General features: G+C 45.3%; 38 protein-coding genes and 1 rRNA gene. 5 read left to right on the top strand and 34 right to left on the bottom strand.

Going from position 1 to position 44,721, the window contains the following annotated elements:
• Positions 1 to 8: 8 nt before the first annotated feature.
• A 16S ribosomal RNA gene (locus GT674_RS01845) occupies positions 9 to 1,538 on the bottom strand.
• 438 nt (positions 1,539 to 1,976) lie between these two features.
• Positions 1,977 to 2,855 carry an AraC family transcriptional regulator gene (locus GT674_RS01840; protein ID WP_161284088.1) on the bottom strand — a complete coding sequence of 293 codons (879 nt, stop codon included), beginning with the start codon at positions 2,853 to 2,855 and terminating at the stop codon, positions 1,977 to 1,979.
• 243 nt (positions 2,856 to 3,098) lie between these two features.
• Here GT674_RS01840 and glgP point away from each other — a divergent pair, with 243 nt between their 5' ends.
• Positions 3,099 to 5,366: a glycogen/starch/alpha-glucan family phosphorylase gene (gene glgP / locus GT674_RS01835; protein WP_161284087.1), complete on the top strand. Its 2,268-nt coding sequence runs from the start codon at positions 3,099 to 3,101 to the stop codon at positions 5,364 to 5,366.
• A 60-nt stretch (positions 5,367 to 5,426) separates the two neighbouring features.
• On the opposite strand, the gene GT674_RS01830 is transcribed toward glgP, so the two are convergent.
• The 13 genes from GT674_RS01830 to srtB form a co-directional block, all read right to left on the bottom strand.
• The gene (locus GT674_RS01830) at positions 5,427 to 7,109 is read right to left on the bottom strand and encodes an extracellular solute-binding protein (RefSeq protein WP_161284086.1); all 1,683 of its coding nucleotides are present in this window, start codon (positions 7,107 to 7,109) and stop codon (positions 5,427 to 5,429) included.
• Positions 7,099 to 8,880: a cache domain-containing sensor histidine kinase gene (locus tag GT674_RS01825; protein ID WP_243149019.1), complete on the bottom strand. Its 1,782-nt coding sequence runs from the start codon at positions 8,878 to 8,880 to the stop codon at positions 7,099 to 7,101. Before GT674_RS01825 ends, GT674_RS01830 begins: the two co-directional genes overlap by 11 nt.
• Positions 8,786 to 10,315, bottom strand: a complete 1,530-nt coding sequence (locus GT674_RS01820) for a response regulator transcription factor (protein WP_161284085.1) — start codon at positions 10,313 to 10,315, stop codon at positions 8,786 to 8,788. Before GT674_RS01820 ends, GT674_RS01825 begins: the two co-directional genes overlap by 95 nt.
• A gap of 124 nt (positions 10,316 to 10,439) precedes the next feature.
• Complete coding sequence (locus GT674_RS01815; protein ID WP_161284084.1) at positions 10,440 to 11,276, bottom strand: carbohydrate ABC transporter permease; 837 nt, start codon at positions 11,274 to 11,276, stop codon at positions 10,440 to 10,442.
• On the bottom strand, positions 11,276 to 12,130 hold the full coding sequence (locus tag GT674_RS01810) for a carbohydrate ABC transporter permease (protein WP_022214140.1): 855 nt from the start codon (positions 12,128 to 12,130) through the stop codon (positions 11,276 to 11,278). Before GT674_RS01810 ends, GT674_RS01815 begins: the two co-directional genes overlap by 1 nt.
• 88 nt (positions 12,131 to 12,218) lie before the next feature.
• A complete protein-coding gene (locus tag GT674_RS01805) occupies positions 12,219 to 13,493 on the bottom strand; it encodes an ABC transporter substrate-binding protein (protein WP_161284083.1) in 1,275 nt (424 codons plus the stop codon).
• 139 nt (positions 13,494 to 13,632) lie between these two features.
• Entirely contained in the window at positions 13,633 to 14,376 is a 744-nt protein-coding gene (locus GT674_RS01800; RefSeq protein ID WP_161284082.1) for a TIM44-like domain-containing protein, read from the bottom strand.
• Between the two features lie 4 nt (positions 14,377 to 14,380).
• Complete coding sequence (locus tag GT674_RS01795; RefSeq protein WP_161284081.1) at positions 14,381 to 15,352, bottom strand: HdeD family acid-resistance protein; 972 nt, start codon at positions 15,350 to 15,352, stop codon at positions 14,381 to 14,383.
• Positions 15,353 to 15,412: 60 nt separating this feature from the next.
• The gene (locus GT674_RS01790; protein ID WP_161284080.1) at positions 15,413 to 16,741 is read right to left on the bottom strand and encodes a threonine/serine ThrE exporter family protein; all 1,329 of its coding nucleotides are present in this window, start codon (positions 16,739 to 16,741) and stop codon (positions 15,413 to 15,415) included.
• Positions 16,741 to 17,553: a DUF4866 domain-containing protein gene (locus GT674_RS01785; protein ID WP_161284079.1), complete on the bottom strand. Its 813-nt coding sequence runs from the start codon at positions 17,551 to 17,553 to the stop codon at positions 16,741 to 16,743. Before GT674_RS01785 ends, GT674_RS01790 begins: the two co-directional genes overlap by 1 nt.
• 100 nt (positions 17,554 to 17,653) lie before the next feature.
• Positions 17,654 to 17,842 (bottom strand): DUF951 domain-containing protein, encoded by a 189-nt coding sequence (locus GT674_RS01780; protein WP_161284078.1) that lies wholly within the window; start codon positions 17,840 to 17,842, stop codon positions 17,654 to 17,656.
• Positions 17,843 to 17,882: 40 nt separating this feature from the next.
• The gene (locus GT674_RS01775; protein WP_161284077.1) at positions 17,883 to 18,608 is read right to left on the bottom strand and encodes an NAD-dependent protein deacylase; all 726 of its coding nucleotides are present in this window, start codon (positions 18,606 to 18,608) and stop codon (positions 17,883 to 17,885) included.
• A 47-nt stretch (positions 18,609 to 18,655) separates the two neighbouring features.
• Complete coding sequence (gene srtB / locus GT674_RS01770) at positions 18,656 to 19,471, bottom strand: class B sortase (protein ID WP_161284076.1); 816 nt, start codon at positions 19,469 to 19,471, stop codon at positions 18,656 to 18,658.
• Between the two features lie 274 nt (positions 19,472 to 19,745).
• Between srtB and fliB the strand changes: the two genes are divergently transcribed.
• Entirely contained in the window at positions 19,746 to 20,894 is a 1,149-nt protein-coding gene (gene fliB / locus GT674_RS01765; RefSeq protein WP_161284075.1) for a flagellin lysine-N-methylase, read from the top strand.
• A gap of 43 nt (positions 20,895 to 20,937) precedes the next feature.
• Here the strand turns inward: fliB and GT674_RS01760 are convergent, their stop codons facing one another.
• Entirely contained in the window at positions 20,938 to 21,339 is a 402-nt protein-coding gene (locus tag GT674_RS01760) for a VanZ family protein (RefSeq protein ID WP_161284074.1), read from the bottom strand.
• A 478-nt stretch (positions 21,340 to 21,817) separates the two neighbouring features.
• Here GT674_RS01760 and GT674_RS01755 point away from each other — a divergent pair, with 478 nt between their 5' ends.
• Positions 21,818 to 23,050 carry a 6-phosphofructokinase gene (locus GT674_RS01755; protein ID WP_161284073.1) on the top strand — a complete coding sequence of 411 codons (1,233 nt, stop codon included), beginning with the start codon at positions 21,818 to 21,820 and terminating at the stop codon, positions 23,048 to 23,050.
• 262 nt (positions 23,051 to 23,312) lie between these two features.
• Here the strand turns inward: GT674_RS01755 and GT674_RS01750 are convergent, their stop codons facing one another.
• The 8 genes from GT674_RS01750 to GT674_RS17315 form a co-directional block, all read right to left on the bottom strand.
• Entirely contained in the window at positions 23,313 to 24,710 is a 1,398-nt protein-coding gene (locus GT674_RS01750) for a uracil-xanthine permease family protein (RefSeq protein WP_161284072.1), read from the bottom strand.
• Between the two features lie 228 nt (positions 24,711 to 24,938).
• Positions 24,939 to 26,645 carry a S8 family peptidase gene (locus tag GT674_RS01745; RefSeq protein WP_161284071.1) on the bottom strand — a complete coding sequence of 569 codons (1,707 nt, stop codon included), beginning with the start codon at positions 26,643 to 26,645 and terminating at the stop codon, positions 24,939 to 24,941.
• 126 nt (positions 26,646 to 26,771) lie between these two features.
• Positions 26,772 to 27,539, bottom strand: a complete 768-nt coding sequence (locus tag GT674_RS01740) for a prolipoprotein diacylglyceryl transferase (RefSeq protein WP_161284070.1) — start codon at positions 27,537 to 27,539, stop codon at positions 26,772 to 26,774.
• Positions 27,536 to 28,309 (bottom strand): arginase family protein, encoded by a 774-nt coding sequence (locus tag GT674_RS01735; protein ID WP_161284069.1) that lies wholly within the window; start codon positions 28,307 to 28,309, stop codon positions 27,536 to 27,538. The genes GT674_RS01740 and GT674_RS01735 overlap by 4 nt, the downstream gene beginning before the upstream one ends.
• A gap of 166 nt (positions 28,310 to 28,475) precedes the next feature.
• Positions 28,476 to 29,339, bottom strand: coding sequence for a class II fructose-1,6-bisphosphate aldolase (gene fba / locus GT674_RS01730; RefSeq protein ID WP_161284068.1), 864 nt, complete (start codon positions 29,337 to 29,339; stop codon positions 28,476 to 28,478).
• 146 nt (positions 29,340 to 29,485) lie between these two features.
• Positions 29,486 to 30,268, bottom strand: coding sequence for a tetratricopeptide repeat protein (locus tag GT674_RS01725; protein WP_161284067.1), 783 nt, complete (start codon positions 30,266 to 30,268; stop codon positions 29,486 to 29,488).
• Positions 30,269 to 30,280: 12 nt separating this feature from the next.
• Positions 30,281 to 31,531, bottom strand: a complete 1,251-nt coding sequence (locus tag GT674_RS01720; protein WP_161284066.1) for a DUF5716 family protein — start codon at positions 31,529 to 31,531, stop codon at positions 30,281 to 30,283.
• Positions 31,528 to 35,073, bottom strand: a complete 3,546-nt coding sequence (locus GT674_RS17315; protein WP_243149018.1) for a DUF5717 family protein — start codon at positions 35,071 to 35,073, stop codon at positions 31,528 to 31,530. The genes GT674_RS01720 and GT674_RS17315 overlap by 4 nt, the downstream gene beginning before the upstream one ends.
• Positions 35,074 to 35,238: 165 nt before the next feature.
• On the opposite strand from GT674_RS17315, the gene sigK reads away from it, so the two are divergent.
• A complete protein-coding gene (gene sigK / locus GT674_RS01710) occupies positions 35,239 to 35,862 on the top strand; it encodes an RNA polymerase sporulation sigma factor SigK (protein ID WP_161284065.1) in 624 nt (207 codons plus the stop codon).
• A gap of 42 nt (positions 35,863 to 35,904) precedes the next feature.
• Here sigK and GT674_RS01705 read toward each other — a convergent pair whose 3' ends face one another.
• From GT674_RS01705 to mtaB, 9 genes are all read right to left on the bottom strand, one after another.
• Positions 35,905 to 37,131: a peptidase U32 family protein gene (locus tag GT674_RS01705; RefSeq protein ID WP_161284064.1), complete on the bottom strand. Its 1,227-nt coding sequence runs from the start codon at positions 37,129 to 37,131 to the stop codon at positions 35,905 to 35,907.
• Positions 37,118 to 37,777, bottom strand: coding sequence for an O-methyltransferase (locus GT674_RS01700; RefSeq protein ID WP_161284063.1), 660 nt, complete (start codon positions 37,775 to 37,777; stop codon positions 37,118 to 37,120). Before GT674_RS01700 ends, GT674_RS01705 begins: the two co-directional genes overlap by 14 nt.
• Positions 37,774 to 38,175, bottom strand: a complete 402-nt coding sequence (locus GT674_RS01695; protein ID WP_161284062.1) for an endolytic transglycosylase MltG — start codon at positions 38,173 to 38,175, stop codon at positions 37,774 to 37,776. The genes GT674_RS01700 and GT674_RS01695 overlap by 4 nt, the downstream gene beginning before the upstream one ends.
• Before the next feature lie 15 nt (positions 38,176 to 38,190).
• Entirely contained in the window at positions 38,191 to 38,529 is a 339-nt protein-coding gene (locus GT674_RS01690) for a YlbF family regulator (RefSeq protein ID WP_161284061.1), read from the bottom strand.
• A gap of 9 nt (positions 38,530 to 38,538) precedes the next feature.
• Positions 38,539 to 40,173, bottom strand: a complete 1,635-nt coding sequence (locus tag GT674_RS01685) for an RNase J family beta-CASP ribonuclease (protein WP_161284114.1) — start codon at positions 40,171 to 40,173, stop codon at positions 38,539 to 38,541.
• A 493-nt stretch (positions 40,174 to 40,666) separates the two neighbouring features.
• Positions 40,667 to 40,924, bottom strand: coding sequence for a DUF1292 domain-containing protein (locus GT674_RS01680; RefSeq protein WP_161284060.1), 258 nt, complete (start codon positions 40,922 to 40,924; stop codon positions 40,667 to 40,669).
• Between the two features lie 10 nt (positions 40,925 to 40,934).
• Positions 40,935 to 41,357: a Holliday junction resolvase RuvX gene (ruvX, locus tag GT674_RS01675; RefSeq protein ID WP_161284059.1), complete on the bottom strand. Its 423-nt coding sequence runs from the start codon at positions 41,355 to 41,357 to the stop codon at positions 40,935 to 40,937.
• 2 nt (positions 41,358 to 41,359) lie between these two features.
• On the bottom strand, positions 41,360 to 41,632 hold the full coding sequence (locus GT674_RS01670) for an IreB family regulatory phosphoprotein (RefSeq protein WP_161284058.1): 273 nt from the start codon (positions 41,630 to 41,632) through the stop codon (positions 41,360 to 41,362).
• Between the two features lie 36 nt (positions 41,633 to 41,668).
• A complete protein-coding gene (mtaB, locus tag GT674_RS01665) occupies positions 41,669 to 43,000 on the bottom strand; it encodes a tRNA (N(6)-L-threonylcarbamoyladenosine(37)-C(2))-methylthiotransferase MtaB (protein WP_161284057.1) in 1,332 nt (443 codons plus the stop codon).
• 148 nt (positions 43,001 to 43,148) lie between these two features.
• Between mtaB and GT674_RS01660 the strand changes: the two genes are divergently transcribed.
• Positions 43,149 to 43,385, top strand: coding sequence for an HPr family phosphocarrier protein (locus GT674_RS01660; protein WP_161284056.1), 237 nt, complete (start codon positions 43,149 to 43,151; stop codon positions 43,383 to 43,385).
• A gap of 106 nt (positions 43,386 to 43,491) precedes the next feature.
• Here GT674_RS01660 and thiI read toward each other — a convergent pair whose 3' ends face one another.
• Positions 43,492 to 44,673, bottom strand: coding sequence for a tRNA uracil 4-sulfurtransferase ThiI (gene thiI / locus GT674_RS01655; RefSeq protein ID WP_161284055.1), 1,182 nt, complete (start codon positions 44,671 to 44,673; stop codon positions 43,492 to 43,494).
• Between the last annotated feature and the right edge of the window lie 48 nt (positions 44,674 to 44,721).

Here is a 44,721-nt window from a genome sequence, read left to right as displayed (position 1 = left end):
TTCCTTAGAAAGGAGGTGATCCAGCCGCACCTTCCGATACGGCTACCTTGTTACGACTTCACCCCAGTCATCGGTCCCGCCTTCGGCAGCTCCTCCCTTGCGGTTAGGTCACTGACTTCGGGCGTTACTGACTCCCATGGTGTGACGGGCGGTGTGTACAAGACCCGGGAACGTATTCACCGCGGCATTCTGATCCGCGATTACTAGCGATTCCAGCTTCGTGCAGTCGAGTTGCAGACTGCAGTCCGAACTGGGACGTTATTTTTGGGATTTGCTTACCTTCGCAGGCTCGCTTCCCTTTGTTTACGCCATTGTAGCACGTGTGTAGCCCAAATCATAAGGGGCATGATGATTTGACGTCATCCCCGCCTTCCTCCAGGTTATCCCTGGCAGTCTCCTCAGAGTGCCCGGCCTGACCGCTGGCTACTGGGGATAGGGGTTGCGCTCGTTGCGGGACTTAACCCAACATCTCACGACACGAGCTGACGACAACCATGCACCACCTGTCTCCTCTGTCCCGAAGGAAAGACTCGGTTAAGAGTCGGTCAGAGGGATGTCAAGACTTGGTAAGGTTCTTCGCGTTGCTTCGAATTAAACCACATGCTCCACCGCTTGTGCGGGTCCCCGTCAATTCCTTTGAGTTTCATTCTTGCGAACGTACTCCCCAGGTGGAATACTTAATGCGTTTGCGGCGGCACCGAAGAGCTTTGCTCCCCAACACCTAGTATTCATCGTTTACGGCGTGGACTACCAGGGTATCTAATCCTGTTTGCTCCCCACGCTTTCGAGCCTCAACGTCAGTTACCGTCCAGTAAGCCGCCTTCGCCACTGGTGTTCCTCCTAATATCTACGCATTTCACCGCTACACTAGGAATTCCGCTTACCTCTCCGGCACTCAAGACTAACAGTTTCCAATGCAGTCCAGGGGTTGAGCCCCCGCCTTTCACATCAGACTTGCCAGTCCGTCTACGCTCCCTTTACACCCAGTAAATCCGGATAACGCTTGCCCCCTACGTATTACCGCGGCTGCTGGCACGTAGTTAGCCGGGGCTTCTTAGTCAGGTACCGTCACTATCTTCCCTGCTGATAGAAGTTTACATACCGAGATACTTCTTCCTTCACGCGGCGTCGCTGCATCAGGGTTTCCCCCATTGTGCAATATTCCCCACTGCTGCCTCCCGTAGGAGTCTGGGCCGTGTCTCAGTCCCAATGTGGCCGTTCACCCTCTCAGGCCGGCTATGGATCGTCGCCTTGGTGAGCCGTTACCTCACCAACAAGCTAATCCAACGCGGGTCCATCTTATACCACCGGAGTTTTTCACACCGGACCATGCGGTCCTGTGCGCTTATGCGGTATTAGCAGTCATTTCTGACTGTTATCCCCCTGTATAAGGCAGGTTACCCACGCGTTACTCACCCGTCCGCCACTAGAAACCAGCTAAATCTGCCGAAGCTTCAATAAAAGGTTTCCCGTTCGACTTGCATGTGTTAAGCACGCCGCCAGCGTTCATCCTGAGCCAGGATCAAACTCTCTGTAAAAGTGTTTGATGTCTCAAGACAACCAACTAGCTTAGTTATCTCTCGTCATTACTGTTATAAAAAGTTCATTCTATTGAATGATGATTCGTTAAGAATTTTCGAGAATCGTATGTGTTTCACTGTTTAGTTATCAAGGTTCTTTGTTTCGCCATCTCTCGACAGCCCATCTAGATTATCACATTCATCAGTGCTTGTCAAGTACTATTTTATTTTCTTTTCGAAGCTTTTATGATGTTTGTGCATCGCTCTCAGGCGACTTGTCTACTCTATCACATCCATACTGGATTGTCAACAACTTTTTTGGTTTTTTCAAAACTTTTCAAATTGTGTGTTCAAAAGAATCAATTCTTTGTGACAACTCAATTAGAATACCACTTTCTACGCAGACTGTCAACCGTTTTTTGATTTTTTTATTTCTTATTTTCCAGCCCCTATTCTCTAACTGATATCATTCATTTCACGATACTCTTTTGGGGTCACTCCATAACGCTTTCTGAACTGTCTGTTAAAATTAGAAAGGTTGGTAAATCCTGCATCCTGAGAAATGTTCAATATCTTATCGTCGGTTTTCTTCAGTGCCTCTGCTGCCACCGCCAGTCTTCGCTCATTTACATAGGCGATCAGACTTAATCCCGTCATCTTTTTGAACCAGCGCATAAAATGGCTGTCACTCCATCCGCAGAACTTTGCCATCTCTCCAACTGTAAGATTTTCATCGATATTTTTTTCTATCTTATGCAGCACCATTTTCAGTTGCTCCCGATCCGGTGAAGACACTTCTTTTACAGACGGATATTTTCTTATAAGAAGAAAGAGCAGTTGAAGAACTGCCGCCTTTACTCCCAGTTCATAGCCTTTTTCTCTGGACGCACATAAGCCTTCCATCTGGCTCAGGCATTGTTTCAGGACATCATAGCCTTCCTCCTGCTCCTGAACACAGATTGGCGGAAGCAGTTTACCGGCTGCAAGAGGAACCAGAAATTCACCGGCACAGAGATCTGCTGCCCCTGCCCCCAGAAAATCCACTTCAAAAATAATGTTTTCATATTCCATAGAAGAACCCTTTGTTTTATACAATGCATGAAGCGTTCCCGGAGGAACCACAAAAATATCCCCCGCCTTTCCCTGAAACAGACCTGTCTCCAGCTGAATCTCTCCTCTTCCTTTTTTGACATAGATCAGTTCCATTTCTTTATGCCAGTGAAGAGAAACTGACGGAAAATCCAGCGGAATCGTACACGGATAGATATTAAACGGAAACAGTTTGCTCCCGTGCTGTTTCTTTTCCTGATATTTCTGACCTTGTTCTTTTTCCATAATATTTTTTCTCCGTTATTTTTCTCCATTATGATAGGATAGTATTAGTATTTGCAAGATTTTTACAAGAAACGACAAAGAATATGTGATATAAATATAAGCATAACATAGTACAAGATGTTTTCTGACAACCAACCTAAACCTCGCAACTGTTCATGGAAAGGAATCTCCGGGATTCTCGGGATATGCTCTGTGAACAGTTACAAAAATCTTTTATCTATGTATATGAAAGGAGTGGCTCACATGAGTGAAACCATGACAAATAAACTTAACGATCTTTGCAAAAAAGACATCAAAACTGCTTCTAATGAAGAACTTTATCACGCACTTCTGAAACTTGTTGATGAAAAAAGTCAGCAGCAGGTTCACAGCGTAACTGGAAGAAAGCTTTATTATATCTCAGCAGAATTCCTGATTGGAAAGCTTCTGTCCAACAACCTTATCAACCTCGGACTCTACGATGATGTAAAAGAAGCCCTGGCTGCTGCCGGAAAATCTCTGGCGGATATCGAAGAACAGGAACCGGAACCGAGCCTTGGAAATGGCGGTCTCGGACGACTGGCAGCCTGCTTCCTTGACAGTCTTGCAACTTTAAATCTTCCTGGCGACGGTGTAGGACTTCGCTACCATTGCGGTCTTTTTCACCAGAACTTCAAAAACAATATCCAGAATGAAACCCCTGATTTCTGGCTGACTGATGCCTGTGCGGCTCAGGCTACAGACACTGTTTTCCCAGTATCTCTGGCAGGAAAGGAATACTCTGCAAGACTTTATAAGCTTCCTGTTACAGGATATGAAGGAAGAACCAACACCCTGAATCTTTTTGACCTAGACACTGTTGATGAATCCGTGATCAGTGAAGGAATCTCCTTTGACAAAAAGGACATTGCCAAAAACCTGACTCTTTTCCTCTATCCGGATGATTCCGACGAAGACGGACGTCTGCTCCGTATCTATCAGCAGTATTTCATGGTTTCCGCCGGTGCACAGCTTATTCTTTCTGAATGTATCGCAAGAGGATGTAATTATCACGATCTCGCTGACTATGCTGCGATCCAGATCAACGATACACACCCGAGCATGGTGATCCCGGAACTGATCCGTCTGCTTATGCTTCATGATATCGATTTTGAAGAAGCAGTGCAGATTGTTACAGATACCTGTGCTTACACAAACCACACAATCCTTGCCGAAGCCCTGGAAAAATGGCCGAGACATTATCTGGAGACCGTTGTTCCGCAGCTTATGCCGATCATCGAAAAGCTTGATGCTGTGGCTAAGGAACGAACCGAAGACGCCTCCCTGGCAGTCATTGACCAGAACCAGGTTGTTCATATGGCACACATGGATATCCATTTCTCACATTCCACAAATGGTGTCGCAGCTCTCCATACACAGATTCTCAAAGAGAGTGAGCTTGCCGGATTTTACCATCTGTATCCTGAGAAATTCAACAACAAAACAAATGGTATCACCTTCCGTCGCTGGCTTCTCAAATGTAACCCGGCTCTGACCTGTGAAATTGAGAGTCTGATCGGCAGTGGATTTAAGAAGGACGCTTCAGAACTGAAGAAACTCCTGGCATATACAGATGACCAGAACGTACTTCAGAAGCTCTCCGAGATCAAGAAACAGAACAAAGAGGCTCTTGCCGCATGGCTTCTTCAGAAACAGGGCGTAAAGCTTAATACAAATGCCATGTTTACGATCCAGTCCAAACGACTTCACGAGTATAAACGCCAGCAGCTGAATCTTCTGTTCCTGATCCATCAGTATCTGGAGATCAAAGCCTGTCACACACCTTCCGTTCCGCTGGTAAGTATCTTTGGTGCCAAAGCAGCTCCGGCATATACCATCGCCAAAGACATCATCCATGGACTCCTCACCCTTTCTCAGGTGATCGAGAATGACCCGGAAGTTTCCAAATGGATGCAGCTTGTCTTTGTAGAAAACTACAATGTTTCTGCTGCTGAGATGATGATCCCGGCATGTGATCTCTCCGAGCAGATCAGTCTTGCTTCCAAAGAGGCATCCGGAACCGGAAACATGAAGTTCATGCTGAACGGTGCCCTGACTCTCGGAACTATGGATGGTGCAAATGTAGAAATCTCCGAAGCAGTTGGAAATGACAACATTTATATCTTTGGACAGAGCAGCAAACAGGTCATCCACCGCTATGCAGCAGGCGACTACTGCTCGAGAGACTGGTACGAGGCAGACCCGAATCTTCACCGTGCGATCGACTTCCTTACAGGTAAGGAAATGCTTTCCTTCGGTGATGAAGAACACCTGAAACGTCTCCAGAATGAGCTTATCGGCAAAGACTGGTTCCAGACTCTTCCGGATTTCAACGCCTATGTAGTCCGTAAAAAGCAGGCAATGGCTGATTACGCTGCTGACCAGGAGAACTGGAGCCGCAGAACTCTGATCAATATTGCAGAAGCCGGATTCTTCTCTTCTGACAGAACCATCGCAGAATATGACAACGACATCTGGCATCTCGGAAAATAATTTTCGAAAAATAAGTTATTGAAAAACAGAGAGGAAATCTTTACACTTCCTCTCTGTTTTTTATTTTCCCGAGTTGGATTTTCGAATCTGCTGTGTCAATTCCTCCCCACCTTCTTCGTACCACGTTTCTACAAACTCGTCAAAATAGCTGACTGGCTTCACACCCATAATGATCTGGATGAAGCTGTTTTTTTCAAGCTGCAGAAGAGATTTTGGAACTTCTCCGTCGCTGTCATCCAGGTATTTGCTCTTTACCGACCGGTAATTTCCATCCAGCAGTCTTCCTACTGCCACAAGCCTGGATTCATATGCTGCCCAGTCTTCTGCTATCTCCGATTCTCCATGGATATATTTTTCTGCCGCATCATAGTATGATTTTGCAATCTCGCTGAGAGTACTTTCCTGACGCTGTCCACTCATCACAGCCAGTATATCCTTTGTGATCTGGAAAGTCGCCTCATTATAATCAACGTTTATGACCAGCGGCCTGGCTGTCGGATCTACATTCAGTGCAAAATATTCATTTACCTCATCTGCATCCTCGGCGGTATATCTGCTGTAATCAAACAGAACGCTTATAATCTTCATTACGATTTCCGGATGTTCATACCCCTTACGCACAACCACATACTTGCTGTCACTAAAAGAGGCATACACATTCTTCCAGTCTACTTCCTGCAGATAATACGGCATCCATTCGGCGTCTTTATCTGTCTCATAAATATCCATCAACGAATTGTTCGGTGTCCACCAGAGTCCAAAAAACGCTCCGCATTTGCCGCTCACCACCAGATCTCTCAGATTATTCTGTGCCCTGAGTGCAAAATTCTGATCCAGCACCCCGCGTTCATACAATTCATGCAGATAACTCAAAGCATTTCTGGTCTCTTCTGTCACAGATCCATAGACGATCTCTCCATTCTGGTTGATCCATTTGCGGGGGCTTGACCCAAATTTGTCAAAAACAGGATCAACGGAATAGCTGGAACTGGTACTTCCCACCAGGTCTGTATCACAAACAAGGCCGACAGGCTCCTCTCCTTCTGCTGTTCCCATTCGGTTCTGTACAAATGCCTCCACGATATCAAAGGCATCCTCCAGAGTCTTTGGCTCTTCAAGCCCCAGCTCATCTATCCAGTCTTTGCGGAGCCATATCAGACGCGGTCCATGATCTGTGACCGTCTCCGGGATAGCCATCAGCTTTCCATCAAATTTCACAGACTCCAGAAGACCGCTTCCATAGCTTTCGAACATTTCTTTGATCCGTTTCGAGGTACAGTTCTGATACACCTCCGTCAGATCCTCAACCAGATCATTTTCCACCAGTTCTTTGAGCATCCCCCTGTCCGAAATCACCAGGACATCCGGCAGAGTCTGATCCTTTATCAGAATATTGACAAACTCATCATAACGGTCTTCACTCTCCATATATATATTCTCATTCTGAATGTTCAAGATCTTTTTGAGATAGCGGGTATAGGCATTATCTTCATAGGTATTTCCATCCGGAAGATTGGAATTATTGGTGCCGCTCATCTGCCCCAGCGTATAAGTCACAAGTTCCGGATACGCTCCATAAGGACTCTGTGCAGCACTTTCCCAGCTGCCGGTTCTCACATTTTCTTCTGCCGTTGAACTTTTCTGTTCTGACGCCGTTTTCTGCACCGGCTGATTACTTATGCCGCATCCGGACAGACTTATTATACATCCCAAAATCACCGGCAGCTTCCATTTACTCTTCATAGTTTTTGATCTCCTTCGGGAATCTCATGATAACGGTCGTACCCTCTCCCGGTGCACTATAGATCTGTATTCCATAGGATTCTCCGTAAAGAAGCCGGATACGGTCATTGACATTCTTAAGACCATATCCTTTCGCCTGGTAGGTGACAAGAGTTTCTGCCTTCTCCTGTTCCATCCCTGTTCCATTATCACGGACAATGATCTCCACATCATCTCCCTGCCCTTTGAACGAAAGAAAAAGCTTTTTGTCTCCTTCTTCCTTCTCGTCGATTCCATGCTCGATCGCATTTTCCACGACAGGCTGAAGGAGAAGCTTCGGCATCTTTTCGTTCTTGATATCCGGATCTGTTTCCCATTCTACTGTAAAATTATGATCATGCATGGTCAACTGGATTTCCAGATACGCTTCCATATTTCGGATACAGGTCTCGACGGTGACCATGTCTTCCCCCTTACTCAGGGCAGTTCTGTAAAAGGTCGAAAGTGCAAGGGTCACTTTACTGATCTCCATCTGCCCGCTGCGGATTGCCATCCAGTTCATCATGGACAGCGTATTATACAGAAAATGCGGATTGATCTGTGCCTGCAGTGCTTTCAATTCATATTCCTTCAATGCAATCTTATTAACGTATACTTCATCGATCAGACGGTTGATCTCATCCATCATCCTTCGGAAGCTGTTGATCAGAATACCAACCTCGCCTTCAGAATCACTGCTGACTGTAACCTCTCTGCTTCCATGGTTCACCTGGTCCATATTTCTGGTAAGTTCTTCGATCTTTCTTGTAAAAATTCTGGAAAAAGCCAGTCCAAGAGCCAGAGTGATCAGACAGCAGAGTGCCATCAGTGGAATTTCTTCCAGCAGCAGTCTCCGGACAGAACCTGAGATTGCCCGCTGGCTTTTGTAGAGATAAAAATTCCAGTTATTTTCTTCACTTTCCGCCATTGTATAAGCACATTCCTGAGATATCTTTTCAAGAGCAGTGTCCTTGTCATCTGATTTCTTCATTTCAATATTCTCAAGACTGCTTTTGTTGTAGAGGATCGTACCATCCTCATCTGTGACCATTCCTCCGTTTTCCTCATTGAGAATATTCATCAGCGGCTGAAATATCTTATCGTAATCCAGCACAATACAGATTGCCGCATCCAGAGTCTGCTCATCATAGATCATACGGACTGCCGCCACCTCTTTGCGCTCAAGATTCACCAGCCACTGGATCCTTACATCGTCCTGAAGTTCACTGCTCCACCATTCTTCCTGCATTTTAGCAAGCGGAACCAGCGTATATTCATGTTCTACCTGAATACTCTCTGCAAACAGCTGGATCCTATTAATGGCATCATGGTAAGATTTTGGCACCGACAGAAGAGGATCTGCAATTTGGTTATATTTCTCATAAGCAGTATAATTATCAATGCTTTTTTCTTTGATGATCTCTGTGATATCCGGCGAATATGTAAGATAGTTCAAAAGACTGTTGTAAACAGCAGTCTGACTGTCAATGCTCTCCTTCGTCTGCTCGATGATCGACTGCATGTCCTCCATATCACTGCTTCGAACCATCGCACTCTGTCTGCTGTGACCATAGAGAGCAAGAACCGTCATTGGTACCAGAGCAGTCACGACCAGAAGAAGCGTCAGCCTGTGCCGGTATTTCATGTTTTTGATACACTTAAGAAGTCTGTTCATCCTCCGCTGTTCCTTTCCTGTAGGATTCCGGACTGCTTCCATAGTAATCCCGGAAACTCCGGCAGAAGTAAGACACATTTGCAAATCCTACCTTCTCACTGACCTGTGCCACCTTCATATTGGTGCTGCACAGAAGGTCTTTGGCCTTTTCCATACGGAACACTCGAATATAACGATTCAGATTCATCCCTGTTTCTTTCTTAAAAATAAAGCTTAAATAACCAGAAGACAGATAGACCTTTTCTGCTAGCATTTCCAGATTCAGATCCTCATCATAATGCTGATAAATATAATTTTTGACAGCAGTGACTTCATTTCTGGACCTGTCCATAGAACGCTCCAGGAAAGCCTCATATTCCTTGATATTGTCTTCTGTCACACCGAGGATTTCCTTTATGTTCCTGCAATTATAAAGGCGTTCGATCTCATGCTCCAGTCTGCGTTCGCCGGAAAACTGATTCTCCTGAAAAAGTTCCTGAATCACATTGGAAAATACAAATTTAATATACATTGCAGAATACTGCGTATTATCATGATATTTTTCTTTGAGGCATTCAAAATGTTTCTGAAGCTGTTCCGTATCTTTGCGCGTGATATCCTCGGAGATCGCCTGCATGATCTGAGAATCCTGCACCTCTCCTACTGCCATATTCAGGGGATCATCTTCATTTGTAAAGATATGCTTGTCCGGATGATAAAATTTCTCTTCCATCTGCTGCTCCAGCTGCTCCAGAACTGACGGAAGATTTTCGTAACCTTCAAATTTCCTGCTTACAGCCAGATAAAACCGCTCCATATATTCCCGTTTCATGAAATTATAGATATGATTCGCCACCAGCTGATAATCACAGTAGACATCCTGGAATAAAACAAGTGACTGTCTTCCATTCAGATTCAGATAAAAAATTTTCCTTCGAAGCTCCTGCTGAAGTACCTGATCCAGATTTTCTTCTGCCGTATCAAAAAAAGCCACATCTGATTCAAGCAGAATTGCACAGTGCCAGTCATTCCATTTATTCAGATCAATGAGTTCGCCTGCTTTTTCCAGAACTTCCTTCTTGCCGGAATACAGATAGTTCTGAAGAAAATACTGCTGGAGAAAAATCTTCTCCTTGATTTCACGACTTTCCTTCTTTATCCGACTGGCAATTGTCACCTCCGCACGCTGGATCACTCGGTGAAAATCCTCTGGATTTACCGGTTTCAGGATATATTCCGTGACACCATAGCGTATTGCTTCCTGCGCAAATGCAAAGTCGCTGAAACCACTGAATATGATGATCTGAAGATCCGGCTGTTCTTCCTTTGCCTTTTTGGAAAGTTCCAGCCCTGTCATGTGCGGCATTTTGATGTCTGTAAGAAGAAGCTGTATATCTTCTTCACGCAGAATCTGCAGCGCCTCCCTGCCATTGGAAGCTTCAAAGATTTTGTGTTCCTTTGTTTCTGTGGAAATCAGATATTTCAGTCCTTCTCTTTCAATCTTCTCATCATCCACGATCAGAACATTGATCATTCCCCCACCCCCTGTTATTTTACCTTATTTGTTTATTCTACCACAAAATCCCCGGAAAGAGTATCTTCCCGGAGACTTGTATTTGAATAAATTTATGCAATTGTCTGCAGTAATTTTTTTCTTATCAGCCTTTGACTGCACCGGCTACAACACCTTCGATAATGTGTTTCTGGCATACCAGATATACAATAATGATCGGAATGATATCGATCATGATACTTGCCATCATCGGTCCCATCTGCACATGTCCGAAGCTTCCGCGGAAATACTGGACTGCCATCGGAATGGTACGATATTTCTTGATATCCAGTACCAGTGTCGGCAGAAGGTAGTCATTCCATACCCACATCAGTTCCAGGATCGCGGTAGAGATAATTGTTGGTTTCAGGATTGGGATCAGAACCTTGAAATATACCTGCAGCGGTGTACAGCCATCGATCAGAGCCGCTTCTTCGATTTCAAGCGGGATACCCTTTACAAATCCTGTAAACATAAAGACTGCCAGACCTGCACCAAATCCAAGATAGATAATACAAATGTTGTATGGATTGTTCAGACGTAAGGTATCGGCTGTTTTTGCCAGTGTGAACATAACCATCTGAAACGGTACTACCATACTGAATACGCAGAGGTAATAGAAAACCTTGGATAATGCCCCGTTTACACGAACAATGTACCAGGCTGCCATAGAGCAGCACAGCATGATCAGAGCAACGGACATCACTGAAATCACAAGACTGTACCAGAAGGATTTGAGGAAATCCATCTGTGTAACACTTGCCACAAAGTTTGCAACACCATTCCATGTCTCAGCTGTTGGAAGACTGAATACACCTGAAGTTGTGATCGCAGCTTCTTTCTTTAAAGAGTTAATCAGGATCAGCACGATCGGATACATCCAGAGGATGCAGATCAGCGTCAAAATAATTGACGCAACCGGATTTTTTTTCTTATTTTCCATTACTGCTGCACCTCCTTAGATGATGTTGCACGAAGCTGGATCAGTGCGATCGCTACAACCAGCAGGAAGAAGACAACCGCTTTTGCCTGGCCGATACCCTTCCACTGAGCACCGCTTCTTGCATAAAATGTATCATAAATATTCAAAGCCAGTAACTGTGACTGTTTACCCGGATCTCCTCCTGTAAGAGAAAGGTTCTGGTCAAACATCTTGAATCCGTTTGTCAGAGTCAGGAAAGTACAGATTGTAACAGACGGCATGATCATCGGGATCTTGATCTTGAACAGGATCTGTCTGTTTGTCGCACCGTCGATCTGTGCTGCTTCGACCAGATCAGGAGAAACATTGTTCAGACCTGCTATGTAGATGATCATCATATAACCGATCTGCTGCCACATCAGAAGGATCAGCATACCGATGAATCCGTTTCTTGCAGAAAGCGAAAGCAGAGGCTGTCCCCATTTGGAGAGCAGTCCGTTTAACAGTGTCTGCCAGATATATCCAAGTACGATACCACCTATCAGGTTCGGCATAAAGAATACGGTACGGAATGCATTGGTTCCTCTGTATCCCTTGGTGAGTACCAGTGCGATGGAAAATGCCAGCACATTGATCAGAATACTTGAAACAAAAGCAAACACAACGGTCAGCCAGAATGAATGACTGAAGGTGTTATCCAGTAAGATCTTGGAATAGTTTGAAAATCCGACAAAGGTTACATCATTTACGGTTGTAAATTTACAAAATGAAAGATAAATGCCCCAGATAAAAGGCCAAAGGAAACCGATAACAAATGCCGCAAAAGTCGGCAGTACAAAAATCGGCCACCATTTTTTGATCGTTCTTCCTACCATTATAATTCTCCTCTTTCCCTCTCATAGAACCCACAGGAGGAGGCAAGAACCTCGCCTCCTCTTGATGATTGATCACATATTATTTTGATTACTCGGAGAGAGCTTTCTCTGTAGCCCATCCGTCAACGAATGCACTTACAACATCATCCCATGAACCTGTGCCTGCTGCATATGCGGTAAGAGCTGTTCCAAGTCCGTTTTTCCACTCTTCAGACGGCATTGTTGTGAAGTTCCATGAAACAGGTGTTTTTCCAGCTTCTGTGTATTCAGCATCCTGTTTTACAAATACGTTTGTAGACTCCTGTGCTGTTTTGAAAGGAAGTGTGAATCCCATATCGTTTGCCATGGATTTTGTTCCTGTTTCAGATGTTACACACCAGTTCATGAAGTCCAGAGTTGCCTGAACGTCTTCATCAGATGCATTCTTGTTTACACACCAGTAGTTCTCTGTACCTGTTGCAAGTCCCTCGTTCTCATCATCTACACCAAAGTAGATCGGGATCATTGCAAGCTCGTCATCTCCGTATGTCTTGGACAGTTCTGCATATTCCCAGGTACCATTCTGATAGAATACTGCTTCGCCGTTTACAAATTCGTTTCTGGAGTCATCTGCTGTTTTTGCAGAGAGTTCAGATCCGTCACAGGTAGAATCTGTGATGTACAGGTCAAACAGGTTCTTGTAGTTGTCAAGATATGTTCCTTTGATTGCCTCTGTATCATCGATTCCGTCTTCTTTGTACTCATAGTAGATCGGAAGGTTTGCAAGATGTGTTTTGAATCTCCAGTCAGAGGATCCGTCCATACCTGCAGATGTGAAAGCACCTTTGATTCCAAGCTCGTCCTTTCTTGCCTGAATATCATCTGCTACTTTCTTCAGATCATCGTAGCTCTTGATATCATCCAGAGAATATCCTGCTTTTTCAAGTAAGGTTTTGTTTGTGATCAGGCCATAGGATTCGATTACATATGCGATACCATCTACAGCATCTCCGTCTTTGAGCTCGTAAGTATCAGAGGTAAGTCCTTTTGTGATCTCTGCATCTGTCAGATCATAGCAGTAATCTTTCCAGTTCTTAAGTCCAACCGGTCCGTTTACCTGGAACAGTGTCGGAGCATCGCTCTTTGCCATTTCAGACTGAAGTGTTGTCTCATACTGTCCGGATGCTGCTGTTACAACTGTTACTTCTGTTCCTGTTTCTTCAGTGTAAGCTTTTGCCAGGTTCTGCCAAGCTTCATCTGCTTCTGGTTTGAAGTTCAGATAGTAAACCTTTCCACCGTCTGCTGCCATAACCGGTACAGATGGAATCATGCTTGCTGCCATTAATACTGCCATGCTCATTGCTGTTACTTTTTTCATTTTCATAGTACTTATCGCTCCTTTTTTTGTAAGATTTGTTCTCTTTCAACCTGTCTTTATTATAGATTTATCAGCACTTTTATACTATGATAAAAAATCAAGAAATATGTTGTTTTTTCAAGATATAAAAAAATTGATGTACATTTTACAATTCATGCACATCAACTTCATCTTTTTGTTGAATTTCATTCAACACCCATCTTCCGTCTTCACGTATAAATGTCCAGTATTCATAAAACGACTCCGGAATCTTTTTTCCACGAACAACCTCTAATGTATCTGTATTGATATAATATCCAATCATTCTTCCATGAATCAGATAAACAATACTGGCATCTTCTTCACCTTCATCATCCCACACAGATACCGGAGTCACACTCAGGAGCTGAACTCGTTTCTGTATTGGCTTTTCATGTTTAACTTTCATCCATTCAAGTTTTGTAGTCCAACTTTGGGCAAGACTTTTACTCAGATACTTTTCTGCATAAGATGGATCCAGGAGCCTCCAGCATTCCTGAATAACAAAATATGCATTCTCCACATATTTTTGCATTTCTTTTGCATTCCCGTCTTCGCCCGGCTTTTCAAATTTCTTCATTTTTTGAAGACTTTTGTATTTTGCCTTTTGAATATAGCAATGAAATGCAATCGTTCCAGCCCCGGCAAAACATGCCATTGCCATCCAGCCAACTATCGTTTGCGACCATCCACCCGGACTCTCGTCATCCGTATAGTTTGATTCATTATTATAATGATATGTTCCACCGGAACTTTCCCCCGAACTTCCTCCTGAAGATCCGCCGCCGGCCCTCGCATAACATGTAATTGAAAAGCACAGACAGCAAATACATGCGAGCAGTATACAACAGATTCGTCTATGTCTCGTCATCTTTTTATTCGCTCTTATTTTTCTTTCGTTTACGGGAGATCAGGCCAAGAAGGTTCTCATCTTTGGTATCGGAAAGATCATCATCGGTTACGGTTGGCTTGGATACTACGTACGCTCCTCTGCCGGCCGGCGGATCATTCTCCTGCTCAGTCATCTCTTCTGTCGACTCGTCCAACGGAACCTCTTCTTCTCTCACCTGCACAACATCGAGGGATTCTTCCATCCCGGAAACTTCCCTGTCATAAGCATTGCTGTCGAAAGGTTCTTTATCAGAAGTTTCTTCCTCACTGTCAGATAAATCGTCTGCTGGTTCTGCCTTCCTGCGTGAGCTCCACGGTGCGTATTCCGGTACGACCGGTTCTTCTGGCTGTGCAGAACTTTCTGCATCATCAGATATGATCTCGCTGTCTGCATCGACTGCTTCTGCTTCCTGTTTGAGTTCTTTCAGACCGCGACGGAGGAGGATCAGGTAGATGAGGTCTACCACTCCGTTACAGAGGAAGATCCATCCTGCAAAGATTACCGTGTATTTTACCATTGTGAACGGATTGAGTACAAGGGAAACACCGAGCCCGATGAAGATCAGGCTTCCGATCAGAAGGATCTTCCAGAATCCGCTTCCGTTTTTCTTAAGTTTCAGGCTTCCTTTGAGGCTCCAGATGCTGTCCGCCAGAATAAAGGTTCCAAGCAGGACTGGCAGAAGCTTCACTACGATCTGCGGATTCGTAAAGAGAAACACTCCGATGACCAGAAGAACACCGCCGGAAAAAAGATCCAGGATCGTAGCATTTAGTTTCTCCAGAATATAGAGCAAAATATGATAACATCCCACAAGTATCAGAAGTATTCCAAATATAAATTTACAGATCACATTGATCATATTCACCGGCATAAATGCCAGGCACGCTCCAAGAGCAACGTATATGATCGATGTCACAATCTGACCTTTCAGAAAATTATTGATTTTTTCCCACATTCGCTGCTTTCTCCTTCGTCCTGCATAATTTTATTGAAAAGCAAAAATGAATCCTGAGGATCACGTACAATACCGAAATGTTCTGTCTGTCAGTATCCTTGCAAAGATCAGCCCCAGAGGGAGCGCAGCTATGATCAGGATGGCTGCGGCAAACCAGGATGCGGCTGTAGAAAGGGACATGATCCCAAGATTATAAAATCCTCTGTAGAGATACAGTCCCGGCACCATGATAACAATAGAAGGAACCGTCAGGGAGATTCGCGGATAACCTGCTTTGTTTTTTATCATGGAGGCAAAAAGACCGGCTGTCAGTGCACCAATGAAAGCTGCGGCTGCAGGCGGCATTCCGGCCAGATCCACAAGTTCCAGTCGAAGTGTATTGGCCACCGCTCCAATGAGTGCCGACGCTGACGCAAGCCTTATAGGACTGTTGAACATAATTGAGAAGCCAAACACCCCACAGAAGCTGGCAAGAAACCGGAACACGATCCATAATTTCACCGGAAGGGAGATTCTGATGAAATCTACCGGTTTCAGTTGCAGAAGCAATGCCATGATCCAGGCAGACATCGTCGCTACCAGGATAATGATCAGTGCATACATCAGTCTTTCTGTTCCTGAACGCATGTCCAGCTTGGCAAGATCAATACCACTCGTGATAAACGGAAAGCCGGGAATAATAAACAACATCGCACAGATATAACCTGCCTCATGCTGAATGGAAATTCCAAACAATACTTCTCCAATCTTCAGAAATCCTGCATAAACAAGGCAGGCCAGTGAGACCGAGGATACAATACAGAGAAACAGGGTAAAATGATGTTTCGTCAGCTTGCATCTGAGGAAATTCCCAAACCCTGCACCCACAAAGGCACAGAACATCTCAATCGGCCCGCCGCCGAGCAGGAAAGTAAAGCCACAGCATGCGAGAGCAGCCGCAAATCCCAGTGCAATCGGAGAATACAGCCCGTGGATCCTCTCTATATCATCCAGCAGGCTATGTAGCTCTTCCCCCGACATATTCTTTCCGTCCACCTCAAATTCCCGGATAAAATGCTCCAGACGGTTAAGCTTTGACGTATTCACGCCCGTATTGGTAAGACAGAGTGACTGAGTAAAGCCATTCTCCCCGTCAAAACAGGTGTACTCGATCGACATCAAGCCAATGTCTGCCGTACAGGTGATTCCCATGATCTCAGCCAGTGTATTCATCGAACTTCTCACTCGCCATGCACCGGTTCCACAGGACAGAAACATAATCCCTACCCGTCCGATGATAGAAGCTTTCTCCGTAAGACTGGCCTGCGTGACCGGAATATCTGCACCATTCTCGTCAGTATATTCATGCCAGGCAATGTCCATATGATTCTTTCTGATCATCTGCTGCATCACTCGCACTTCCCTGTCTGTCGTTTTACTTCATTCAGGATATGCTCCCGGCATCCCAGTCCAATACCGTTTGCAATCTCAATATTTTTCTCCATCATTCTCTCAAAATGATAAAACGGAAGAAAAATTCCCAGCGTTTCGGTATTTTTTTCTTTGCCTTCTTCGTCCCTGACACCATAATACATCAATGCCCGCGGCAGTTCCTCCTGAAGGCGCATCAGGAAATCCCACACGATCGCATAGATCCTGTCATCATTAATGTCTGTCTTTACAGATTCCGGGAATCGGAACATAAGAAGGATTCCTGTATGTTTCGATATTTTGTCTGTCACGATTTCGCCCTTACTGGTATAACCGTGATTTTCCCTGAAACCGTCTGCCATATACATCTGATAACACGGAATCTCCTCCTGCTCCTCATAGATCCTGTGAAACATCCTGTATTTCTTCTCATAAAGATGTTTCTGAGATTCATCCAGAAGCATTCCCCTGTCATCCGTAAGAAGAACCGGATTCTCCACGCCCTTATCATTGAACCGCATCGGAATCAGGAAAGAATTACGCAGAAGATCAAACATACTGTTATTGCAGACAGCCATGAGAAATGCCGAAAGGTCTTTGTTTTCGTATGCATGAAACAAGGCTGCCGCAAAAACAGTTCCCGGAATATCCGTTCCTGCACCTTCACTCTCTTCCGCCGATGGAATTGCTTCAAAAAATGTATCCTTCAGACGTTCGCACGCTTCCGGGTTTTCAAGGATCTTGTCAAAAATCTGTTCTGCCTTTTCTTCTCTCGGAAATATGGTACTCATAATATCGCCCCTTTTCGGGTTTTATTATAGAACCATGAGCTTCAAATGTAAATTTCATCTCTTGTATATTTAATATAACCAGAACGAATAAGGTTTCTGTTCACTCCGGCTTTTGTAAGTTTCTCGTGTTTTTTTCGACCATCTTACGCGGCACCATGATCTGATGTCCGCAGCCCATGCATTTCAGTCGGAAATCTGCTCCCACTCGAAGGATTTCCCATTCCTTGCTTCCGCATGGATGACCCTTCTTGAGAGTCACAATATCCCCTACCTCATAAATAAATCCCATGTATACTTCCTGCCTTATATATTACTGTGAACAGTTACTCTTATCTTACTTTAATCTGAGAAAACACCTGACCGATCGGCTCCTTGATCAGAAGATCCGCATTGCGGTCCCGCGGAGTGGAGGATTTATTGATCACCACCAGTGCCTCTCCCCGGAAATAATCAATCAGACCCGCTGCCGGGTAGACCGCCAGAGAAGTTCCTCCTATGATCAGAACCTGCGCCTTCGAAATTGCTCTGACAGATTCTTCGATTGTCTGACTGTCAAGTCCCTCCTCATAGAGAACCACATCCGGCTTCACAATACCGCCGCACTCACATCTCGGCACTCCTTCACTGTGCTTCACATAATCAAAATCATAGAATTTCCCACATCGCATACAATGATTGCGGTATACGCTTCCATGAAGCTCCAGCACCTTATGACTGCCCGCCATCTGATGAAGATTATCAATATTCTGCGTGATCACAGCCTTAAGCCTGCCCGCCTCCTCAAGCTCTGCCAGCTTAAGATGTGCTGCATTCGGCTTTGCAGTATCACAGAGCATCTTGTCACGGTAAAACTTATAAAATTCTTCCGGATTACTCATAAAAAACGTGTGGCTCAGAATCGTTTCCGGCGGATAATCATACTTCTGATGATACAACCCGTCCTGTGAACGGAAATCAGGAATCCCACTCTCCGTAGACACTCCTGCCCCGCCAAAAAACACAATATTATCATGCTGATCAATCAGCTCCTGTAATTTCATGATCTTTGCATCCATGTCAATTCCCCCTTCACCTCTGCATAGCCATCTATGCACCTGTGTGCTTAATATGCATCCTCTGAGCTTATCCTTCTGCCCTGTACAACAAATCTCGTAGATTCATTTCCCGTACAGGTAGATAATGTAACGATCTTATCCTTGATTGTCAGTTCTCCCGGATCGGTACTGATCTCCGAGTATCCCTTAATCGTCTCCAGATACCTCTGAAACTCCTCTCCCGGTCCCTTAAACAATGTATACGTGTCACTGTCCACACCTGTCGTATAGGCAGAAATGATCTCATAGCGATAGTTCTTATCCGGTGTCAGGATCCAGAAATATTTACTCTTATTATAGACATTCTGATCCTCCGCAAATTTCTTGAGATGCCCAAACATGGAACCATTCTTCATATTATGTCCATAGACCAACGTGTTACAGTCATTGAAATCACTGCTGTTCTCATAATCAATAAAAAGCGTTCCCGCAAAATTATAATTCCCTTCATAGGTCTGATGCAGGTATGTCTCATTGTCCTTGCCCTGTACAATAGGATAACTGATATGATTCAGTGCCTCTACATAAATCCAGCCGACCACATCCGGATTCACACTCTTGAGCGATGCAAAATCCACATTGATCGGTGCCTTGGGCTGTGCCTCCGGTCCTGCCACCTCCTGCGCATCAGGTGCACGGTCCGTGACTGCCATCTGCTCGATATGATTATACTCGTCCGTTCCCTTTTTGTATTCTGTATAGATGTGAAAAAGATTAAAAGCCGCATAGCAAAAAACTGCTATCGCTATAATAAGAACCAGCGTCAGAAGGAGGTCACCTTTCTTTTTGGTCTTCTGCTGCTTCTCTGTGTTTCTCTCGTCCATAGCTACATTCCTTTCATTCCAGAATTACTCCCCTCCCTGTTCTGTAAAATCTTAGCACAGGACACATTTTCCGTCAATGGAACGGGCATATAATTTATGGTTATTTCATATTCTCGGCACTGTCCCGGCTTTCGAAATCTCCCATACTTTTTCTTGTAGATTACAGAGCAGAATGCTATAATCCTTATGTTCCGGAAATACAGTGGAAGCACTTTAAAAGCCCATAAAAAAGGCTTTCTGAACAATTATAACTTCACCTACAAGGAGGAAAACCATGCAGATCACTTTCCCTGCTTTTTATAAAGAATTCTCCTGCATTGCAGATGCCTGTCCGGATACCTGCTGTGCAGGATGGCAGATCATGATAGACGACAAAAGCCTCAGGAAATACCGCCGCTTCAAGGGGCCTTTCCGCAACCGTCTCCACAACGACATCGACTGGGAGGAAAAATCCTTCCGCCAGTATGACAGACGCTGTGCTTTCTTAAATGAAGACAATCTCTGCGACATTTACAGCGAAGCCGGACCGGAGATGCTCTGTGACACCTGCCGAAAATACCCAAGACACATCGAAGAGTTTGAGGGACTCCGCGAATACTCCCTCTCCCTATCCTGTCCAGAGACCGCCAGGATTTTTCTCTCCCGAAAAGACAGGACAACCTTCCGTACCATAGAAAAATCCTCTCCCGAAGAAACTTATGAGGATTTTGACTATCTGCTTTTTACTGCCCTGATGGACACCAGAGATTACCTTCTCTCCATCGTACAGGACAGAACCATTCCCATGGAACTGCGCCGCAAAAAACTCCTCGCCTGTGCCCATGATTTCCAGCTGAGTCTCGACAAAAACGAATTGTATCAGTGGGAAGATATCCGCAGACGCCATCAGAAATCCGGCGTCGGAGAAGCCTTTCTTGCAAAGCTTAAGAAATGGACCGCCTCCGGGACAGATTCCGTTTCCTGTCACAAACAGATCTGGAAAACTGTCATTCCTAAGATGGAGGTTCTGCGCGCAGGATGGCATGAATACCTGGATAATATCCTCAAAGTGCTTTACAAGACCTGCGATACCGAAACGAAACTCTCCGAATGCTGTCAGGAATTTCTGAATGCTTACCCAGACTGGGAAATCCAGGAAGAGCAGCTGCTCGTTTACTGGATCTACACCTACTTCTGCGGTGCCGTCTACGATGGCCAGATCTCTGCCAAAATAAAGATGGCAGTCATCTGCACCTCCATGATCCACGACCTCGCCGTGGGTACTTACCTTGCAAATGACCGCCGCTTTACATTTAACGACCTCGTATCCATCTGTTACCGCTTCTCACGGGAACTGGAGCACTCCGACCTCAACCTTAACGAAATGGAAAAACTGATGGATGAAGATGAAACCTTCCGGTTCGAGAACCTGCTGCTCCTCTGAGGCAGCAGGGAGAACTCTCCCGGCTCAGTCCTGCACATGACTTTCACGCCAGCGCCGCACCGCCCTCCATACTGCCCCATCCAAGCAGTGCTCCGACTGTATTTGTCACCACATCATCCAGCTGCATATATCCCCTCTGGGTGATATACTGCGAAATCTCAATGCTGCAGGAACACAAAAATCCAGTCAGTACACACAGACGCCAGTTTCTGAACCTCTCAAATAAAGTCGGTAAAAACACACCAAACGGAATGAACATGATAATATTCTCAATAAACATGGCATGCATATGAAAAGACCTTCCCCAGGTTTCGAACAGAATCAGACTGACTGTCTTCCTGCTGCCCGCCTCCCGGGAAAAGAAGGTTGTATGAAAAACAACCAAAATATAAGCAAGAAACAACGTCCATATCACGCGACTACGTATGCACTTCTTCTCAGACACTCCTCTTTTCTCACACAGCCTGCTGATAACAAAGATCACACAGGCACTGACAAAAATAGCTGGAATCAGGGATAGTACCGGCTGACTGAAATCCTGAATAATATATCTTATGTACTACCTGATCGCCAACCACCTCTTTCTTCTTTATTTATGCCATTTCATGCAAAAATTGGAACTACAAAATACTCATTTTTATTTTCGTTTAACTACAGCATGTTTCCCGCGAAATGCAATTCCGATTTTGATGATAGAATTAACACCTGCACCACGCAGTTCCGTATCATACTTTTTCTCATCAATCTCATCATTAGTATGTTTGAATTCAAGGCAAAAGCCAGAATCTCAGGTTTTATTTTCGCAAAGTAACATACTTTACGATACGTCTCTTCTCTTTTTTCATCCTCAAAACATTCATTTGTCAATCCCCATTTCATATGTTAAAATGATTTCATCATCAACCCAAACGGAGGTATTACAAATGGCAAAGAAAAATCTTATCGTCGGACAGTCAGGTGGTCCTACTGCCGTGATCAACAGCAGTCTTTACGGGGTTGTCTCTGAGGGACTTGCTCATTCTGACGAAATCGGACATGTTTATGGTATGGTAAATGGAATTGAGGGTTTTCTGGCTGGACGTATCCTTGATTTTGAGGAAGCTCTTCCAGGCGAAAAGCTCTCTTATCTTAAGCATACTCCGGGTGCATATCTTGGTTCCTGTCGTTACAAGCTGCCGGAATCTCTTGAGGATCCAGTCTATCCGGAACTTTTCCGCAAGTTTGAGGAAATGAACATCGGATGGTTTTTCTACATCGGCGGAAATGACTCTATGGATACTGTGAGCAAGCTTTCCCGCTATGCAGCCAAAGTCGGCAGTTCTATCCGTGTCATCGGTGAACCGAAGACGATTGACAACGACCTGATCCATACAGATCACACCCCTGGTTTCGGAAGTGCTGCCAGATATGTTGCATCTACTGTCCGTGAGATTACTCTGGATGCCAATGTTTATGAGAAAAAATCTGTAACGATCATCGAGATCATGGGACGTCATGCAGGATGGCTCACTGCTGCCAGTGCCCTCGCGCGTAAATATCAGGGGGATAATCCTCTTTTTATCTATCTTCCGGAAACAGACTTTGATCAGGATGCTTTTCTTAAGGATCTGGAAAAGGCTTTCGAGACGAACTGCAACCTCATCGTCTGTGTTTCTGAGGGAATCCACGATTCTAAAGGAACTTTCATCTGTGAATATGACAGTTCTGTAGGAACGGACTCCTTCGGTCACAAGATGCTTGCAGGCTGCGGTAAGTATCTCGAGAATCTTGTACGCAGCCGTCTTGGTGTCAAGGCTCGTTCTGTTGAACTGAATGTCAGCCAGCGCTGCTCTGCTGCAATGATCTCTGCTGCCGATCAGCAGGAGGCAGTTGCTGCCGGTAAGTTTGGTGTGAATGCTGCTTTGAACGGAGAAACCGGCAAGATGGTTTCTTTCATCCGTCAGACAGATGAGAACGGTGCTTATCAGATGGTTTGTGGTCTTGAGGATGTCAATGAGATCTGTAATCAGGAAAAGGTTGTTCCGGCAGAATGGATCACCCCTGACGGTCACGATGTCACAGAGGACTTTATCCGCTATGCCCGTCCGCTGATCCAGGGAAATATTGAGGTTCCTCTTGGAGAGGATGGACTTCCGGCATTTGTATACCGCAAATAAATCCGTTATTTTTACTATAATAACAAAGCGGACAAGTCCGCTTCAAACTCCCTAAATTCCTCAATCTTTGAGGGACTTGTTACGCTTTGCGCGCCAGATGCAGTCTGCTTTAGCAGACATCTTCCACATACATCTGGTCGCATCCTCGCGGAGCGTTTATTACTTTATTGGAACATTACGGAGTAATTTCCTATAAAGTAATAAAAGAATCCCCTTCCCACCACGGAGATGTATTCCGTGATGGGAGGGGGATTTTCTTTTCTTATTCCTGATCAAACTCCTCATGATCCTGTTTGATCTTTTCTTTTACTTCTTCTTTGAGTTTCTCTTCTTCCTTCTGTTCTACGCGGCTCTTCGGAAGAATGATGTTCAGGACTACTGCGATCAGTGTTGCCAGAACTACCGGAGATTTACCAAAAATGGTTGTTACCCAGTCCGGGAAGCTTGCCAGTGCTGCTGACGCCTGGGAAACACCGACACCGATTGCTGCTGCAAGACCTACGATGGATGAGTTTCTGTAATCCATTTCTGCAGAAGCTACCAGTTTCATACCTGTCATGGCAATGGAGGCAAATACAGATACCGTTGCACCACCGAGTACACACTGAGGGATGGTTGTCAGAAGTGCAGAGAATTTCGGTACGATTCCTGCAACGCCGAGGATGACTGCTGCAAGACCGAGTACACAGCGGTTAATAACCTTTGTTGTTGTAACGATACCAACGTTCTGGCTGTAGGTTGCTGTCGGAAGTCCGCCAAACAGGGCACCGATCACGTTGCTGACACCATAGGCCATGATACCGTTCTGAAGTTCTCTGTCTTCCGGCACGCGGTCCATTGCTCCGATTGTTGTTGCAGAATAATCTCCGATCGCCTGTACGGAGTTGATCGCAAACAGAAGTCCGATCGCAACACAGGCAGAGATTTCAAAGTGAATTCCAAAATGCATGAACTGCGGAAACTGGAATACTTTTGCCTGACCTACGCTTGTGAGATTTACCATACCAAACGGAATGGATACCAGATAACCGGCAATAATACCGACCAGGATGGAGGCCAACTTCAGGATTCCCTTGCCAAAATGGTTCAATGTAGTTACAACTGCCAGAGTGAAGAATGCCACCAGCCAGTTCTGCCAGGAGCCATAATTCGGGTTGCTTGTGCCGCCAGCCATATAGTTGATCGCTGTCGGATACAGGGACAGTCCGATGGTAAATACAACCGTACCAGTGATCAGCGGCGGGAAGAACACTCTGATCTTACGGACCAGTATACCCATGATAAAGGCTACAATACCACCAACAATCTGTGCACCAAGGATTGTCGAGATTCCATAGCCTTCTGCGATCGCCTGCATACTTGGAACGTAGGCAAAGCTGACACCCATGATCATCGGAAGTCCGGATCCAAGTGTGAATCCACCCTTCTTGCCAATCGGAAACAGCTGGATCAGTGTTGACAGTGCAGAGATCACCAGCGATGCCTGGATCAGAATAACACGGTCTTTGTCGCTCAGACCGCCACCGCCTACAGCACCGGCTACGATGATCGCCGGAGTAACACAGCCAACGATCATGGCAACAACATGCTGCAGAGCAAGCGGAATAGCTTCCTGGAACTTTGGAACACCACTCAGTTCAAAAATACTACCTCGTTTCATTTTTTCCTCCTGTTTCTATTCCGGCCACCCTTTCCTCTTCGTCTGCCCTCTTTCTTCCAATGTGCCGGAATCGTATGTTTTTTGAGATTATCCGTCCTGACCGCTCCGAATAATCGTCAATGCGTATATATTATAACAAAAAGTTTTTGAAAACACAATTAAAATATCCAATTTTTTTGTATAGACAGCAAAAAATTTGGATACTTTTCATGATAAAATCTGTATTTCTCACGTCAAAAGTTCAAACGTATGATACAGATCCACTCTTCCATATCCCCACGCAGGATTAGGATACTGCATTTCTCCGTCCCGGACTGCTCCGCGGCTCAGATAATTCTTGACGCTGTTTCCGGTAAAATATGGCTCGTTTCCACGAATCAGGGCCCATTCAAACAAGAGTGCCGCAATCCCTGCACTCTGTGCCGCTGCCAGACTGGTTCCGGTTGCTTCGGCGAAGGGCCGTCCCGCTCCGATGGATGCCGTCAGAATTCCAACTCCCGGTGCTGCAAAATCCGGTTTTACTACATTTTCTGTATTATAGCCCCGTCCCGCCTGAATATAAAGGCTGTTGTCCTGATGCTGATAAGCAGTGACAGTCATGCCGTCTTTCGCATCTCCCGGGGAAGTGATCGTAAATTCCGGAGAGGATTCCAGGAAATACGTTTCATCAGAGATCATGCCTCTGACCGGCAGCCAGAGATGAAACCATGTATTATCCTCCATTCGTTCCTCCACAAACAGCTTCCATATTCCGGGAGCCGGGTGCAGGAATCGAAAAAACACCAGCGTTTTTCCTGTCCGCCGCTCGATAGGTATGTAGTTGACCAGGATTTTTGTTTCTACAAACACAAAGGACAGTTCCTGTGTCCCGTATTTCAAAGCACTGCTGACAGGAAGTTTCTCGCCGGTCGGTGACTGAATGGTAATGTTATAGAAATTAGGAGAATCGCCCCAGAATTCCATAGAAAACCCTCGAACACTCTCCCGTTCTCCTACCTTCAGTTCTACCGCATCTGTTTTTGTCGGTCCTGCGGTTCCACTCAAATAATGATGTCTTGCGGTTCCTTCATTTCCGGCTGCGATAGAGATGGAATTCTGGCTGAAGCTTGCTGTGCTGTTGATAAATTCACTTAAAGGACCATTTCCTCTGTGTGCTCCCATGCTGCTTCCAAGCCCGATACAAATGGAAAGGGGCATCTTACGCTTTACTGCACACTGCAGTACGTAGGAGATTGCCAACATGATGTCATCCTCCTGAAAAACCTCTGCATCGTCGGAAAGAAGATAAAAATCCCGCAGATATTTTTTGGCCGGCTTCAGTTTGACGATTACAAGCTCCGCCTCTGGTGCTGTCCCGGAAAAATTTTCCTCCGGCATACGGTTTCCTGCGGCTGTGGCGGCAAGCTCTGTTCCATGTCCGTTCTGATCTGTGGATGGAACGATTGCAAGTGGATCCGAAGCAGAAAGTGCCTCATCGATCTGTTTTTTTGTAAATTCCCTTCCATAGGGAATCTGGCCTGAGCGTTTCCCCGGCAGAGACTGGTCCCAGATACTCACAATCTTACTCTGATTTCCATTACGAAAAGCCGGATGTCGGTAGTCGATCCCCGAATCAATGACTGCTACCAGCGTTCCGGCTCCTTTTAAATTAAGATATGGATGATCATGAAGCTTAAGCACACCTGAGGTGCTCAGAGCCCCGGAATCCATGTATGTGTAACATTTCGGTATCGAAGAATACGAATAACTGTTAAATCCCAATTCTGGAACATCTTGCTCCGCAACATAGAGAATTCCAAACAGATCGTTGACAATCTGAAAGTTTTCGTCCGACCGATAATCAAAATCTCCATGAACATTCTGATTATAACGGATGATAAAATTCTGATACTTCTGGCTCTGTGCCGGTGCCACGGCTTCTTCTGCTATCTGCATGGCCAGACTCCTCCATCCTTCTTTTGTAGAAGGTATGTACCTGCCATGATGTTTATGTCTGTTTCCGGGAACTTCTTACTGTTCGCTCCATCCACAGCCTTATAACACCGGAAGCTTTTATTCCATTCAGGAATGTCTGCCTGGATTTTCTCTGCTTCTGAGGATTAGAATCAGGATTCCTGCTACACCGATAAACAGGCTGATAAACTGAGAAGTTGACAGTACTCCAACGCTTCCGCGGATCAGATCTCCCCGGAAAAACTCCAGAATAAATCTTCCAATACTGTAAAAGAGGAGATAACAGGCAGCCACCTGACCATCCTTCTTCTTTCTTCCGGCAATAAACAGAAGTATTCCGAAATGTACAAAGTCCAAAAGGCTGGAATAAATTTCAGTCGGGATCAGCGGCACATTGTTTGGTGCAAACTCCGATTCGTGGAATGTGATCGCCAGAATACTGTCCGTCTCTTTTCCATAACAGCAACCTGCAAGCAGACAGCCAATCCGCCCAAACCCCTGTGCCAGTGCAACGGAGGGCATTACAAGGTCGAAATATGCCCAGAAATTGATCTTTTTTGCCCGACAGTAGATCCAGCCTGCCAGAATTCCTCCGATAATTCCTCCGTAAACTACAAATCCGTCTGTCAGAGTGTCCAGAAGAAATCCCGGATCCTTCATCACAGAATCCCATTCTGTGATCCAGTAAAGAAGCTTTGCACAGACAAGTCCTCCCAGAAGTCCCCAGAGGACAAGGGCAAATACATGGTCACTGCTGAGGCGGAGCTTCCTGGCCCTGCATTCGGTCACGATCCAGGCTGCGATCACACCAAGTGCGATCATGGCACCATATCCGTATACGGTGAGCGGTCCGATTGTAAAGAGTTCGTTTTTCACAGGCTTTTGTCTCCCTTCCATATTCTCAGAAGTTCCTGGTTTGCCCGGTCATTCAGATGATTCCCGTCGCAGGCATCCGGATCACATTCTCCACAGACATCCATTCCCAGAATCTGCTGTTTATCCAGAAGAATTTCCACAAACTGACACAGTTCTTCCAGTGTCATATCTCCCTGGCTCCAGGTGGTCGAAGCGTCATCCTTACAGAGAACGTCCTTGTCAACCGAGATGTACATCGGATAATCCATTTCCATCTTCTCAAAAAATGCTCTCTTTTCTTCTGGAGTCATTATGCGCAGTTTCTCTCTGGATAAATACTGTACCTTCTGTCGAAAGACTGGCTCCGTCTGGTCAAAGGCCTCCTGATCCGGCCCGATCAGGATCACTTTCTCAAGAAGAGGAAGCTCCTCAAGGGAAGCTGCGATCCATCCTCCGCAGGAGAGCAGTCCGCCAAAGGCCGGCAGCTGCATATCCGTATGATTGTCAAATGCAACCAGCCGGAATGGGGTTTCCAGTTTCTCCAGCCAGATACGGCTCATATAGTGATAGTTCCCGGAATCAATAAAATGCATTCCCTCTGCCGAAAATTTTTTCAGTTTTTCTTTCAGAACCTTCGCTGCCTCTTCATCGCAGTAGCAGTTGCTTCCCGTAAGCTCCTGTACCTCCACCCAGGAGATGTTTTGTCTCTGTATTTCTCCGGTCCGCCAGAATTGCTGCTGTCTGTAAATTCCCGAAAAGTTCATGATGATAATGTCTTCTTTTTTTGTCATAGAGCCATCTTACCACGAAGAGAAATATCCCGCAACTTTATATGAAGGAATTTCCTTTCTATTATATGGAAGAATTTCCTTTATGAAATGAAAGAAAACCCTGGAAAAAATTCTGTGAATCCTCTCCGGGGCTTTCTCATTGTTTGTCGTTCAGGACGAATAAATCTCAGGCTTTGTCAACAGAACCAAACAGTTCCATTTTTTCTTTAACAGTAGCCTTGATTGCTTCGAATCCAGGAGCAAGAAGTTTACGTGGGTCATATCCTTTGCCCTGCTCATCCTTGCCTTCTTCGATGTATTTACGTGTAGCTGCAGCAAATGCAAGCTGGCACTCTGTATTTACGTTAATCTTGGATACTCCAAGGTCGATAGCTTTCTTGATCATATCAGCCGGGATACCTGTACCACCGTGAAGTACGAGCGGCATATCTCCTGTCAGCTGCTGGATAGCGTCCAGAGTCTCAAAGCTCAGACCTTTCCAGTTTGCCGGATATTTACCATGGATGTTACCGATACCTGCTGCAAGGAAGTCGATACCAAGATCAGCGATCATCTTGCATTCCTTAGGATCTGCACATTCACCCATACCTACAACACCGTCTTCTTCACCGCCGATGGAACCAACTTCTGCTTCCAGGGACATTCCGTGATCTGCAACGATCTTAACCAGTTCTTTTGTTTTTGCTACGTTCTCTTCGATCGGATAATGGGAACCGTCAAACATGATAGATGTAAATCCGGCTTCAACACATTTCAGGCATCCTTCATAGCTGCCGTGATCAAGGTGAAGTGCAACCGGAACAGTGATGTTCAGTTCTTCCATCATTCCCTTAACCATACCAACAACAGTCTTGTAGCCTGTCATGTACTTTCCTGCACCTTCGGATACACCGAGGATAACCGGAGAGTTGAGTTCCTGTGCTGTAAGCAGGATTGCTTTTGTCCACTCAAGGTTGTTAATGTTGAACTGACCAACTGCATAGTGACCAGCTTTTGCTTTTTTCAACATTTCTGAAGCGTTTACTAACATGATAAATTCCTCCTAATCTTATCGGAAGTTGGTCTTACCACTTCCAATTTATACGTCTAGTTTACCAGATTCTGTACGATTCGTCCAGTCTATTTGGAGAATTTCCCATTTTGATCTGATATTTTTTGACGATTCCGGACTTCTGCTTAAGAACCTGTGCTTCTATGATATTCTCGGGTGAGCTTTTGAAGTATTTCATCCGGATTGTCCAGGTCAGCCGAAACTTCCGGCTTTTTGCCAAATTTTGCCAGCTTCTCCTTGATATCCTGAAGAACCTCTTTTTCTACACCGAGTCTTCTTACCACGCTCTGATACTCTGCGGGGGTTCTGGTAACGCCGACTGCCAGGAGATAAGTCTCCAGTGCCTTCCGGCTTCTGCTGCCCTCATATGCCCTGCGGAAGCACTCGACGGCTTTTTCCATCTGAAACAGATAACTGTAGGCACAGCCCAGGTTATGATAAACGGATTCTGTAAATCCTTCTCTGACTTCCTCTATATTTTCTTCGTCCAGAATCTTCTGATAGACCTGGATTGCCTGCACATACATATCATTCTGTACCAGAGCGTCACCCTTGCATTTCGCTCTGAGAAGTGGGGATTCTTCTGCCAGCTTCTGAATCTGCAGGTTCAGGCTTTTCATTTCTTCGTAGGTGAGATAATTAATTTCCTTGAACACAGGATACAGAAATTCTTCCAAGCTGAAATTCCTTGTAAACAGGGAACGAAGCTTTGCTGCCAGCTTCGGAAGATTCAGTTCTTCCTGAAGCCATCTGCACAGCTGTTCATTCAGAATACTCTCATCGACAAGATAAAGATTATGATAAAAATAATAGCAAAGTTCTTCCAGGGAATAGACATTTGTGCTGATATTCTCGATATAATACGGAATCTTTGCTTTTTGTGTCTGACATAAAATATATCCGCTCATCTTATCCCCTCCTTACCATCTTGTGACTTCTGTCCATACTTTGCCGCTCGCCGGGAACATCTCACCAAAACCGAGATCTGTCACGGTGATCTCGCACTTTTTCTGTGAAATATACTGAAGCTTTACGTGCAGACGGGTGGTTTTGTTCGGACGCTTTGGAAGGCCCGGAAGGCGCATGCCGATTTTTTTCTTATCGCCCTCTCCCATCGGGGAAACGACAAAAATCAATTCATCCGTGCCGTCCAGGATCAGTTCGTACTCAGCCCTGCACTCATACCAGTTTCTTCCTGCTTCGATCAGCGGATAATACGCCTGTGCACCCATAATACGCATATCCATTCCGACATTCTTTGTAACCAGTGCACTTCCCAGATAACGGTAATCTTTCAGTTTGTGCGTGAGAAAACGCTCTGCACCAGCCGCACAGGCACCTTTTGCAAAAAGATTGTTTCCATAAAATACCTTGCGCTTCTGGTAGCAGAGAAGTTTTACAGATTTCTGTGCCCACTCCTGGTCAAATCCCGTTCCGTCAATCTGAATGCTGGAATACAGCTCATTTCCAAGTGTGTTTTTGGCAAAGGTATAAAAGTCGGCATCTCTCTGCTCATCATCTGTATCGTTCAGATCTGTCTCTATCGGATCTTCTAATTTTACCATCACCGGTTTTGCACCAGAACTCATGACCATCTTTCGAAAGGTTACATGATTATTGTCAAAATTGTACCAACCGACACTGCGGTTCCAGGTTTCAGCCTTTTGCCCCATGATATAATAATAGAAGCTTTCCTCATGATCCATGATGATAAAGCTGTTCTCTGGAATCTCCAGAAGCTTTCCTGCTTTCTGGAGGTTTTCGACCTGGATGTCATCCAGTGACTCCATTGCCACGGTCAGACAACGGATATTTCTGTTCACCTCTGCAACACCAGTGAGTTTAAGCATTCCTTCCAGAAAATATGCAAGGATCTCCCATGGCTGCTTTTCCTCTCCTGCCACCTGCACAGTATTCCGGCTTTGAGATATTCCACAGAGGTCTTCGATGAGAAAACCTCCTTTTTCTCTTGCAAAATATTCCGCTTCAATACCGATGCAATAATCCTTCTGTTCCACTCTTCTGCACAGACAGGTCGGCACTTCATACTGACTGCTTCCTACCTTTACCGGAAGCGAACGTGGTTCATCTGCATTTCGGTCATAATAGCAAAGCTGGGAGCTGTCATTTCTCAGGTCGATTCCGATAATTAAATCTCTCGTTTCGTTCATTTTCCGTCTTCCCTATCTATCGTAAACATTTCTTTTACATATTGTTCCTGGCGAAGATAATTCTTAAGCCCGTCCTTTACTTCCTGTTTCTTATCCAGCCTTCTGTCAGAAAGCATCTGATTGAGAAGCTGATACTTACTTCCTGCACTTCCCTCGATTTTCTTCATGTTAAGCACCCTCTCTGCAGTCGTTCTGGTGCTTTTTTCTCTGTCGATCTGGAAATAATAATGAAGATTCTCTCCATAAAACAAGGTAAAGGTCCTTCCGAAAATCCCCTCATAAATTTCTCTTAGAGGTTCACACTTATATTCCAGTTCTGTGCCAAGTCCCGTGTCCAGTGCATAAAACAGTGTCACTCTGGCTCCCGGATGTGCATGGCATTCCACAAAGGTCTTGTCATCCAGCTGATATGGACTCAGAAGCTCCGGAGAAAGTCTTCGGAAAAATCCGAATGTCAGGTTCTCCCTTGCACACTCTTCCAGAATGCTTTTCTCCATTCCCACATATTCCGGTTTCGGATCCTTTTCTTTGGAGATTTCCTGGAAAAGAGCCAGCCTGCACACCAGATTCAATGGCCAGTGGTTGGTGTAAGCGTATTCCAGTCTGCTTCTCACAAACGGACTCATGGTATATTCTTTGACAAAAACCCCATAAGAAATCTGGGTCAGATAGGCACCGATCAGCCGTTCCTTACCCGACTGGCTTACATAGGATTCCAGTACAGCCTCACCTTCCTTGCGGTAGTCAGAAGTGAAGATCAGAAGCTCCAGAATTCTTTCTTCCAGATCATAGGTATCCATTTCAAAGCCCCGGGCATTTTTCCAGATGGAGAGCAGCTCCCCGATCGGTCCAAAGCGGTACAGCATCAAATAGTGCAGGATAACTTCGTCATATTTTCCCTCTCTGTAAACTTCTGATGCCAGTGCCAGAAGCTCATCATCCTCCGCCATATCACTTTTGAGGATCATTCTGCTGGTAAGCTTGAGAAGGCTGCTGATCTCAACACCCTCGTAACCATACTCTTCTACAAGGCTCATTGCCTGGCGGAACATTCTTCTGGAGATCAGCACTTCAAGGAGAACCTTGCGGTCTGCTTCCATATATTTCCGATAATCCAGTTTATACAGATAACGGTCCAGATCTTCTCCATCTGCATGTGCCGCATAATAATCCAGAATCTGCTTTCTCAGAAAGCTCCTGTATTCCTCTGTACATCTCTCGGACTCTGCCAGCTGCTGGAAATACTCCAGGTTTTTCCCATTCAGTTCATGGCCTTCACAGTAATGCAGAAGAACACCGGCGTCTTCTATGCCGCATTTGAGGATTCCTTCCAGTGCATTACATTCATCCATCAGTTTCTTGATATTATAATGTACAGTGGATGCGTAACAGCGCTGCTTTTCATCACGGAACAGAAGCACCGCATCATCCGTATAAATTCTCGGATAGGCAACGCCTCTCACGCATGGATAGATTTCCTGTGCTGCGAACTGTCTGTGGCAGACGATCACCTCGCGGATCTTTGGATCATCACAGTAAAGTCGGCTGGTAAACAGTTTCTCTACAATCCGGTCTGCTGCCTCTCTTCCCACCGGCTCCAGAAGGAATTCCTGATAAAGCATTGCATAGTTCTCATCGATCTGTCCCTCTTCTGCCTTGCGTTTTGCAAAACGCTTCATGGTATCCTTATAGCTGTCGTAGGTCTGCGGATCTCTGTCCTTATACGTGACCACGCTGGCATAGACATAAGCCTTCCTTGCATCTCCCAGAGAATTGTCGTTATAGGCAAAATACATGAGAAGCGGCTTCGGAAGCTGTCTTCGATAGGAAATATCCATTGTTTCCATATAATATTCGTACAGTCTTGTGATCCTCAGACCGCGCTGCACAGCAAGAGAAAACCAGCGGAAATAAACCGATTTGCGCGGATCTCCCTTCATGACATATTTGCAGATGGCCTCCAGCACATCATCGGATGGAAATTTATCATAGCCTGCGGCAAGTGCCTTATACAGACAGCCATAGAATTTCTTTTCGTAGCCTGACAGATACGCCAGCCGCATCACCAATTCTTCGGTCAGAAATCCCCTCCTGCCCGCATAATGGAATACCTGCATCCAGAACGGGGAAAGTCTGTGCAGATTGGAGATATCTCTGCTGATCCAGTTCCAGGCCTCCAGATAAAGAAGCGGACTGGTACAGCCCTTCTCATACAGTTCTTCCATCATAAAGAGTGCCATGGACGGAGAATTCTGATAGGTCGGATCCATCTGAAGCAGGATCCACAGCAGCTGGAAGCTGTCAGATCTCTGTCGGAAAAAATTCTGGACCTTCTGAAGAGCCTGTCCCTTGTCTCTGTAAAGTCCCACCATTGTGCACAGATAAAGGTAGGTGCCGGCTTCTTCCAGTTCATCGCGTGTAAACTCCTTGCTCTGGCAGGACTTGAGAATTTCCTTGGCAAGACTCTGATTGTCCTCCAGATAAGCAAGATACGCTTCAAACAAATGGTATTCCGGATATTCGTTTCCGGACTGACGAAGCTTCTCCAGTGCCTTATGTGCTTTGTCTGCCCAGGTTCTGAAGTCTGTTTTTTCCTCACGATAATCTATGTAATCACGGACCAGTGCTGCCCTGCGGCGCTTCTCTTCGATATTCAGGTCAACACGGATACGTGCGCCTCTGGAAGCGGTCACATGATAGACCAGCTCCTGATACGGACTTCTGACGATGATCTCACCAATCTGGTTGCCTTTTTGGATTTTGTCTGTATGTACTATGTAATTAATACGACAGCTGCTTCCGATAAATTCTTCCTGTGTGATCACATGGCGTTCCGGTTCCAGGAATTCTGCCGTAGACTCGATCTCCAGTCTGAGATATCCCCATCCGTTCTTGTGTATGTCAAAAGATTCCTGAATGGATTCCCTGAGTCCAAAAAATTCCGCTGAGGTTGTCTTAAGAGAAACGGAAACAGGTTCCTTTTCTCCGAGGCCGATCAGAAATTCTTCCAGGTTCTGGTAATTGGTAGCTGTCGCTGAAAGTCCGACGTACAGAGACTTCTGTTTGTTGTCCGCCTTCTCCATGACAGCTGCAAAGGATGGCTTTTTGAACAGTCGATAAGCTGTCTTAAAGTCTTCTTCGGCAATTTTTTTGAAGGTTTCTATGTCTTTGATCTCTTTGAGAAAATCCTGTTCTTCATTCTGCTTCGCCTCGATCGAGAACGGGATCTTGTATTCTCCTACATTTGAGGTGACACACAGCCATCCTGTGCATACCTCTCCCGGCTGCATTCCTGTTCCATCGGCTCCGTACGGAACACATACCATTGTTCCCGAAAAACGGCTGCTTCCCGGCACAAATCTGCGGTCCGAAGAAGTTATGTATCCCTTGATATTATCATTGTCTTCTGTTCCGAGATACAGTTCTCCCCGCATCGTCTTTCCTGCTTCCAGAGTGATGGACAGCTTATCCTTTGAAAAAAGCAGCTGTGGCTGGTCGTATTTGAATTTTCCGCTGAGTAATTGTTCAATCTGTTTTTTCAATATAGTTCACCTGATTTATCCCTAAAATTGTATTTTTGGCTCACATATTCAATATTATACACTACATCAGATTTTTACGCAAGAAAAGAGCTTTTTTATTTGGAAAAGCACGAAGAGCCTGTCTCAGACATAAGCTATAAGGAACGCCCCTTTCGAGGTGGATATTTGAAAACCTTTTCAAAACCCCTGACGTCCGCTCAGGAAAAAATATATCTTCGCCGTTATCAGGAGGGGAATCCGGAAGCAAAACGTATTCTGATCGAACGAAACCTCCGCCTGGTCGCCCATGTTGCAAAGAAATATCAGAATTCCGGAGAAGATCTGGAGGATCTGATCTCCGTCGGGACTATCGGTCTTATCAAAGCCATCAACACCTTTGACCACACACGCTGTGCAAGGCTTTCTACCTATGCTGCACGCTGTATCGACAACGAACTTCTGATGATGTTCCGGGCAAAAAAGAAATATTCCAGGGAGATTTCCCTGTACGAACCAATCGGAACGGACAAAGAAGGAAACGAGATCAGCCTTTTGGATATTGTCGAAAGTCCTCCTGTAGATATCGTGGAACAGTATTCTGTGCGGGAAGACATCCGCTTTCTGCTCTGTTCCCTGAAAGATACCCTTTCCCAGAAGGAATATCAGGTCATCTGTCTTCGCTATGGTCTTTTCGGGATTGAACAGCAGACGCAAAAAGAAGTTGCAGCACAGCTTCATATCAGCCGGTCTTATGTTTCCCGGATTGAAAAAAACGCCCTCCAAAAACTCCGGGAGCTGTTTGAACAGTAAAAAAGACAGGACACTGACCATTTGTCAATGTCCTGCCTCCTTTTATTCTTCTGATCTTCTCAAAAGATCATATTGTTCAATCTCTGTGCCGAGATCAACCGCAAGTTTCTGCTGTGGATGCGGTGCACTCTCAACTGAATTTCCATCTTCATCATAGATTGCCTTTACAACGGCTTCGATATTTCTGCCATCCGGCTTCATGATCTCAACAGTCTCACCTACAGTAAATTTATTTCTCTGGGTGATGTGAGCAAATCCATTCTCATCAACTTTCTCTGCATATCCCAGATAAGTATATTCCTTAACATAGGTATTATTATCATAGATCTGCGTGTTCTCGTCCGGTTTGCCATAGAAGAAACCTGTCGTAAACTGGCGATAGGTGCAGTTGGAAATCTGTTCCTGATACCAGGACATGTTTGCCCTGTACTTCTCCGGTGATTCCAGATAGTCATCGATCGCCTTGCGGTAGGTTCTTGCAACCGTTGCCACATAGAGAGCAGTTTTCATACGGCCCTCGATCTTGAGGCTGTCAATCCCGCAGTTAAGGACATCGTCCATATGCTCAACCATGCACAGATCCTTGGAGTTAAAGATATAAGTTCCTCTCTCATTCTCAAAAACCGGCATATATTCGCCCGGACGCTTCTCCTCGACGATGGAATACTTCCAGCGGCACGGATGTGTACAGGCTCCCTGATTTGCATCTCTTCCTACCAGATAATTGCTGAGCAGGCAGCGGCCGGAATAAGAAATACACATCGCACCATGTACAAATGTTTCAATCTCCATATCCTCCGGAATGTTGGCACGGATCTCCCGGATTTCCTTAAGAGAAAGCTCACGCGCAGTTACGACGCGCTTCGCTCCCAGTCGATACCAGAATTTATAGGTTTCATAGTTTGTATTATTTGCCTGTGTACTGATATGACACTCAATCTCAGGACAGATTTCCTGTGCATAGGTAAAAATTCCCGGATCTGCGATGATCAGTGCATCCGGCTTTAATTCCCTGAGTTCCTGAAGATATTCTCTGACACCCGGAAGATCTCCGTTGTGTGCAAGAATATTCACTGTGACATACACTTTCACCCCATGCTCGTGAGCAAAAGCGATTCCCTCTGCCATATCTTCGTGGGAAAAATTCTTAGCCTTGGCACGAAGTCCGAAGGCTTCCCCGCCGATATATACTGCATCCGCGCCAAAAACAACCGCGATCTTGAGGACTTCCAGGCTGCTGGCCGGCACTAATAATTCAATTTTTCTCATAATTTCCTCTTTTTACACTAAGTGAAATTCCGTCTCCCAGCGGCACAATGCTGGTAAGAAGCTGTGGATGATGTTTCAATTCATAGAGGTATTCCCGCATCCTTTTGTAGATCGTGCGATTTCTGCGTTCTACAAGATAGTGTGATTCGATCAGTTCTCCTTCCTGAAGCACATTATCTGACAGAAGAATTCCTCCCGGTGCAAGCAGACGTACCACCTCGGGAAGCCAGTGAATATACTGCCCCTTGGCCGCATCCATAAAGATCATATCATATCTTCCGGAGAGTGTCGGAAGAATCTCTCCCGCGTCTCCTGTAAGAAAGGTGATCCTGTCTTCCTTTCCTGCCCTGCGAAAGTTCTCTCTGGCGATTGGGATTCTCTTTTCATAATTCTCAATCGTTGTGATGTGCATATCCGGCTGTCCGTATTCGCACATAAGAAGCGTGGAGAAGCCCACAGCTGTCCCCACCTCCAGAACCTGAAGCGGCCTTTTGACTGCCAGAAGTACTTTCATAAAGCTCTGCATTTCCCTGCGTATGATTGGAACTTCATTCTCCAGTGCATGCCTCTCCAGTTCTTCAAGAAAAGGCGTGTTGCCTGTATCCAGAGAATTGATGTATGTTCGCATTCTCTCTTCTACGATCACGAAGCGGCTCCTTCCTGCTCTGCATCTCCTGCAAGGATACCCATGATTCGGTTCGGTGTATACGCGGTACTTAAGAGATAGGTTCCCGGTCTCATTTTGCCGCTGTAGTTGGATAATTTTTCCTGAACTACGAATACCAGTGCATCATCGATGAGGCCTTTGCTCTTGAGCGTTCTGGCAATGTCATAACTGGTCGCATCCTCCTTGATGACAACCGTCACTTCCTGTCCCTCTCCCGGACTCATCGCATGCTGATTAAAAATGTCATAACCGAACTGATATGTGACCTTACCGATCCAGATGATCAGAACTGCCACGCAGACATACAGTGCGATCTTAAAAAATCCTCCTGCCACTGCTACGCCGGCCGCCCCCATCCGGTCCCTCGTGTCTCCCATATAGGTTCTCCTTTCTTAGATCCGGGGAATATTCATCTCCACACCATCTGTCAGTGTTCTGCATATTTTCTGCATCATCCTGCACAGGGCAAGCTCTGCGTCCAGATAGGCCTTCACCTCCGGAAAGCTGCGGAGTTCTTCAGATTCTCTGGACAACTGTTCTGCTTTTGCCAGAACGTCTTTCTGCCCTTCTTCATTCTGAAGTCTGAAGTTCTCAGCGCGAAAACGCTGCACCCTCTCTGCCAGCTCCGGATTTTTGTTCAGAACTTCTTCCTGTTTCTTAAAATCTTTATAGATCTGGCACTTCTGGATTGAATTCAGAAGTGCATGAATATTCCTGTTTACTGTTTCCATTTGTATGTTTTATGCCTCCATGATGATCGGAAGAATCATCGGGCTTCTCTTGGTACGTTTCCAGAGGAACTCGCTGAGTGCATCCTTAACTACGTTTTTGATCTTTCCCCAGTCTGTGATATTTCTGTCCAGACAGGAATCAAGTGCGGATTCTACAACTTCTTTAGCGTGCTCCATAAGATCCTCGGATTCTCTTACATAGACAAATCCCCGGGATACGATATCCGGTCCTGCAAGAACCACATTGCTGTGGCGTTCCAGTGTCATGACGACGATCATGATTCCATCCTCTGCCAGATGCTGGCGGTCACGGAGTACGATATTTCCAACATCACCGACTCCCAGTCCATCTACAAGGATTGCTCCTGTCTGTACGGAACCTGTCACTTCCGCGCTGTACTCATCCACTTCCAGAACGTTTCCGGATGCCAGGATAAAGATATTCTCCTTCGGGATTCCAAGATCCTCCGCAACGTGCTTCTGGGCTGTCAGATGACGGTACTCGCCATGTACCGGGATTGCATATCTCGGTTTGACAAGTGAATAAATAAGCTTGATTTCTTCCTGGCAGGCATGTCCTGATACATGGACATCCTGGAAGATAACCTTCGCACCTTTCATGGAAAGTTCATTGATAACCTTGGATACAGCCTTCTCATTTCCCGGAATCGGGTTGGAGCTGAAAATAATCGTATCGTTTGGTTTGATCGTGATCTTCTTGTGGATGTTGGCTGCCATACGGGAAAGAGCCGCCATGGACTCACCCTGGCTTCCTGTTGTGATCAGAACCACCTTATCATCCGGATAATTCTTGACCTGATCGATCTCGATCAGAGTGTTTTCCGGAATACGCAGATACCCCAGTTCAGACGCTACGGAAATAATATTGACCATACTGCGTCCCTCCACTGCTACCTTTCTTCCGAAACGATATGCAGTATTGATGATCTGCTGTACACGGTCTACATTGGATGCAAAGGTCGCAATAATGATCCTCGTTGTCCTGTGCTCGTTAAACAGACTGTCAAACACCTTTCCGACTGTTCGTTCGGACATGGTAAATCCCGGACGTTCTGCGTTGGTACTGTCGCACATCAAGGCAAGGACACCCTTCTTTCCAATCTCGGCAAAACGCTGCAGATCGATCGCGTCTCCGAATACCGGTGTATAATCCACCTTAAAGTCACCTGTGTGTACTACGATTCCCGCCGGAGAATAGATTGCCAGGGCAGACGCATCCTGGATACTGTGGTTTGTCTTGATAAATTCGACTGCAAAATCGCCAAGGTTGATCACCTGGCCATGCTTTACTTCTTTTAACTTGGTGGAACGCACCAGGTTATGCTCTTTAAGCTTGTTTGTGATAAGTCCCAGTGTCAGCTTTGTAGAATAGATCGGCACGTTGACTTCCTTCAATACATAAGGAAGAGCACCGATGTGATCCTCATGTCCGTGCGTGATTACAAAGCCTTTGACCTTGGAAATATTTTCTTTGAGGTAAGTCACATCCGGAATGACAAGGTCGATTCCCAGCATGTCATCCTCTGGGAAAGAAAGTCCACAGTCCACAACAACAATGCTGTCGCCGTATTCAAAGGCTGTGATGTTCATTCCGATCTGTTCCAGTCCGCCCAGCGGAATGATCTTGAGTCTGGCTGCACCTTTACGTCCACGTTTGCCGGTGCTTCTGCTCTGCGGTTTATTCTGCTGTTTGTTCTGCGGTTTCGCCGGTGCTTTAAGAGCAGCTTTTGCCGGTGTTTTGGATGAGCCGTTCTTGAAATTCGCTCTGCTGTTCCGCTCTGTTCTCTCTGTCTTGTCGTTTCTGTCCGCTTTTTCGCTTCGCTCAGTGTATCTGTTATTCTTCTGTGATTTATTGTAACGATAACTGTTTTTTCTGTTTGACGGTCTCTTGTTATCGTTCGGTCTTTTGTCATAACTGCTGTATCTTCGTTGTGTTTCTTTTGCTTCAGCTGTATTTTCAGTTATATTATGTTCATTCTTCAATCAAGCACCTCCAAATTATTCTGTGCGTTTTGTGCACACTAATCAGGAATACCGGCGGCATTCCTTCCAACTATGCAGACTGTATTTGGTTCTGCGTAACTGCTCACTATCCCGGCAGTTATGATCTGCCTGCTTACATTTCAAGGTCTACGTCATCAAGCATCTGCTCAAAAACCTTGTAAACTGCCTGCAATTCCTCGTCATCCTCTACCATCTCATAGCAGGCCTCCGGCTCTTCACCTTCGGAAACATCCTTGAGGATATATGCAACCGCTTCCTCATCCAGGGAATCCGATACCAGAAGGTAAGATACTCCTCCTATCATAGTCTGCTCTTCAATGTAGAATTCTTCTACTGTTCCGTCCGGAGACTGAAATTTAATTTTTTCCATTTTATCACCCTTATTTTGTCAGAGAATCAAGATATCCCTGTAAAATAAAAACTGCTGCAAGTCCATCCAGATACTGCTTACGGTTCTCTCTGCGCACACCCGCCTCCATAAGGGTGCGGTCTGCCTCAACGGTTGTCAGTCTTTCGTCCCACATAACAACCTCAAGCCCTGTACGCCTCTTCAGCATCTCACCAAACTCCAGCGCTTTCTCTGCACGTTCCCCTACAGTATTGTTCATATTCTTCGGATAACCGACCACGATCCGCTCTACATCATATTCCTTCGTCAGAGCTTCTATACTCGCAAGGGTCTGTCGCAGCTTGTTTTCCTGTTTTCTCCAGATCGTATCCAGTCTTTGGGCAGTCAGTCCCAAAGGGTCACTGACTGCCACGCCAACTGTCTTAGATCCATAATCAAGTCCAAGAATCCTCATGATCAACGTTCCCAGGATTTGTTCTTAATATACTCGTTTAACAGTTCCTCTACCAGTTCATCTCTCTCAACTTTCATGATCATGCTTCTGGCACCCTTATGGCTGGTGATGTAAGTTGGATCTCCGGACATAATATAACCTACGATCTGATTGACCGGATTATATCCTTTCTCGTCCATTGCGGTGTACACCAGGTCCAGGACTTCCTTTACTTCCAGTTCCTGTTCTGGTTTTGTTCTGAAATATTGTGTATTTCCTAAATTGTTTTCTGTCATTTTCTCTCACGTCCTTAATAAGATTTCTTCTTTATTCTAATATAATTCTTCACAAATTGCAAGAAGCACATGTTCATCTGCAAAATCAACCGCTTTTGCTCTGACAAGATCATTGACTTTGTGGTCTTTCGTCTTCTCGATCACAGCACGTACATACTCTTTGCTGTGTGCCATGAAATATGTCTTTCCGTTAATTTCTACTTCTTCCTCAAGAAGCAGCTCCAGCGTCTTTCCAATCATGGATGTCTCATATTCTTTTGCACGAATTTCATGAAGAGCGATCATCTTTTCACTCCGGATGGATTTGACAGCCTCGGTAAGCTGTCCCTCCATAACCGCCGCCTTTGTCCCCTGTCTTCTGGAATATTTAAAAATATGTGTCTCATAGAAGTGGATATTTTTTACAAATTCATAAGACTCCTCAAAATCTTCTTCTGTCTCCATCGGGAACCCTACGATCACATCCGTTGTCAGGGCAGGGGAAGGATAAAACTTACGGATAAGCTCACATTTCTCTGCATATTCTGCCGCACTGTATCTGCGGTTCATATTTCTGAGTGTCTTATCGCATCCACTCTGCAGGGAAAGATGGAAATGCGGGCAGACCTTCGGAAGTGATGAGATTCCTTCCATAAATTCCTCTGTAATAATACGCGGCTCTAAAGAACCCAGACGGATTCTCTGGATACCCTCCACCTCATGCACGGCCTGGATCAGTGACAGAAGACTCTCCCTTTCTTCCTCTTTAAAATCCACACCATAGGAGCTTAAATGAATTCCGGTCAGAACCACTTCCTTATAGCCTCTTGCTGCAAGTGCCCGTACCTCGTCCAGCACTTCAGCAATCTTTCTGCTGCGAACACGGCCTCTCGCATAAGGGATGATGCAATACGTACAGAACTGGTTGCATCCGTCCTGCACCTTGATATAGGCCCGTACATGTTCTGCCGTATAGCCTATGGAAAGATCCTCGTATTCTTTTGTCTTGTTGATCTCGATCACTTTTACTTTCTTGGTGTGTTCTTTTTCATATTCTTCCAGTGCTTCTACGATCTGCTTTTTCTGATTGTTTCCAAGGATCAGATCCACCGCACTGTCCTCTTCCAGCTTCTGTGTATCTGTCTGGACATAACATCCTGTCGCCACAACAATGGCGTTCGGATTCATTTTCTTTGCCTTATGGAGCATCTGTCTGGATTTACGGTCTGCGATATTGGTGACTGTACAGGTATTGATCAGATAAATATCCGCCCCTTCTTCAAAAGGAACGATCTCATATCCTGCTTTCTCCAGAAGCTGCTGCATGGCCTCTACTTCATATGCATTTACTTTGCAGCCCAGATTGTGAAGGGCAACTTTTTTACTCATATTTTACCTCGATCATTCTTTTAGTTGTTTTAATTTTTTCAGACTTTGCCAGAGTTTTTAACCGAAATTTCATTATATTTCCCTTGACTTTTTCAGGGGGTACAGGTAAGATTACTGTTGAAAGAACATAAAAGGAGGATTAATCATCATGAAAACATTAAAGATTTCCCTGAATTCCATCGATAAAGTGAAGGCATTTGTGAACGAAATCAGTAAATTCGACTGCGATTTTGATCTGGTATCCGGAAGATATGTAATCGATGCCAAATCTATCATGGGTATTTTCAGCCTTGATCTTTCCAAACCGATCAACCTGAACATTCACGCAGAAGGAAGTACTCTTGATTCTATCCTGGCTGTTGTTACGCCATATGTCATTGAGTGATTCTGCATCGTTCCGGTTTCTGACCGGACACATCAGACAGTTTTAAAACAGCTTCATTGTGCAACCACATATGAAGCTGTTTTTTTGTACCTTTTTTCAGGATCTGTTACTGAATTTCAATGATTTCTGTTGTAGCCAGTGCTTCTTCCATCAGCTGATCGATCTTCTCGCTCAGTTTCTCCTCAGATCTGCGGATCACCTTGAGGTTCGGCTTTGTTACAGGATGTTTTGCAACAAAGATCGTACAGCAGTCTTCGAACGGCTGGATGGATGTCTCAAATGTATTGATCTTTCTAGAAATCTGAACAATTTCTTCTTTATCAAAGCCGATCACCGGACGATATACCGGAAGTTCACACGCCTCGTCTGTCGCAGCAAGACTCTGCAGGGTCTGGCTTGCCACCTGACCAATACTCTCACCAGTGATAAGTCCAAGACATTTATCCTTGCGGGCAAAATGCTCTGCAATACGCATCATATAACGACGCATGATGATCGTCAGTTCCTCATGCGGGCACTGATCGTAAATATAAAGCTGAATATCGGTAAAGTTGACTACATGAAGACGGATCGGTCCGCTGTAGCGGGCTACCAGCTTCGCAAGATCTACAACCTTCTGTTTCGCACGCTCACTGGTGTACGGCGGAGCATGGAAATAAACTGCCTCTATCTTGACACCACGCTTTGCGATCATATATCCTGCAACAGGGCTGTCAATACCACCGGAAAGAAGAAGCATGGCCTTTCCGTTTGTTCCGATCGGCATTCCTCCCGGACCCGGAATAGTTTCGGAATATACATAAATCTTGTCTCGAATCTCTACGGATAAGGTCATCTCCGGATGATGCACATCTACAGAAGCCTGCGGGAACGCATCCAGGATTTTCTCTCCGATCCCTGCGCTGACTTCCATGGAAGTGATCGGATAGGATTTCTTTGCTCTTCTTGTATACACCTTAAAGCTTCCTGCATATCCAGGATATCTTGCTTCCATATAAGCTACGACATCCTGTGCCATCTGTTCAAATCCCTGATCCTCATAGATCACAACCGGGCTGATGCCCACAATGCCGAACACTCGCTGCAGTGCCTCCACCGCTTCATCAAAATCATATTTCTCCGGGCAGAACACATATACACGGCCCTGCTCCTTTGTTACTGTAAATTCGCCCTCTACCGGCTCCAGAGCCAGTTTCATCTGTTTTACAAGGGCATCTTCAAAAAGATATCTGTTTTTTCCCTTGATAGCGATCTCTGCATATTTGATCAAAAATGCATGAAATATCATACTGGTATTTCTCCTCCTGTTTTTTTATCAGGTTTCTCACCTGAATTA

Origin of the sequence: Blautia sp. BIOML-A1, from assembly GCF_009883055.1 — a bacterium.
Classification (GTDB): Bacteria; Bacillota; Clostridia; order Lachnospirales; family Lachnospiraceae; genus Blautia_A.
This window is presented reverse-complemented; position numbering and strand designations above follow the sequence as displayed.

Coding starts and splice junctions, on each gene's coding strand:
- GT674_RS01840 (WP_161284088.1), bottom strand. CDS start 2,855: ATGGAAAAAGAACAAGGTCAGAAATATCAGGAAAAGAAACAGCACGGG.
- glgP (WP_161284087.1), top strand. CDS start 3,099: ATGAGTGAAACCATGACAAATAAACTTAACGATCTTTGCAAAAAAGAC.
- GT674_RS01830 (WP_161284086.1), bottom strand. CDS start 7,109: ATGAAGAGTAAATGGAAGCTGCCGGTGATTTTGGGATGTATAATAAGT.
- GT674_RS01825 (WP_243149019.1), bottom strand. CDS start 8,880: ATGTGTCTTACTTCTGCCGGAGTTTCCGGGATTACTATGGAAGCAGTC.
- GT674_RS01820 (WP_161284085.1), bottom strand. CDS start 10,315: ATGATCAATGTTCTGATCGTGGATGATGAGAAGATTGAAAGAGAAGGA.
- GT674_RS01815 (WP_161284084.1), bottom strand. CDS start 11,276: ATGGAAAATAAGAAAAAAAATCCGGTTGCGTCAATTATTTTGACGCTG.
- GT674_RS01810 (WP_022214140.1), bottom strand. CDS start 12,130: ATGGTAGGAAGAACGATCAAAAAATGGTGGCCGATTTTTGTACTGCCG.
- GT674_RS01805 (WP_161284083.1), bottom strand. CDS start 13,493: ATGAAAATGAAAAAAGTAACAGCAATGAGCATGGCAGTATTAATGGCA.
- GT674_RS01800 (WP_161284082.1), bottom strand. CDS start 14,376: ATGACGAGACATAGACGAATCTGTTGTATACTGCTCGCATGTATTTGC.
- GT674_RS01795 (WP_161284081.1), bottom strand. CDS start 15,352: ATGTGGGAAAAAATCAATAATTTTCTGAAAGGTCAGATTGTGACATCG.
- GT674_RS01790 (WP_161284080.1), bottom strand. CDS start 16,741: ATGCAGCAGATGATCAGAAAGAATCATATGGACATTGCCTGGCATGAA.
- GT674_RS01785 (WP_161284079.1), bottom strand. CDS start 17,553: ATGAGTACCATATTTCCGAGAGAAGAAAAGGCAGAACAGATTTTTGAC.
- GT674_RS01780 (WP_161284078.1), bottom strand. CDS start 17,842: ATGGGATTTATTTATGAGGTAGGGGATATTGTGACTCTCAAGAAGGGT.
- GT674_RS01775 (WP_161284077.1), bottom strand. CDS start 18,608: ATGGATGCAAAGATCATGAAATTACAGGAGCTGATTGATCAGCATGAT.
- srtB (WP_161284076.1), bottom strand. CDS start 19,471: ATGGACGAGAGAAACACAGAGAAGCAGCAGAAGACCAAAAAGAAAGGT.
- fliB (WP_161284075.1), top strand. CDS start 19,746: ATGCAGATCACTTTCCCTGCTTTTTATAAAGAATTCTCCTGCATTGCA.
- GT674_RS01755 (WP_161284073.1), top strand. CDS start 21,818: ATGGCAAAGAAAAATCTTATCGTCGGACAGTCAGGTGGTCCTACTGCC.
- GT674_RS01750 (WP_161284072.1), bottom strand. CDS start 24,710: ATGAAACGAGGTAGTATTTTTGAACTGAGTGGTGTTCCAAAGTTCCAG.
- GT674_RS01745 (WP_161284071.1), bottom strand. CDS start 26,645: ATGCAGATAGCAGAAGAAGCCGTGGCACCGGCACAGAGCCAGAAGTAT.
- GT674_RS01735 (WP_161284069.1), bottom strand. CDS start 28,309: ATGACAAAAAAAGAAGACATTATCATCATGAACTTTTCGGGAATTTAC.
- fba (WP_161284068.1), bottom strand. CDS start 29,339: ATGTTAGTAAACGCTTCAGAAATGTTGAAAAAAGCAAAAGCTGGTCAC.
- GT674_RS01725 (WP_161284067.1), bottom strand. CDS start 30,268: ATGAGCGGATATATTTTATGTCAGACACAAAAAGCAAAGATTCCGTAT.
- GT674_RS01720 (WP_161284066.1), bottom strand. CDS start 31,531: ATGAACGAAACGAGAGATTTAATTATCGGAATCGACCTGAGAAATGAC.
- GT674_RS01705 (WP_161284064.1), bottom strand. CDS start 37,131: ATGAGAAAAATTGAATTATTAGTGCCGGCCAGCAGCCTGGAAGTCCTC.
- GT674_RS01695 (WP_161284062.1), bottom strand. CDS start 38,175: ATGGGAGACACGAGGGACCGGATGGGGGCGGCCGGCGTAGCAGTGGCA.
- GT674_RS01690 (WP_161284061.1), bottom strand. CDS start 38,529: ATGGAAACAGTAAACAGGAATATTCATGCACTTCTGAATTCAATCCAG.
- GT674_RS01680 (WP_161284060.1), bottom strand. CDS start 40,924: ATGGAAAAAATTAAATTTCAGTCTCCGGACGGAACAGTAGAAGAATTC.
- ruvX (WP_161284059.1), bottom strand. CDS start 41,357: ATGAGGATTCTTGGACTTGATTATGGATCTAAGACAGTTGGCGTGGCA.
- GT674_RS01670 (WP_161284058.1), bottom strand. CDS start 41,632: ATGACAGAAAACAATTTAGGAAATACACAATATTTCAGAACAAAACCA.
- mtaB (WP_161284057.1), bottom strand. CDS start 43,000: ATGAGTAAAAAAGTTGCCCTTCACAATCTGGGCTGCAAAGTAAATGCA.
- GT674_RS01660 (WP_161284056.1), top strand. CDS start 43,149: ATGAAAACATTAAAGATTTCCCTGAATTCCATCGATAAAGTGAAGGCA.
- thiI (WP_161284055.1), bottom strand. CDS start 44,673: ATGATATTTCATGCATTTTTGATCAAATATGCAGAGATCGCTATCAAG.